At 27.5% G+C, this 57671-nt stretch carries 62 protein-coding genes, 3 pseudogenes and 1 riboswitch (1 of these 66 cut by a window edge); of the genes and pseudogenes, 23 read left to right on the top strand and 42 right to left on the bottom strand.

Going from position 1 to position 57671, the window contains the following annotated elements:
* From MSROBK_RS01520 to MSROBK_RS01465, 12 genes are all read right to left on the bottom strand, one after another.
* A protein-coding gene (locus MSROBK_RS01520) for an NCS2 family permease (protein ID WP_227991346.1) crosses the window boundary here: on the bottom strand, positions 1-860 show its 5' portion. It extends 556 nt beyond the left edge of the window; only the first 860 of its 1416 coding nucleotides appear in the window; its start codon is at positions 858-860; the stop codon falls past the left edge of the window.
* Positions 861-951: 91 nt separating this feature from the next.
* Positions 952-1052: riboswitch (purine riboswitch) on the bottom strand.
* A 158-nt stretch (positions 1053-1210) separates the two neighbouring features.
* A protein-coding gene (locus tag MSROBK_RS01515; protein WP_105628873.1) for an IS5 family transposase occupies positions 1211-2046 on the bottom strand; the annotation gives its coding sequence in 2 pieces (ribosomal slippage) (positions 1211-1650 and positions 1650-2046; 837 coding nt in all).
* Between the two features lie 119 nt (positions 2047-2165).
* On the bottom strand, positions 2166-2846 hold the full coding sequence (locus tag MSROBK_RS01510) for a hypothetical protein (RefSeq protein ID WP_040092821.1): 681 nt from the start codon (positions 2844-2846) through the stop codon (positions 2166-2168).
* Between the two features lie 35 nt (positions 2847-2881).
* The gene (locus tag MSROBK_RS01505; protein WP_040092722.1) at positions 2882-3064 is read right to left on the bottom strand and encodes a hypothetical protein; all 183 of its coding nucleotides are present in this window, start codon (positions 3062-3064) and stop codon (positions 2882-2884) included.
* Between the two features lie 161 nt (positions 3065-3225).
* On the bottom strand, positions 3226-3612 hold the full coding sequence (locus tag MSROBK_RS01500; RefSeq protein WP_040092721.1) for a RidA family protein: 387 nt from the start codon (positions 3610-3612) through the stop codon (positions 3226-3228).
* Between the two features lie 175 nt (positions 3613-3787).
* Positions 3788-4810, bottom strand: coding sequence for a MalY/PatB family protein (locus MSROBK_RS01495; protein ID WP_227991345.1), 1023 nt, complete (start codon positions 4808-4810; stop codon positions 3788-3790).
* An 11-nt stretch (positions 4811-4821) separates the two neighbouring features.
* Positions 4822-6984, bottom strand: a complete 2163-nt coding sequence (locus MSROBK_RS01490) for a fructose-specific PTS transporter subunit EIIC (protein WP_040092720.1) — start codon at positions 6982-6984, stop codon at positions 4822-4824.
* A gap of 121 nt (positions 6985-7105) precedes the next feature.
* Complete coding sequence (locus MSROBK_RS01485; RefSeq protein ID WP_040092719.1) at positions 7106-7900, bottom strand: MurR/RpiR family transcriptional regulator; 795 nt, start codon at positions 7898-7900, stop codon at positions 7106-7108.
* Between the two features lie 54 nt (positions 7901-7954).
* The gene (locus tag MSROBK_RS01480) at positions 7955-11368 is read right to left on the bottom strand and encodes an ABC transporter permease (RefSeq protein WP_227991343.1); all 3414 of its coding nucleotides are present in this window, start codon (positions 11366-11368) and stop codon (positions 7955-7957) included.
* 161 nt (positions 11369-11529) lie between these two features.
* A complete protein-coding gene (gene rnc, locus MSROBK_RS01475; protein ID WP_040092714.1) occupies positions 11530-12276 on the bottom strand; it encodes a ribonuclease III in 747 nt (248 codons plus the stop codon).
* 7 nt (positions 12277-12283) lie between these two features.
* A complete protein-coding gene (gene plsX / locus MSROBK_RS01470; protein WP_040092713.1) occupies positions 12284-13288 on the bottom strand; it encodes a phosphate acyltransferase PlsX in 1005 nt (334 codons plus the stop codon).
* A gap of 80 nt (positions 13289-13368) precedes the next feature.
* The gene (locus MSROBK_RS01465; protein ID WP_040092712.1) at positions 13369-15477 is read right to left on the bottom strand and encodes a polyribonucleotide nucleotidyltransferase; all 2109 of its coding nucleotides are present in this window, start codon (positions 15475-15477) and stop codon (positions 13369-13371) included.
* Positions 15478-15586: 109 nt separating this feature from the next.
* On the opposite strand from MSROBK_RS01465, the gene MSROBK_RS01460 reads away from it, so the two are divergent.
* Positions 15587-15913 carry a rhodanese-like domain-containing protein gene (locus MSROBK_RS01460; protein WP_040092710.1) on the top strand — a complete coding sequence of 109 codons (327 nt, stop codon included), beginning with the start codon at positions 15587-15589 and terminating at the stop codon, positions 15911-15913.
* Positions 15914-15950: 37 nt separating this feature from the next.
* Here MSROBK_RS01460 and dnaJ read toward each other — a convergent pair whose 3' ends face one another.
* The 5 genes and pseudogenes from dnaJ to MSROBK_RS12030 form a co-directional block, all read right to left on the bottom strand.
* Positions 15951-17090 (bottom strand): molecular chaperone DnaJ, encoded by a 1140-nt coding sequence (gene dnaJ, locus MSROBK_RS01455; RefSeq protein ID WP_040092709.1) that lies wholly within the window; start codon positions 17088-17090, stop codon positions 15951-15953.
* Between the two features lie 66 nt (positions 17091-17156).
* A complete protein-coding gene (gene dnaK / locus MSROBK_RS01450; protein WP_040092708.1) occupies positions 17157-18938 on the bottom strand; it encodes a molecular chaperone DnaK in 1782 nt (593 codons plus the stop codon).
* Between the two features lie 29 nt (positions 18939-18967).
* A complete protein-coding gene (locus MSROBK_RS01445; protein WP_040092707.1) occupies positions 18968-19588 on the bottom strand; it encodes a nucleotide exchange factor GrpE in 621 nt (206 codons plus the stop codon).
* Complete coding sequence (gene hrcA / locus MSROBK_RS01440) at positions 19581-20630, bottom strand: heat-inducible transcriptional repressor HrcA (RefSeq protein ID WP_227991338.1); 1050 nt, start codon at positions 20628-20630, stop codon at positions 19581-19583. Before hrcA ends, MSROBK_RS01445 begins: the two co-directional genes overlap by 8 nt.
* 97 nt (positions 20631-20727) lie before the next feature.
* Positions 20728-22346 (bottom strand): annotated as a pseudogene (locus MSROBK_RS12030) (AAA family ATPase); the annotation flags it as partial.
* Positions 22347-22405: 59 nt separating this feature from the next.
* On the opposite strand from MSROBK_RS12030, the gene MSROBK_RS12775 reads away from it, so the two are divergent.
* Both MSROBK_RS12775 and MSROBK_RS12770 read left to right on the top strand, forming a co-directional pair.
* A complete protein-coding gene (locus MSROBK_RS12775; RefSeq protein ID WP_040092705.1) occupies positions 22406-22858 on the top strand; it encodes an IS5 family transposase in 453 nt (150 codons plus the stop codon).
* Complete coding sequence (locus MSROBK_RS12770; protein WP_242441474.1) at positions 22843-23241, top strand: transposase family protein; 399 nt, start codon at positions 22843-22845, stop codon at positions 23239-23241. The genes MSROBK_RS12775 and MSROBK_RS12770 overlap by 16 nt, the downstream gene beginning before the upstream one ends.
* A 130-nt stretch (positions 23242-23371) precedes the next feature.
* On the opposite strand, the pseudogene MSROBK_RS01425 reads toward MSROBK_RS12770, so the two are convergent.
* A pseudogene (locus MSROBK_RS01425) lies at positions 23372-23938 on the bottom strand (AAA family ATPase); the annotation flags it as partial.
* 187 nt (positions 23939-24125) lie between these two features.
* On the opposite strand from MSROBK_RS01425, the gene MSROBK_RS01420 reads away from it, so the two are divergent.
* Positions 24126-24989, top strand: coding sequence for a Cof-type HAD-IIB family hydrolase (locus tag MSROBK_RS01420; RefSeq protein WP_040092703.1), 864 nt, complete (start codon positions 24126-24128; stop codon positions 24987-24989).
* 20 nt (positions 24990-25009) lie between these two features.
* Here MSROBK_RS01420 and MSROBK_RS01415 read toward each other — a convergent pair whose 3' ends face one another.
* The 5 genes from MSROBK_RS01415 to MSROBK_RS01400 form a co-directional block, all read right to left on the bottom strand.
* Positions 25010-25714 (bottom strand): hypothetical protein, encoded by a 705-nt coding sequence (locus tag MSROBK_RS01415; RefSeq protein WP_052443422.1) that lies wholly within the window; start codon positions 25712-25714, stop codon positions 25010-25012.
* 150 nt (positions 25715-25864) lie between these two features.
* Positions 25865-26263, bottom strand: a complete 399-nt coding sequence (locus tag MSROBK_RS12765) for a transposase family protein (protein WP_242441474.1) — start codon at positions 26261-26263, stop codon at positions 25865-25867.
* Positions 26248-26700 (bottom strand): IS5 family transposase, encoded by a 453-nt coding sequence (locus tag MSROBK_RS12760; RefSeq protein ID WP_040092446.1) that lies wholly within the window; start codon positions 26698-26700, stop codon positions 26248-26250. The genes MSROBK_RS12765 and MSROBK_RS12760 overlap by 16 nt, the downstream gene beginning before the upstream one ends.
* A gap of 122 nt (positions 26701-26822) precedes the next feature.
* Positions 26823-27212: a hypothetical protein gene (locus MSROBK_RS01405; protein WP_052443421.1), complete on the bottom strand. Its 390-nt coding sequence runs from the start codon at positions 27210-27212 to the stop codon at positions 26823-26825.
* Between the two features lie 286 nt (positions 27213-27498).
* The gene (locus MSROBK_RS01400; protein ID WP_040092701.1) at positions 27499-27774 is read right to left on the bottom strand and encodes a hypothetical protein; all 276 of its coding nucleotides are present in this window, start codon (positions 27772-27774) and stop codon (positions 27499-27501) included.
* 287 nt (positions 27775-28061) lie between these two features.
* Between MSROBK_RS01400 and MSROBK_RS12755 the strand changes: the two genes are divergently transcribed.
* The 4 genes and pseudogenes from MSROBK_RS12755 to MSROBK_RS01385 all read left to right on the top strand — a co-directional run bounded on the left by MSROBK_RS12755 (position 28062) and on the right by MSROBK_RS01385 (position 29533).
* On the top strand, positions 28062-28514 hold the full coding sequence (locus MSROBK_RS12755; protein WP_040092698.1) for an IS5 family transposase: 453 nt from the start codon (positions 28062-28064) through the stop codon (positions 28512-28514).
* Between the two features lie 16 nt (positions 28515-28530).
* A pseudogene (locus MSROBK_RS12750) lies at positions 28531-28896 on the top strand (transposase family protein); the annotation flags it as partial.
* Between the two features lie 236 nt (positions 28897-29132).
* A complete protein-coding gene (locus MSROBK_RS01390; RefSeq protein WP_004027793.1) occupies positions 29133-29282 on the top strand; it encodes a hypothetical protein in 150 nt (49 codons plus the stop codon).
* Entirely contained in the window at positions 29282-29533 is a 252-nt protein-coding gene (locus MSROBK_RS01385; RefSeq protein ID WP_040092696.1) for a hypothetical protein, read from the top strand. Before MSROBK_RS01390 ends, MSROBK_RS01385 begins: the two co-directional genes overlap by 1 nt.
* Before the next feature lie 874 nt (positions 29534-30407).
* Here the strand turns inward: MSROBK_RS01385 and MSROBK_RS12745 are convergent.
* Genes MSROBK_RS12745 through MSROBK_RS01375 form a run of 3 tightly spaced genes read right to left on the bottom strand, consistent with a single transcriptional unit; the run spans position 30408 to position 31487 of the window.
* Positions 30408-30806 (bottom strand): transposase family protein, encoded by a 399-nt coding sequence (locus tag MSROBK_RS12745; RefSeq protein WP_242441474.1) that lies wholly within the window; start codon positions 30804-30806, stop codon positions 30408-30410.
* Complete coding sequence (locus tag MSROBK_RS12740; RefSeq protein WP_040092692.1) at positions 30803-31243, bottom strand: IS5 family transposase; 441 nt, start codon at positions 31241-31243, stop codon at positions 30803-30805. The genes MSROBK_RS12745 and MSROBK_RS12740 overlap by 4 nt, the downstream gene beginning before the upstream one ends.
* 19 nt (positions 31244-31262) lie before the next feature.
* On the bottom strand, positions 31263-31487 hold the full coding sequence (locus tag MSROBK_RS01375; RefSeq protein WP_040092691.1) for a hypothetical protein: 225 nt from the start codon (positions 31485-31487) through the stop codon (positions 31263-31265).
* A 446-nt stretch (positions 31488-31933) separates the two neighbouring features.
* Between MSROBK_RS01375 and MSROBK_RS01370 the strand changes: the two genes are divergently transcribed.
* Complete coding sequence (locus MSROBK_RS01370; protein ID WP_040092690.1) at positions 31934-32473, top strand: cob(I)yrinic acid a,c-diamide adenosyltransferase; 540 nt, start codon at positions 31934-31936, stop codon at positions 32471-32473.
* A 95-nt stretch (positions 32474-32568) separates the two neighbouring features.
* Here the strand turns inward: MSROBK_RS01370 and pepF are convergent, their stop codons facing one another.
* Positions 32569-34374 (bottom strand): oligoendopeptidase F, encoded by a 1806-nt coding sequence (gene pepF, locus MSROBK_RS01365; protein WP_040092689.1) that lies wholly within the window; start codon positions 34372-34374, stop codon positions 32569-32571.
* A gap of 132 nt (positions 34375-34506) precedes the next feature.
* On the opposite strand from pepF, the gene MSROBK_RS01360 reads away from it, so the two are divergent.
* Positions 34507-35859 (top strand): M17 family metallopeptidase, encoded by a 1353-nt coding sequence (locus MSROBK_RS01360; protein WP_040092687.1) that lies wholly within the window; start codon positions 34507-34509, stop codon positions 35857-35859.
* A 66-nt stretch (positions 35860-35925) separates the two neighbouring features.
* On the opposite strand, the gene MSROBK_RS01355 is transcribed toward MSROBK_RS01360, so the two are convergent.
* Positions 35926-36132, bottom strand: coding sequence for a hypothetical protein (locus tag MSROBK_RS01355; protein ID WP_040092685.1), 207 nt, complete (start codon positions 36130-36132; stop codon positions 35926-35928).
* A 73-nt stretch (positions 36133-36205) separates the two neighbouring features.
* On the opposite strand from MSROBK_RS01355, the gene MSROBK_RS12735 reads away from it, so the two are divergent.
* Both MSROBK_RS12735 and MSROBK_RS12730 read left to right on the top strand, forming a co-directional pair.
* On the top strand, positions 36206-36658 hold the full coding sequence (locus tag MSROBK_RS12735; protein ID WP_040092682.1) for an IS5 family transposase: 453 nt from the start codon (positions 36206-36208) through the stop codon (positions 36656-36658).
* Positions 36643-37041 carry a transposase family protein gene (locus tag MSROBK_RS12730; protein ID WP_416375029.1) on the top strand — a complete coding sequence of 133 codons (399 nt, stop codon included), beginning with the start codon at positions 36643-36645 and terminating at the stop codon, positions 37039-37041. The genes MSROBK_RS12735 and MSROBK_RS12730 overlap by 16 nt, the downstream gene beginning before the upstream one ends.
* 161 nt (positions 37042-37202) lie before the next feature.
* On the opposite strand, the gene mgtA (MSROBK_RS01345) is transcribed toward MSROBK_RS12730, so the two are convergent.
* Together mgtA (MSROBK_RS01345) and MSROBK_RS01335 are read right to left on the bottom strand one after the other, a co-directional pair.
* A complete protein-coding gene (gene mgtA / locus MSROBK_RS01345; protein ID WP_040092817.1) occupies positions 37203-39728 on the bottom strand; it encodes a magnesium-translocating P-type ATPase in 2526 nt (841 codons plus the stop codon).
* Between the two features lie 862 nt (positions 39729-40590).
* Positions 40591-42153, bottom strand: coding sequence for a hypothetical protein (locus MSROBK_RS01335; RefSeq protein WP_040092677.1), 1563 nt, complete (start codon positions 42151-42153; stop codon positions 40591-40593).
* 111 nt (positions 42154-42264) lie between these two features.
* Between MSROBK_RS01335 and MSROBK_RS12725 the strand changes: the two genes are divergently transcribed.
* On the top strand, positions 42265-42717 hold the full coding sequence (locus MSROBK_RS12725; protein ID WP_040092647.1) for an IS5 family transposase: 453 nt from the start codon (positions 42265-42267) through the stop codon (positions 42715-42717).
* Positions 42702-43100 (top strand): transposase family protein, encoded by a 399-nt coding sequence (locus tag MSROBK_RS12720; RefSeq protein WP_242441474.1) that lies wholly within the window; start codon positions 42702-42704, stop codon positions 43098-43100. Before MSROBK_RS12725 ends, MSROBK_RS12720 begins: the two co-directional genes overlap by 16 nt.
* Positions 43101-43513: 413 nt before the next feature.
* On the opposite strand, the gene MSROBK_RS01325 is transcribed toward MSROBK_RS12720, so the two are convergent.
* The 10 genes from MSROBK_RS01325 to MSROBK_RS01300 form a co-directional block, all read right to left on the bottom strand.
* Positions 43514-45067, bottom strand: coding sequence for an APC family permease (locus MSROBK_RS01325; RefSeq protein WP_040092674.1), 1554 nt, complete (start codon positions 45065-45067; stop codon positions 43514-43516).
* Between the two features lie 207 nt (positions 45068-45274).
* Positions 45275-47989, bottom strand: a complete 2715-nt coding sequence (gene mgtA / locus MSROBK_RS01320; RefSeq protein ID WP_040092673.1) for a magnesium-translocating P-type ATPase — start codon at positions 47987-47989, stop codon at positions 45275-45277.
* A gap of 400 nt (positions 47990-48389) precedes the next feature.
* Positions 48390-48683: a PTS sugar transporter subunit IIB gene (locus MSROBK_RS01315; RefSeq protein WP_040092672.1), complete on the bottom strand. Its 294-nt coding sequence runs from the start codon at positions 48681-48683 to the stop codon at positions 48390-48392.
* 184 nt (positions 48684-48867) lie between these two features.
* Entirely contained in the window at positions 48868-49266 is a 399-nt protein-coding gene (locus MSROBK_RS12715) for a transposase family protein (protein WP_416375028.1), read from the bottom strand.
* The gene (locus MSROBK_RS12710; RefSeq protein WP_040092671.1) at positions 49251-49703 is read right to left on the bottom strand and encodes an IS5 family transposase; all 453 of its coding nucleotides are present in this window, start codon (positions 49701-49703) and stop codon (positions 49251-49253) included. Before MSROBK_RS12710 ends, MSROBK_RS12715 begins: the two co-directional genes overlap by 16 nt.
* A gap of 220 nt (positions 49704-49923) precedes the next feature.
* The gene (locus MSROBK_RS11350) at positions 49924-50217 is read right to left on the bottom strand and encodes a hypothetical protein (protein WP_227991336.1); all 294 of its coding nucleotides are present in this window, start codon (positions 50215-50217) and stop codon (positions 49924-49926) included.
* Positions 50218-50259: 42 nt separating this feature from the next.
* Positions 50260-50463: a hypothetical protein gene (locus MSROBK_RS11345; RefSeq protein WP_227991334.1), complete on the bottom strand. Its 204-nt coding sequence runs from the start codon at positions 50461-50463 to the stop codon at positions 50260-50262.
* A gap of 231 nt (positions 50464-50694) precedes the next feature.
* A complete protein-coding gene (locus tag MSROBK_RS11340; RefSeq protein ID WP_227991332.1) occupies positions 50695-51000 on the bottom strand; it encodes a hypothetical protein in 306 nt (101 codons plus the stop codon).
* 85 nt (positions 51001-51085) lie between these two features.
* Complete coding sequence (locus MSROBK_RS11335; RefSeq protein WP_227991331.1) at positions 51086-51553, bottom strand: lipoprotein; 468 nt, start codon at positions 51551-51553, stop codon at positions 51086-51088.
* 74 nt (positions 51554-51627) lie between these two features.
* On the bottom strand, positions 51628-51918 hold the full coding sequence (locus tag MSROBK_RS01300) for a hypothetical protein (protein ID WP_052443420.1): 291 nt from the start codon (positions 51916-51918) through the stop codon (positions 51628-51630).
* A gap of 69 nt (positions 51919-51987) precedes the next feature.
* Between MSROBK_RS01300 and MSROBK_RS01295 the strand changes: the two genes are divergently transcribed.
* Entirely contained in the window at positions 51988-52209 is a 222-nt protein-coding gene (locus tag MSROBK_RS01295; RefSeq protein ID WP_040092669.1) for a hypothetical protein, read from the top strand.
* A gap of 120 nt (positions 52210-52329) precedes the next feature.
* Here the strand turns inward: MSROBK_RS01295 and MSROBK_RS12705 are convergent, their stop codons facing one another.
* Entirely contained in the window at positions 52330-52728 is a 399-nt protein-coding gene (locus tag MSROBK_RS12705) for a transposase family protein (RefSeq protein ID WP_242441474.1), read from the bottom strand.
* Positions 52713-53165 (bottom strand): IS5 family transposase, encoded by a 453-nt coding sequence (locus MSROBK_RS12700; RefSeq protein WP_040092647.1) that lies wholly within the window; start codon positions 53163-53165, stop codon positions 52713-52715. Before MSROBK_RS12700 ends, MSROBK_RS12705 begins: the two co-directional genes overlap by 16 nt.
* Before the next feature lie 18 nt (positions 53166-53183).
* Between MSROBK_RS12700 and MSROBK_RS01285 the strand changes: the two genes are divergently transcribed.
* The 8 genes from MSROBK_RS01285 (at position 53184) to MSROBK_RS12695 (ending at position 57454) form a co-directional block, all read left to right on the top strand.
* Positions 53184-53546, top strand: coding sequence for a transposase family protein (locus tag MSROBK_RS01285; protein ID WP_084217931.1), 363 nt, complete (start codon positions 53184-53186; stop codon positions 53544-53546).
* Positions 53547-53789: 243 nt separating this feature from the next.
* The gene (locus MSROBK_RS01280; protein WP_133165043.1) at positions 53790-54110 is read left to right on the top strand and encodes a hypothetical protein; all 321 of its coding nucleotides are present in this window, start codon (positions 53790-53792) and stop codon (positions 54108-54110) included.
* Between the two features lie 11 nt (positions 54111-54121).
* Positions 54122-54649: a type IV secretion system DNA-binding domain-containing protein gene (locus MSROBK_RS01275; RefSeq protein WP_159373211.1), complete on the top strand. Its 528-nt coding sequence runs from the start codon at positions 54122-54124 to the stop codon at positions 54647-54649.
* The gene (locus tag MSROBK_RS01270; protein ID WP_159373210.1) at positions 54606-54956 is read left to right on the top strand and encodes a hypothetical protein; all 351 of its coding nucleotides are present in this window, start codon (positions 54606-54608) and stop codon (positions 54954-54956) included. The genes MSROBK_RS01275 and MSROBK_RS01270 overlap by 44 nt, the downstream gene beginning before the upstream one ends.
* A 133-nt stretch (positions 54957-55089) precedes the next feature.
* Positions 55090-55623 (top strand): TraM recognition domain-containing protein, encoded by a 534-nt coding sequence (locus MSROBK_RS01265; RefSeq protein WP_040092664.1) that lies wholly within the window; start codon positions 55090-55092, stop codon positions 55621-55623.
* A 263-nt stretch (positions 55624-55886) separates the two neighbouring features.
* The gene (locus MSROBK_RS01260) at positions 55887-56123 is read left to right on the top strand and encodes a hypothetical protein (RefSeq protein WP_159373208.1); all 237 of its coding nucleotides are present in this window, start codon (positions 55887-55889) and stop codon (positions 56121-56123) included.
* 230 nt (positions 56124-56353) lie between these two features.
* Positions 56354-56758, top strand: coding sequence for a hypothetical protein (locus MSROBK_RS01255; protein ID WP_040092662.1), 405 nt, complete (start codon positions 56354-56356; stop codon positions 56756-56758).
* 327 nt (positions 56759-57085) lie between these two features.
* A complete protein-coding gene (locus MSROBK_RS12695; protein WP_438944475.1) occupies positions 57086-57454 on the top strand; it encodes a transposase in 369 nt (122 codons plus the stop codon).
* Positions 57455-57671 lie beyond the last annotated feature (217 nt).

The following is a 57671-nucleotide window of genomic DNA, read 5'->3' as shown; positions in this document are numbered from 1 at the left end:
AGAAAAACAAAAATTGAAATATACATAATTGGTGATGTTCAAATTTTTGGATTCGTAAATGCTGTGAAAGTTGATTTTAAATTAGTACCAAAGCCATTAAAATCACTATAACTTCAACCCTTTCAATGTGCAAAATTTAATCGGATAAAATCACTGTCAATAACATTCCCAATAATCAAAGAAACACCCAGCCCTCCTAAAATTGCAATTGCAATTGCTCCAGGCACTTTATTAAAGTGTAAAACAAAAATTAGAATTAATACCCCAAAACCCATTAAAATCATTGGCAAATTAGTTTTTAAATTTCCTAATGTTGCAACTGGAATTCCACCATTAACAACAATTCCTCCTGGCGTAACAGCATTATCACCAACAAAACCAATATTATGTAAACCAATATAAGCAATAAAAAAGCCGATTCCAGCCCCAATTGCCAGTTTTAATGAATTTGGAATTGCATTAATAACAATTGTTCGTAATTTTGTTACTGAAATAAGACAAAAAATAACCGCTGACAATATGACAGCAATTAAAGCCCCTTGGTAACCCAAACCATTATTAGCAACATTAAAAGTAAAAACAGCATTCAGTCCCATTCCTGGTGCCAAACCAACTGGCATATTTGCTGATAACCCCATAATTAATGTAGCAATGAAAGATGCCAGTGCTGTAGCAATGAAAATTCCGCCAAAAGCCATATTCTGACTTGGATAGGCCAGATGATTAATATCTGGTGCAGTAGATAACATATTCGGTTGGACGGACAAAATATATAACATTGCTAAAAAAGTTGTTAAACCACCAATAATTTCTTTTTTAAAAGTAGTTTTTAAATCACCAAAACGAAAAAAAAGTTTCAATCTTTTTTTTAAACATTTAATCTAACTCTCCATTCAAATCTATGCAAAAATAAAAAACATTAACCTTGTTGATAAACATAAGTTAACGCAAAAAGAAAGAGCATTAACCTATAGAGTCTTTGTTACATTTACAAGACGTAGAAACGCTAGACCATATTACTAGCATATACAGGTGGTGTTGTTTAATAGACTTCTTGCATTACTTGTTAAAAAATTGCAAATATTTGTAAAAAAGATACTAATAGAAAAATATAATTTTAATTAATTATGTTTTTTATTTAAAAATTTAATATTTTTCCACAACGAAAAATTAATTTATTATTTAAATTATTTAATTTTAAATAAATATTTTATGTTAAATATAATAATTGTAAATTATAAATTGGGGCAATTAAATTAAATCTTAAACCAAATCTTTTTCTTCGATTACGATATTTTTCTGTAATAATTTTAAATTTTTTAAGAATAGCAAAAATATTTTCAATAATAATTCTCATTTTTGAAACTAGTCTATTATATTGCTTTTGTTCTTTGTTTAAAGGGTTTTTCTTTGTTTTCTTTGTAGGTATTAGAAAATTATTGTGATTTTTTTGTATTCCTTGATAACCACTATCAACTATTAATTTGGTATTTTTTAAAATTAGGATTTTTGATTCTTTAAATAAAGCATAATCATGTTTTTTTCCGAGCGAAAAACTTGTTGCAATAATTTTTTTGGTTTCTTGTTCGATAATTACTTGTGTTTTGATCGTGTGTTTTTTCTTTTTACCAGAATAAGATTGTTTTTGTCTTTTTTTGGGCGTTGGATTGGAGTTTCGGTAGCATCAATAATAATAGTTTTATCATTAAAATAATCATTTATTAGTGCTTTTTTACCGGCAAGTTGTTGAAAATCAGAGTTTTTAATTAAAATATCTTCAATTCACTTAATATTACGATAACAATTAGCCTCACTAATATCAAAACTTTTACCAAGATGAAAATAAGTCTGATATTCTCGTCAATATAATAAAGTCATCAATAATCTATTTTCTAATGATAATTTATTAGTTTTACCACCTTTTTTAAATTTTTCTATTTCAGCAACTTTTAAAATATCTAACATTTTATTAAAAGTGGATTTTTTTATTCCTGTTAATCTTAACCATTCTCTATCATTAAGAGTATTAAATTTATTATTGTTCATATTTTTATGTCCTCATAAATTATATTTTATAATAATATTTTAATAAAAAATGGTATCGCAAGAAGTCTAATATATTTACTCTTTAAATATACCGAATTAAATTTTAAAATTCAATCCCTTTAACATAAACAAATGACATTTTCAGAAAACGGGAAAAAAGCTTTAAAACTAGTATAAATTTTAAAAGTTTTTAAATCTTTATCTGATAAATATTCTGTTGCTAATGTTATTAGATCTTGGCGATAATGTTCTACTAAATTTATTCAACAAAACCAACCAAGAATTAAAAAAATAATCCCCATAATTGATAAAACCTGAATTGCAATTCCCATCCCATTAATAACATCACTGTCTTTTAAGAATTGTGTTAAAACAACTAAAATTGTTGTTCCAATAAATAAAAATAAATCAAACACTAAAAATCATGATAAAAATTTTAATCAAAAAAAAGATTTTGACTCTTTTGTTTTTTTATTATAAACATAATAAAAATGAAAAATAATATCATAAATTTTAGCAATACTTTGGTCTTTATAATCATTTTGTCGAATAACTACGGCATTACTTATTTTAGAAAAATTACGCGCTTTAATAATACGTTTTCGTTCCCCGATATTAACATCTTGAAAATCATTATCATCTAACATTTTTCGTAATAATTTTCGTGGTTCTAAAGCTGTTTTACGTCTTTTATATCCAAGTAGAACAAAACCAAAAGTTAATCATCCTAAAATAAACAAACCTGTAATTACAATGAAGACAAAATAAACTAATCCTGTTATTTGTGCTAATCCAAACATTTTTAATCACATTCTCCTTACATATAAATCTTACCTTATTTTTTAGATTTTTCGTCTGGTTCTTGGGTAATTAGTTTGCCATTTTCATCAAATGACTTCGCACAAAATCCAACACCATCGAAAACTTCAGGGACACATTTAAAATTATTTTCAATTTCTTGTAATTTCTGTTGAATTTCTGCTTCTGTTAATTGATTATCTCTTTGATCTTTTTTCATAATTTTAATTACTCACTGCCAATAATTATAACACTTTATTCTATAAGCAATCAGAGAGTAACTTTAATTTAATTATCTTAAATTTTTAATACTATTTTTTCGATAAAAATAAATAATAAAAAACAAAGAAATTTTCTTCTTTGTTTTAAGATAAAGCTTAATTAATTATCTAAATAAGCAATTGCTTCAATTTCAACTAAAGCATCTTTTGGTAAACCTGCAACAGCCACTGCTGAACGAGCGGGAAAGTCTTCGGTAAAATATGTTTGATAAACTTCATTCATTGCCGAAAAATCATTAATATCTTTTAAGAAAATATTAACTTTTACAACATTTGCTAAGCTATAACCAGCTGACTGAATAACTGATTTTAAATTTTCTAATGCTCATTTTGTTTGATCAGTAATTGTTGTTCCACCAAAAGTCATTGTTGATGGATCTAATGGTAATTGTCCTGAAACATATAGAAAGTTACCAGCTTTAATTGCTTGTGAATACGGACCAATTGCCTGCGGAGCTAAGGTAGTTGCGATAATTCTTTTACTCATCTTAAATTTTCCTTTCTTATTTAGTAAAAATTGTTATTAAAATGTTGACTATTTTGCCGACCATCGCAAACGATGTTCCAATATTAATTCTAAAACATGATGGTGGCGTTTCAACAAAATCATTATCTTTACTAACAATTAATTTATGTTTTCATAGTAGTTCATTAACTTCTTGTTAAGTTAGGTTAGTTTCTGCATAATTAATTCAAACCAAATATGACGCTTCTAATTTCATAATTTTTAAACCTGGAATTACTGTTAGTTTTTCTTTAACATACTGATAATTTTTTACAACATAGGTTAACATTGCTGTCTTTCACATAATTACTTCCGAATTATTATAAGCAGCAAGATAAGCTGGAATTGTAAACACATTGGGTGACGTGATTGAAGCACGTTGATATTGTTCATCAATTTTGGCTCTTAACATCTCGTTATGTGTAATTAAGTACGATGATTTTAAACCGCCAAGATTAAAAGCTTTATTTGGGGAATTACAAACAATTAGATAATTATCTAAAATTGTAAATGATAGTAACGAATTAAATTTAACGTTTGGTAATGCTAAATCACCGTGTACTTCATCTGATATTATTAAAACATGATATTGCTGACAAATTGCAATTATTTTTTGTAATTCGTTCCTTGTTCAAACACGCCCCCCAGGATTATGAGGATTACACAAAATAAATAATTTTGGTTGATATTTTTTAATTGTTGTTTCAAACATTGCAAAATCAATTTGATAAGTATCATCGACTCATTGTAATTGATTTGCAAGCAGGCGCCGTTTATTATTAATAATTGCTTGCCCAAATGGCCCATAAACTGGGGTTTGAACTAAGACATAATCATTAACATCTGTTAAACATTGAATTAATTGATGCAACGCATTAACAGTTCCATGAACCAACTTAATTTTATCAACCGGAACGTTAACTTGATGTTGATGATAATATCAATTACTAATTGCTTGATAAAGATCATCACTAACATAACTATAACTATAAACTCCTTTTTTTGCGCGTTCCAAAATAGCATCTATAATTGGTAGTGGTGTCGTAAAATCTAAATCGGCAATTGATGAATTAATGATATTATCACCAGTTAGATGATAATTTTTTGCAATGTAAGTGTGATCTCATTTTCGTTCTAAATTTTGACTACGGTCAATGATAATATCAAAGTTATATTTCATTATGATCAGTTTTACCTTTCGATCTTAGAATTATTTTTTCTCTGTTTATGATTTAAATATTGTTCTTGTTCCCTTGATGATAATTGTTTAAATTTTTTTAAATGCTGTTTTTTAACAACTGGAACAATTCCTAATGATAAAATATTAACTGTTCAAGTTTGAACTTTTTTCTCAATAATTGGTTTTGTCTTAATATATTTTAACCCTAATAATAAACTTGTTGATATTGCGCAACCAATAATGGCAAAGATTAATCATAATAAGATTGCTACCCCAATTGAGACGGTACCCGTTGTTGATTGGATCCCCGCCATTGTAATAAAACCACCACCAGTAATTGTTGAACCTAAATTAAAGGCTGCACATAATCTCCCCGAAACAGCACCACCTAGCATAAACGAAGGAATCACACGGAATGGGTCAGATAAAGCAAACGGAATTGCACCTTCAGTAATTCCTAACGATGATAGAATTCATGCCATTTTACCAGCTTCTTTTTCATATTGATTGGAAAAACGACGACCAATAAATGTTACTAATGCTGTAGTTCAACCAGTTCCAATTCCTGCTGCTCAAAAACAAGCATATGGTACCAATAATGTTGGGTTAGTTAATTGTCCCCCAGTAAAGGCTTGTGAAAATGATGCAAATGAGAAAGCTCATACTACTTTATTAAATGGCCCGCCCAAATCAAAGACACACATCATTCCAATAATAATTCCTAGCAAGGCTGCTAAATTTGATGTTTGTAAAGTTGTTAACCCACTAAAAATAACATTAATTAATAAAGCAATTGGTTGCCCAATAACAAATAAAATTACACACATACTAATTAATGACCCTAACATAGGATATACAAACCACGTTAAAACTCCTTGCATTTTTTGACTAACTAAATATTTTTTAAATAATTTCATCATATATCCAACTAGCATCCCAGTAATTAAACCACCTAAAAACCCAAGGCCATCAACAATTACTGTGCCATCAGCAGCGGTTTTTGTAACATAGACACATGCTAAACCACCAAGAAACCCTGGTGTTAACCCTGGTTTATCAGCCATGGCATAAGCAATATAAGCTGCTAGTACTGGTGCTGATAAAATACTTAAACTTTTTCCAGCAACATTACTTAAAGTATTTAATCAATTAGCATGTTGCACAATATAATCCGCTCCAGCAATTTGAATAATAATTGTAATTAAAGCTTGAATTGCTGTTCCAGCCACAATAACTGGTACTGCATAAGAAATTCCCGTTAAAACAGCATTTTTTAAACTAACAGCTCCCGTTTTAAAATGTAATTTAAATCAACCTTTCTCCTTTTTAGTTTTAATTTGTTTTGTTGTTGGAATCTGTTGATTTGGAAGTTGACGCATAATTTGAAATGCTTTTTTAAAAACACCATCAACATCATACAATGGTTCACTAACCGCTACTTTTAAAATTGGAATATCAACAAACCGTTCTTGTTCACCAATAGCAATATCAGCCGCAATAATTAGCACATTAGCGTTTTGAATATCTTCTGGTGTTAATTTATCTTCAAAACCATTTGCTCCTTGTTTTTCAACTTTAACTGCATAACCCAAACGCTTTGCTTCATCTTCAATTTTTTTCGCCGCCATATAAGTATGCGCTACCCCAGCTGGACAAGCAGTAATTCCTAAAACATAGCCCTTATAATTTTCTTTTGTTACAGTTGTTGGTTCATCTTCTGCTTGTAATAATGCCAAAATTTTTGTTTTATCGTTTTCTTTTTTTAAGGTTTGCCGCAGATCAGGATTTAATAATTTTTTAGCAACATTACTTAAGACTTCTAAATGAATATCATTTTTTTTATTCGTTGGAATAATTAAAGCAATTGCAACTTGAACAGCACTATTATCAAATGTTGGTCATGATAATCCAGTTTGATAACGGACAAAAATAACCGCTGGTTTTTTAATATATTTAATTCGTGCATGGGGAATTGCAAAACCATCTTCTAACCCCGTTGATGTTTCATGTTCCCGGGCTCATAGCGCTTTTGTTAATTTATCAATATTATCAATACATCCTGCCTTATAAGCGATTGTTGCTAATTCTTGAAATGCCTCATCTTTTGTTGTAGCTGATGAATCTAAAACAATTTGTTCAATTGAAAAAAGATCATCTTTATTTTTAATACTCATTTTATCCTCCTTATTTTAATAAAATTTTGTTGTCCTTGCCTTAATTAAAGCAAAAAGGAAAATTAAAACAATAAAAAAACTATATTTTGGAATATAGTTCTAACAAATGAAATAGATTTTATTAAAAATACTTGCGAATAATTTTTGCATATAAATAATCTAAAAATTGCATTACCGTTTGTGAACGAATTGAAAAAACATCTCAAATTTCATTTTCCCGCGAATTAACAACAAAATAATTTGTTATGTGTTCTGTTAAAGCAGTTTTTTTCCCAATAATTCCAAAGGAATATACATCAGGATTAACTTGTTTAGCAATTGCAGCAATAAAATTCGATTGTCCACTCAAAGTGATATAAAGCACCATGTCATCAGTCATTATCATTGGTAAATAAGATTCAATTGAGTTTAAATCATTTTGGTGAATAACATTCTTATTAATTCATCGTAACCGTTGAGCAAAATTTCGTGAAACATTATATGCTAAATTAAACGCAAAAATAAAAACAGTTTTAGCAGTTGTAATTTTTTTAATTAATGTTGATAAATCATTTTGAAAAAAAGCAGTGTGTAACAATTCCGCTGATTCAATTTTAATTTTTAAGTATTTGTCAAAAAAAGCCATTTCATCATGAACTAATTGCTTATTAGCATTAAATTGTTGAACATCTAACGAAACATGTTCTGTTAAATATTTGACCTTAAATTTTAATTCATTAATTCCTTCCAATCCAAGTTTTTGACAAAATCGAATAATCCCAGCGGCCGAAGTAAAACAATTAGTAGCGATCTCACTTGTTGTTAACTTATTAATTGTTGTAAGATTTGTCAAAATATAACGGGCAATTGTTTGATTTGTTAAGTTTTTTTGATCAACTGCTAATATTTGTAATTGTTTTAATAAATCTGTGTCCATTTTTAAGCCTCCTTGGAATGATTAATTCTAAATTCCACCTCAACAAGCAATTGGTTAAGTTCAGTTCATTGTTTTCAAAATTGGATAACGTCGATTCATAAATCGTTTATTTAAAGCAAAAGCAACAATAAACATTACTAATAATAATCATAAGAAACTAATTAAGTAATCACCAATGTTAACTGTTCCCGAAACATAGGACAACATATTATAAACAATTTGATAACGAATTAAATTAATAACCATTGCTCCAATTGGAATTGAAATTACTCAACTAATTAAAATAATTGGTAAATAAATTAAAAACATTCGGTTAAAAATTCAAAGGTCAGAATAGCCTAATGCTTTAAAGCTATTTAAGACTTTTAAATTATCTTTTAAAATAATATTAGTAATAATGAAGATTTGGAAAATACAAGCAACAATTGATGCAACAAGTATTAGTAAATAAATTAAGAATAAAATAATTTGTAAATTAATCGTTTGCTGTAACAATATTTTTAAGTTTTGCGTTCCATTATATATTGGCGAAGGTTGATATTGAGAAGGATTGGGTAAAACATTATAGTTGTTATTTTTTTCATAAACCCCAATATAATGATATGTTTCATTTTGAAGTAAAGATGAATATAATGTTGCTAATCGTTTTGGTGTTAAACGTTGATTATTATAACGATTAATTAAAAACATATTTTTCATTCCATTATCAAACTGATCAGCAACAACATAAAAAGTAACATTTTTATCATTAAAATTGCTTACTAAAATATCACCAATATTAACACCTTGTAAAAACCGATACGCTTTGTTAATAATAATTGGATATAATTGAACACGATAATTGGTTGGATCTCACTTTGGATTCTTACTATAAAACCAGTTTTTACTTTGAATTAACTTTTTCATTTCATTAACTTGCAAAATAGCATAATTAACTTTTGAACTAAAGCGTTCTGCTTGTGCTGCACGTAATAAACTATCTGTATCACCACTTTGGTCAAAACTTTTTATTTTATTAAAGAATCAACTAATATCTGTTTTTTCTTCAACGTTTGGATAAAATAAATTAGTATTATTTTTATAATCATAAAACTCAATTGCATTTCCTGTTAAAGATTTTAACTTTTTACTACTAATAAAATTACGATAAAAAGTTGGGATTGATAAATTAATTGTTGATTCATCATTTGCCGTTTGATAACTTGTTAAAAAATGTTCTAAATTATTATAATTAATTGCTTCTTGCGCATAAAGACTTTGTGTATAAGCAAAAATTTCTGATTGATATGGTCCATAAATAATTGGTTGATACCCTATTGTAATAATTCCATCTTCATGACTTAATTCATTAATAAAATACTCGTAAACAGACCCTTGGATAAACTTTGTAATTTGATCATAATATTTGGTATCTTTACAATTTTGTAAGTATCATTCATAAGAATTAGCTTTAAACCATAAATGTTTTAACGAAGGAATAACAGTACTATCACCAACAAATGGTCCACAAACTGGTGGTGTTGTTCCAACACTAGTATATTTTTTCAAAACCATTTCTTCCGTAAAAATTTTTTGTTGGGGATTTAATAAAAGATACCCCGAAACATTAGGATCTTTAACTGCAGCTGGACTTTCATATACCAAGTAATCATATGGTGGGGTTTGACCAGTAGGATCATTATAGTTTGTATCATAACGGTAAACATATTTCCAATTTGTATTTTCTTTTAAATTAAGATTGATCTGACTAAAATTAATAATGGTTGTTAAACCAGTAAACAACATTGCTCCCGTTAAAGTTGTTACAACAATTGTTAATAATAATTTCCATTTTGCATCTAAGGTAAACTTAAGACTAATATTATATTTAAAATTTAAATGTAAAAAACCAATTTTTGGAATGTGCGTTTTTACCACTTTTGGTTTTAACAAAACTAAGGTTGGTCGTGACACTTCAATAATGATAAATAAGAACGCATAGGCACAAACAACTAAACTTGACAATAAATACGTTCCAATAATTAATCATCACGGTGGAATTGAAATATAAGTTGTAAATTCTAAAAATCCTTGATATGTAATATTTAGGATAAACGCAAAGATTCAACTCGTTATTAGTGATAACGAAGCAATTACAAACATTAATAGTAGAAAACAAGATAATAGTAAAAAAGCAATTGTTCCTGTGCCATAACCTTGGGCTTTTAAATTTCCAATAATACCACGGTTAACAAATAACAATTTATTGACAATCATACTGATCATAATAAATGATGAAATTACTAATAGTAATGAAATCGCCACTAAAATTGACCAAATAATTTCTTCTTTATTTGAAATCAATTCTTTCATATGATTTAACGGGCTATACGCCCCGTTTGAATATGAAAAATTAGCATTATCATAAACATTTGCCATATCACTTCAACTATTTTTTGCTGCTAAAAAATCATTGTTTCATTGGTCCTTCGCCAATGCCGCATTAATTGTTACCCCATTACTCATAATTCGGGCTGCTGCTGCCATATTTTGCTGCAAACGATCATATTCATCACCACGAATTCATAAATACGGATTATAAATAAATGATGATTCATTCGAAGCACTATTAACATAAGCATTAGTTCCAAATCCAACAACACGATATTTAAATCCATAAATGGTAAAAGAATCACCAATTTTAATTTTATTATGCGAAGCATAAGAATTATTAATAATAATTGGTGGATAATCACTTGTTGCATTATAATCTAAAAAAGTTTTATAATCCCCCTTAACCATAATTGGTGTTGTTCAATAATACGGGCGATCACTTTGTATGTAAAAATTTTCAGCTTTAAAAATGTCATAAACTTGCATTGTTTCATTCATAATTGCTCGATCAGCAACCGAACCAATAATGACAGAATTTAATAAAAGTAATTCTAACTGATAAATGCGTGGTTGGTTTTGAACAAAACTTTGATAAGCATCAGTAAAAACATTTGTATCAGTTGCTAAACGCGGATTATTTGGTGAACTAACAAACGGAATCAAACCATTAGGGTTTTTTAAATATCCCAGTAGTTCAGCATAATCTGCTTGACTTAAAAAATAATCACTACTAGGTAAAATATTGCTTGTAAAATTTAAAACAACATTCCCCGTTGCTTTTAGTTGCTCAACAAAATAAGGATTTGAACTATTTAAAGCAAGTCATTTTCCGTTATATGTTGGATCCTTTGTTGAATCTAAAAAAATTTGATAACTATCATTCGTTCCCTTTCGCAATAAAAAATAAGAACTTTCTACTTTTGTAGCATCAATTGTTTGGTTAGAATTAATATAGTTAATGTTATTTAATCCATATGATAAATTTTTATTATTTGAAGCAATTTTTAATTGCTCACTAAAGCGAAAAGAAATATTGGTATTATATAAGTTTTTTCCAATCACAGCTAATTGACTAGTACTTAAATCATTTGACATAATCATTCCTCCAAAAAGAGTAATGACGACACCCAACATTAAAAACAATCCCAAAACCTGCAAACTATTCTTGGTAAAACTTAATCAAAAATTTTTGAATAAATGTCTTATCATTAGTTTTCATCTCCGTATAATTTAATTTAATCATAATACATTATTGGTTATTTTTCAAAATTATATTTTGGATTTTTTGCTAATTTTTGTAAAGCGTCTCGTGCCGCTAATTGTTCTGCTTCTTTATGCGTATAACCATGACCCTCGCCATAACGAATGCCATCAATTTCTGCCATCACAGTATATAAGACGCGGTTGCCTTCTAATGGTGGTGATTCTTTTACTAACTTATATTCCAGCGTTCGCACATCACCAGCCTGTAAAAATTCTTGTAATTCGGTTTTATAATCACGGATTTGGTCAAAAAAACCCGGACTTGAAACCATTTTAATTAAAGTTTGATCAATAAAAGTAGGAACTGTTTCTTCTCCTAAATCAAGATATAATGCTGCTAACATTGATTCATAAATATCCGCTAAAATGCGATTTTTTTCATACCCTTTTGTTTTAATTTCACCTTTTCCTAACAACAAAAAGGGAGCTCAATTCATTTGCCGAACTAATTCTGCCAATGTCCCTTCACGAACTACTTTACTTCGTAAATTAGTAATTTCTCCCTCATTTTTGTCAGGAAAAGTTAAAAATAAATATAATGAAATTTCTTTTGCTAAAATAGCATCACCTAAGAATTCCATTCGTTGATAAGTATAATTCAAATTATTTTCATTAGCATAAGAATTATGGGTTAAAGCCTCTAAATAATATTTTTTTGTTTTAATCCGAATATTATATTTTCTAAAGAACCCTTTTAATTCTGCAAATAATTGGTCGGGTTGTTTATTTATAAACTTCATCGTAAAATTAATCCTCCTTTAATAATTTTATCGTTATTTTTTGAACAAAATCATTAACAATTGCAGTGCGAGCCATTTCTAATGTACTAATCCATGATTTCTCATCACTGCTGCCATGCGTTTTAATAGCAATTGCCTTTAACCCTAGTACTAAAGCTGAAGCATTATTCCTATAATCAAATGTTTCACGAACACCCCGGAACGCTTTGCGAAGGGATAATGCTTTTAATTTACGATAAAGATTTTTAGTTAATTCATATTTAATAACTGCCATTAAGTTTTTTGCCATTCCCTCTAACGTTTTTAAAGCAATATTCCCGGTAAAACCATCTGTTACGATGATATCAACAAGATTACTTGTAATATCCCGTGGTTCAATGTTTCCTTTAAAATTAACTTTATTATTGCCAGCCAACAATTTATAAGCTTCCTTATGATAGTCTTTTCCTTTTGATGCTTCTTTACCAATATTCAAAATAGCAACTGTTGGAGTTGGATTATGCATAATTGCTTGTGCATAAACACTAGCCATAATTGCAAAATTAACAAGATCTTGGGGTTCATTTTCTAAGTTAGCCCCAACATCTAACATTAAAACTGATTTTCCTTTTTTAATCGTTGGAATAAAAGACATAAAAGCTGGGCGAGAAATTCCAGGAATTTCACCAACAATAAAATGACATGCTGCTAAAAAAGCTGCCGTTGAGCCACCCGAAAGAAAGGCATCAGCTTTTTGGTCACGTAATAATTCAGCAGCACGAACCATTGAACTATTTGGTTTACGACGAACTTCCATTAAGCCTTCTGTCATTAAAATAACTTCTGTTGTTGCAAAAATTTCATACCTTGTTGCATCTAATTTTACTTTAGTTACCGCGGTTTGAATTTCGCTTTCATTACCGACTAAAATAAATGTAACATCTTGATATTTTTTCATAAAAACTTTCAAAGCCCCAATAATTGGATTAATTCCTAAATCGGTTCCCATCATGTCAATCGCAATTTTACTCATAATTAAATCTCCTAACTTATTTTTAATTATAACAAATAATTAACTAGTTTTTTTCACGAAAAGATTATGGAAATTAATAATTATTTTTTTGGTAAAACTTCAAGTAACTGTAACTTAATCTTTCCTTTACTATCAACTTCTAAGACCTTAACTTTAACAAGATCATTTAATTGCACAATATCTTCGGTTTTTTCAACTCGTTTTTCCGCTAATTTTGAAATATGAATTAAACCATCAACATTTTCTTTTAAATTAACAAAAGCCCCAAACTTTTCAATTTTAACAATTGGTCCTGTCATTTCAGCACCAATTTCAACGGGCATTGCAATTGCTTTAATTAATTCATAAGCTTTTTCAATTGCCGGATAATCCTTATGATAAATTGTTACTTGACCATCATCTTCAATATCAATTTTAACATCATCAGCTTTCTCAATAATGGCTGTAATCATCTTACCACCAGGACCAATCACTTCGCGAATTTTATCAACTGGAATCATAAATGTTTTCATTTTCGGCGCTGTTGGCGCTAATTGTGTTCGTGGTGCTACAATCGTTGCTAAAACATTATCAAGAATTTGCAAACGAGCTTTTTTAGCCGCTAACAATGCTTCTTGTAAAATTGTTTCATTAATACCAGCAATTTTAATGTCCATTTGCAACGCACAAATCCCTTGTGCTGTCCCTGCCACTTTAAAATCCATATCGCCAAGATGGTCTTCCATTCCTTGAATATCAGTTAAAATGGTATAGTTATCATCTTCTTTTACTAATCCCATTGCAATTCCGACCACGGGTGCTGTAATTGGAACACCAGCGGCCATTAAAGCTAAAGTTGCAGCACAAATTGAAGCTTGTGAGGTACTACCATTTGATTCTAATACTTCTGAAACAATGCGAATTGTATATGGAAACACCTTTTCACTCGGAATAATCTGTAACAATGCTTTTTCCCCTAAAGCCCCGTGGCCAATTTCACGACGGGATGGTGGTCCCATCCGTCCTGTTTCACCAACAGAAAAAGGCGGAAAATTATAATGGTGCATAAAGCGTTTCCCATCTTCATCAGTAATACCATCAATAATTTGATTTTCCCCTAAAGCTCCTAATGTCACAACAGACAAGACTTGTGTTTCACCTCGTGTGAACAAAGCACTCCCGTGAACAACTGGTAAAATATCAATTTCACTAGTTAAAGGACGAATTTCATCAAGGCGACGATTATCTAATCGTGTTTTATCAATTAAAATTTGACGACGAACTTCTTGCCGAACAACATCATATAATGCTGTTTTTAGTTCCAAAATAATTCGTTGACGGTCTTTTTCAGTTATATCGTTTGCAATCGGATAATGTTCTAACGCTTGTTCAGTTAAACCTTGAATTGCTTCATAACGTAAAACCTTTTCTTTAATTTGTGCTGCCGCAATTAACTTTGTCGCATAATGTTCATTAACATACGCAATAATTTCGGAACGAACAGTAAATAATGTAACATCCATTTTTGGTTGACCAACTTTAGCAATAATTTCATTTTGAAAAGCAACCAATTCGACAATTACTTTATGACCCCTTAAAATTGCTTCTAACATTGTTGCTTCCGAAACTTCTTTCGCACCAGCTTCAACCATATTAATTGCATCAGTTGTTCCGGTCACAATTAATTCCATTTGACCCGTATTTAACTGCTCTAAAGTTGGATTAACAATAATGTTTTGTTTTTGATCAACGGTTAATAATGCTCCCGCCACAGGACCAGCAAACGGGATTTTTGAAATACCAAGGGCTAATGATGCGCCAAATAAACTAACAATCCGAACATCACTATCATTATCAACAGCTAAAACATTAATGATAATTTGAACTTCATTACGAAAATTTTCTGAAAATAATGGTCGTAACGCACGATCAATCACCCGTGCTGATAAGGTTCCATATTCTAATGGTTTTCCTTCCCGTTTTAAAAAACCACCCGGAATTTTTCCAACCGAATATAACTTTTCTTGAAAAATAACTGTTAATGGAAAAAAATCAGTTTCACTAACCTTATTACTAACTGTTGCTGTTACTAAGACCACTGTTTCACCATAACGGATTAAAACAGCCCCACTGGCCTGTTTTGCTAATTGTCCATGTTCAACGATCAATTGTCGATTATTAATTATCTTTTTAAATACTTGTTTTGCCATCAAAACCCTTAATTCCTCTCTGTTATTTTAAACCTTTTTAATTTTATCACACATTATTTTGATATTTAAGATATGATATAAATATAGCGAAAAAGTTGAGGAACCTAATATGAAACAGCAATCAGTTTATATTGATAATCAAACCTTTGAAACAATAAAAGATAACGCCTACTTGTTGGATGTTCGAACTAATGTTGAATTTAAAACGTTATCTCAAATGCCAAATTCAACAAATGTTTATATCTTTGACTTGTTACAAAACCCAAATCATTATTTGCCAGATAAAGAACAACTAATTTTTACTCTGTGTAACGGTGGTAACCGCAGTAGTGAAGCCGCATTAGAATTACGCCAACTTGGCTACTCTAATGTTTATGTTTTAACAACTGGCATTTATGGTTATTATCGCTGAAAAAACAAAAAAAATAATAAATAAAAAGGTTTTAAAATTAATTTTAAATCCTTTTTATTTATTATAAATCTTCATAGAAATTATCGATAATATGAAATGAACTAATATCTTTTAATTCTTGTAACTTTGTTTTTTCCTCAACAGATAATTTAGTCGGAATTGCAACAAGAACATTAACAATTAGATCACCACGTTTAGTAGATGCTGGGCCTTTAAAAAACCCATGGTTTGGAATACTAAAAACACTATTTGTTTTTGTGTTTGCTGGCAGTTTTAAATGAACATCACCATCAAAAGTTGGCACTTTAATTTCAGCACCTAATAAGGCGTCTAAATAAGAAACTGGTAAATCTAAGTGCAAATTATCATTAATCCGTTTAAAATATTTATTTGGTTTAACAGTAATTTCTAAATAAATATCACCACGCGGACCATTATTTAAACCATAATTTCCTTTTTCACGAATTCGTAATTGTTGGTTTTCATAAATTGATTTTGGTAGTTCAATTTCAACAACTTCTTTCCCACGATAATGACCTTGACCTTTACATTTTGGACATTTACTTGCAACAACTTTTCCACGACCCTTACAATCAGGACAAGGTTGTTGCGATTGAATTACGCCAAATAAACTACGTTGTTCAATATTAACATATCCATACCCATCACAAGTTGTACAAGTATGAATATCTTTTTTCAGATCTTTGGCACCCGTTCCATCACACGCTTCACAAGTCTTATCAACATTTAAATCAAGTTTAATTGTTTTTCCAAACATTTGTTCTTTTAAAGTAACCGTTACTCGTGCTGCAACATTTTCTCCTTTAATTGGTTGGTTACTAAAACCACGACGTTTTTTAGCGCCCCCACCAAAAAAGTTTTCAAAAATATCACCAAAACCACCAGAAAAAATATCTTCAAAATCACCACCGCCACTAAAGCCTTGGCTAAAGCCACCAAAACCGCCAAAAGCATTTGGATCATTTCCGGCATGGCCAAATTGATCATAGTTCCGGCGTTTATTTGGATCAGATAATACTTCATAAGCTTGGTTAACTTCTTTAAATTTTGCTTCTGCATCCTTTTCTTTTGAAACATCCGGGTGATATTTTTTGGCTAGTTGGCGAAATGCTCGTTTAATTTTTTCATCTGTTGCATTTCGTTCAACACCCAATACATCATAATAGTCTCGTTTCCCCATTTTACCATCTTCCTACTTTCCTTCTTAAAGAAAAGATAACTAAAATAATTTTAGTCATCATTATTGTTATTTATCTTTCTTTTCATCATCTTCAGTAATTTCTGGTTCAGATTGTTCACCTTGGTGATCATTCATATGTTTTGAAGCTTCGGCCATTGCTTGTTCAAGCCCAGTCATTTTTGCTTCTAATCCGGCATAATCTTCTTTATCTAATAATTCTTTAATTTCTTTAACCATTTCTTCTGATGTTTTTAATTGTTCAGCATCCATTTTATCTTTGTTCGTTTCTAATGCTTGACTAATTACTGCAACATATGATTCAGCCTTATTACGTAATTCGATGTTTTTTAATTTTTGTTCATCTTTATCTTTATTTTTTTCAGCTTCATCAACCATACGTTGAATTTCTTCATCGGTTAATCCGCCACCATTAGTGATTGTAACAGATTGTTCTTTGTTTGTTTTTAAATCTTTTGCTGCAACTGAAACAATTCCGTTGGCGTCAATTGAGAACTTAACTTCAATTTGTGGCATTCCTTTTGGCGCCGGGTCAATTCCTGATAATTGAAAACGCCCCAATGTTTTGTTATCACCAGCCATTTTCCGTTCTCCTTGTAATACATGAATGTCAACCGCTGGTTGGTTATCAGCAGCAGTTGAAAACACTTGTGCTTTTGAAGTTGGAATTGTTGTATTTCGAGGGATTAAAACAGTTGATACCCCTCCCAATGTCTCAATTCCTAATGATAATGGTGTTACATCTAATAATAAAACATCTTTTACATCACCAGCTAAAACTCCCCCTTGAATTGCGGCTCCAATTGCTACAACTTCATCAGGATTAATTGTTCGGTTTGGCTCTTTTCCTAATTCACGTTTAATCACTTCTTGAACAGCTGGAATTCTAGTACTTCCACCAACTAATAACACTTGGTCTAATTCACTAGCTTTTAATTTAGCATCCGCCAATGCTTTACGAACAGGTTCAACGGTACGATCAACAAGACTTTTTGTCATTTCATCAAATTTTGCTCTTGTTAAAGTTAAATTTAAGTGTAATGGATTACCATCACGAGCAGTAATAAACGGTGCCGCAATTTCTGTTTGTAATTGTGAAGACAGATTTTTCTTTGCTTTTTCCGCTTCTTCTTTTAAACGTTGCATTGCCATTTTATCTGTTTTTAAATCAATTCCATTTTCTTTTTTAAATTCTTCAACCATTCATTTAATAATAACATCATCAAAGTCATCTCCTCCTAAATGGTTATCTCCCGCAGTTGATAATACTTCAAAAGTTCCATCAGCTAAATCTAAGATTGAAACATCAAATGTTCCTCCTCCTAAATCATAAACTAACACTTTTTGTTCTTTGTCAACTTTATCAATTCCATAAGCTAATGCCGCTGCGGTTGGTTCATTAATAATTCGTTCAACATCTAATCCGGCAATTTTTCCGGCATCTTTTGTTGCTTGACGTTGGGCATCATTAAAGTATGCTGGAACAGTAATAACTGCTTTTGATACTTTTTGTCCTAATTTTTTTTCAGCATAACTTTTTAAATAACGTAAAATTTCGGCTGAAATTTGTTCAGGACTATAATCTTTGCTATTAACATGCACTTTATCAGATGTTCCCATCTTTCTTTTAATTGAACTAATTGTATTTGGATTAGTTACTGCTTGACGTTTTGCAGAATCTCCAACAATAATTTCCTCATTTTTAAATGAAACAACCGATGGTGTTGTACGTTGTCCTTCTGGGTTTTCTAAAACTTTAAATTCGTTTCCTTCCATAACAGCAACACATGAATTCGTTGTTCCTAAATCAATTCCAATAATTTTTGACATAATATCTTTCCTTCCTCTCTCAAATATTGTTATTTTGCTACTTGCACTGATGCATGTCTTAAAACACGATCATGAATCATATATCCTTTTTGCATAATTTGAACAATGCATCCTGAATCAACATCAGTTGATTCAACAATCTCAATTGCCGCATGAAGATTAGAATTAAAATGTTCACCAACTTTTGTATCAATTACAGTAATTCCTTCTTCTTCGAAAACCGTTTTAAACATACGGTTAATCATTTCAAATCCAGTTAAAAAGTTTTTAACCTCTGGAGTTACATTTGTAACTTGTAATGCCCGCTCAAAGTTATCTAGGGTTGGCAGTAATTTTTCTGCCATTCCGGCGGCACGATAACGTTTAATATCATCTACTTCAGTGTGAATTCTTTTTTTTAAGTTTTCCCCATCTGCTAATGCTAATAACTTTTCTTCTCGTAATCGCATATTATCTTTTAATAATAAATCAATTTCTTGTTCTAAATCTTCAATAATAGCCAAGTTATTTGCTTCAGCTGTCGGTGTTTCAGCTTCTGATGATGCTGTTTCCGAAGGTATTGCTTGCGTATTAGCCAATTCTTTCCGTAGTTTTTCAATTTTTTCTTTTAATTGGTTTGGTGAAGATTTGCCATTTTGTTCATTATTCATTAATCTCAACCTTTCTATCTTCTTTTTGATATGCTTCTCTAATACGGTTTGCTAATCACTCTAACACTTCATAGAGCTTATCATATTCCAAGCGCTTTGGTCCCACCAAAGCAATGCCCCCTTCTTGCATATCATCAACTTTATATGTTGTTGTTAATAATGCCATATCGTCATTATTAAATCCTGTTTCATTTCCAATTTGGATTGAAACCAAGTCTTCATTTGGGTTATCTTGTTGTTTTTTAAAATAATCAAATGGGGAAATTGTTTCAATAAAGCGAATAATTTGTTTAATTCGTTCCGGATTATTATATTCCGGATTTTGTAACATATATTGTAAACCATGTGTTGAATAACTTGGTTTAACAATGCTTGTTAAAGCATTCGCAAATTGTTTTAAAATATATTCATAATGTTTAACTTGTTGTTCTAAAACTGGTCGAATAACATCAAATTTAGCAGTAATATCCGTTATTTTAGTGTTTTCTAACCGGCTGTTAAATAGTTCAACTGAAATTTGTAAATCATTAATTGAACTATTTTCATCAATATTAAACAATTTGTTTTCAACGTGGCCGTTTGTTAAAACAAAGACAACAACCGCTTGCGTTGCAGAAATTGGTAATAACTCAATTTTCTTTAACATTTCTTCTTTAAAATTTGGCCCAACAACAACCGTTGTTAAATTTGTCATTTCACTTAAGATTTGCCCTGTTTGATCAAGAATATCATTAATTGACATATTACGATCAACAAATAATGCTTCAATTCGGTTTTTAATATCATCAATATTTTTCTCATCCATTAAATTATCAACATAATAACGATACCCTTTTGTTGATGGAATGCGCCCCGATGAAGCATGTTCTTTTTCTAAAAAACCTTCTTTTTCTAAAATTGCAGATTCATTCCGAATTGTTGCAGAAGAAGAATCTATTAACGAAGAAGCCATAATAGTTTTACTTCCAACAGGTTGCGCTATCTTCGTGTATTCTTCCACAATTACTTTTAAGATGTTTTCTTGGCGTTGAGTTAACATCATTAACACCTCCTAGTTTCAATTCTGATCTAAATTTGGCAATTAACACTAAATAGTGCTAACAATAATATTATAAATTATCATTCTAAGAATGCAAGTGCTAATTTAATTTTGTACTGTTTTTAATGACCATTTCATTATTAGCAACATCAATCATATATGATTTTCCCTCTTGAACTTCTTCGGAAATAATAGTATGTGCAATTAATGATTCAAGGTTTCGTTGAATGTAACGCTTAATTGGACGAGCTCCAAATTCACGATCATATCCTTCGTTTAAAATTTTTTCTAAAACTGCTTCTGAATAAGTAATCCGAATGTTTTTACTATTTTCAATGCGCTGAGTTAGTTCCGATAATTCTTTTTCAATAATCTCTTTAATCACTTCTTTCGATAAAGCATTAAAGGTTACAACATTATCAATTCGATTTAAAAATTCTGGCTTAAATTTTTTGGCCAATTCTTTTTGAATTAACAGCCCAACTCCTTCGTTGTTTTCATTCAATAGATATTCTGATCCAATGTTTGAAGTCATAATAATAATTGTATTTTTAAAATCAACCGTTTTTCCTAATGAATCAGTTAAACGCCCATCTTCTAAAATTTGTAAAAGAATATTCAGGATATCTGGATGGGCCTTTTCAATTTCATCAAATAAAACAATTGAGTATGGACTACGACGAACAGCTTCTGTTAATTGCCCCCCTGTTCATGACCAACATAACCTGGTGGAGCACCAATTAACTTGCTAACAGAATGTTTCTCCATATATTCTGACATATCTAATCGGACCATCTGTTTTTCTGAGTTAAATAAAACATACGCTAAACTACGAGCAACTTCAATTTTTCCAACTCCGGTTGGTCCTAAAAATAAGAAACTACCAATTGGTTTATTGGGATCTTTAATTCCACTACGACTACGAATAATCGCATCTGAAACCGCTTGAATTGCCTCATTTTGACCGCGAACACGACGACACAAAATCTTATTTAAATTCAGTAATTTTGCTTTTTCGGTTTCAACTAACCGGTCAACAGGAATTCCTTTTCATTTTCCAACAATTGCCGCAATCTCGCGCTCAGTTACATCTTCTTTTAACAAGTGTGATTCAGAAACACTTTTTTCTTGCTCATGTAATTGTTGTTCTAATTTTGGTAATAAGGCGTATTGAATTTCCCCCGCACGATTAAAATCACCGCGTAATTGTGTTTGTTCTAATTCTTTTTTTAATTGTTCAACTTCTGATTTTAAGTTCTTTAATTTAGTAATACTTTCTTTTTCGGAATTTCACTGAATTTCTAATTTTTCTTGTTTTGTTTTTAATGGTTTTAATTCATTTGCAATATCAACTAACCGTTCATTAGAAGCTTTATCCGTTTCTTTTTGTAACGCAGCTTTTTCAATTTCTAATTGAACAACACGACGATTTAAGTTATCTAACTCGGTTGGCACCGATGCAATTTCCGTTTTAATTGTTGCAGAAGCTTCATCAATTAAGTCAATTGCTTTATCTGGTAAAAAACGATCAGTAATATAACGTGATGACAAGTTAACAGCAGCAACTAAAGCATTGTCATGGATTTTAACCCCATGGAAAGTTTCAAAGCGTTCTTTCAATCCACGTAAGATTGAAATACTTTCATCAATTGTTGATTCAACAACCATTACTTTTTGAAAACGACGTTCTAAAACAGCATCTTTTTCAATAGACTTCTTGCGATACCCTTTTTTATTAAAATATTATTATAAAATATAATTTATGAGGACATAAAAATATGAACAATAATAAATTTAATACTCTTAATGATAGAGAATGGTTAAGATTAACAGGAATAAAAAAATCCACTTTTAATAAAATGTTAGATATTTTAAAAGTTGCTGAAATAGAAAAATTTAAAAAAGGTGGTAAAACTAATAAATTATCATTAGAAAATAGATTATTGATGACTTTATTATATTGACGAGAATATCAGACTTATTTTCATCTTGGTAAAAGTTTTTATATTAGTGGGGCTAATTGTTATCGTAATATTAAGTGAATTGAAGATATTTTAATTAAAAACTCTGATTTTCAACAACTTGCTGGTAAAAAAGCACTAATAAATGATTATTTTAATGATAAAACTATTATTATTGATGCTACCGAAACTCCAATCCAACGCCCAAAAAAAGACAAAAACAATCTTATTCTGGTAAAAAGAAAAAACACACGATCAAAACACAAGTAATTATCGAACAAGAAACCAAAAAAATTATTGCAACAAGTTTTTCGCTCGGAAAAAAACATGATTATGCTTTATTTAAAGAATCAAAAATCCCAATTTTAAAAAATACCAAATTAATAGTTGATAGTGGTTATCAAGGAATACAAAAAAATCACAATAATGTTCTAATACCTACAAAGAAAACAAAGAAAAACCCTTTAAACAAAGAACAAAAGCAATATAATAGACTAGTTTCAAAAATGAGAATTATTATTGAAAATATTTTTGCTATTCTTAAAAAATTTAAAATTATTACAGAAAAATATCGTAATCGAAGAAAAAGATTTGGTTTAAGATTTAATTTAATTGCCTCAATTTATAATTTACAATTATTATATTTAACATAAAATATTTATTTAAAATTAAATAATTTAAATAATAAATTAATTTTTCGTTTTGGAAAAATATTAAATTTTTAAATAAAAAACATAATTAATTAAAATTATATTTTTCTATTAGTATCTTTTTTACAAATATTTGCAATTTTTTAACAAGTAATGCAAGAAGTCTAATATATAAACGATGTTCATCTAATGTTGTCGCATCAATACAGTGTAAGTCACCACGAGCCAACATTGGTTTTAGTAAATTACTAGCATCCATACTTCCTTGGGTTTTACCAGCCCCAATAATTAAATGTAATTCATCAATAAATAAAATAAAATCACCATTAGATTCTTTTACTTTATTCATCACCGCTTTTAAACGTTCTTCAAATTCTCCTTGAAATTTAGCTCCTGCAATTAAGGCTCCCATATCTAATTCATAAATTGTTTTATTTTGTAAATTACTAGGAATATCACCTTTAACAATTCGTTGAGCTAATCCTTCGACAATTGCCGTTTTCCCAACCCCTGGTTCTCCAATTAAAACGGGATTGTTTTTTGTTTTACGAGATAAAATTCGGATTACCCGGTTAATTTCATCTTCACGTCCAATAATTGGATCTAATTTTCCAGCAATTGCTTCTTTATTAAGGTTTTTAGTAAATTTTTCAAGAACCTTTGGATCTTTTCCTGGTTCATATTGCTGTGCAAATCCCATAAAGTACCCTCCTTTTTTAGCACTCTCACTCTCTGTTTGCTAATTTGATATTTATATCTTATCATAGTTGTTAGCAAAGTCAACTAAATAGTGCTAAAATTTTAAAAATAATTTAATTACAAAAATATTAGATATAATAAGAAGTAAAGGGAGAAGAAAAAAAGCATATTTTTAGAAAGGAGTACCAATGAAATTACAACACTTAGATAAAAAACGTTTAATCTTAATTGATTTAGATGGGACAACATTAATGAATGATGGTAAAACAATCCATCCAAAAACACAAGAAGTAATTAAAAAAGCTGTTAATGTTGGCCATAAAGTATGTATTATTACTGGGCGCCCCCACCGGGCAAGTATTCGCTTTTATCGTGAATTAGGATTAGATACATTATTAACAAATTTTGATGGTGGTCATATTCATGACCCCTTAAAACGTGAATTTAAACGATTAGTTTTCTCAATTGCATATGATGTAATTATAAGTATTATTAATCATCCCGATGTTAGAGGCAATGTTGAAAATGTTTTAATTGAACATTATGATAAAGCAATTTGTTGAAAAAAAAATGAGGCAATTGAAAACTACTTCCATCTTGATGATGTGGCTGATGATGAATATTTTATTGCCGACCCTTACAATTCTTGAAAAGGTCCCGCTAGTAATATGGCGTTATATTTAAACGGAACTAATAAAACAGATGAAGTATTAAGAATGTTTGAAAACTTTAAGAACTCTGTTCGAATTAATATTGGCCACTATAGCAGCAAACAAAATCAAACAATGATTAATATTACAAATAAACTTGTTTCAAAAGGATTTGCAGCTGATATTTTAGCCCAATACTATAATGTTGATATTCGTGATGTTATCGCCTTTGGTGATGAAATGAATGATTTAGAATTATTGCAAAATGTTGGTTATGGCGTTGCAATGAAAAATGGTAATGATAATTTAAAAACTAATGCGCGTGGAATTACCCACTTAACTAATGATGAAGGTGGGGTTGGTGATTATTTAGAAAAATTACTAAACGGTGAAAACGTATAAAAAAGGGCTAATGCCCTTTTTTAAATTAAATAATAGTTTTTAAAATATGTCCCATAAAAATCATTAAGAATTTGTCAATTTAAACCCTTTTGATCATCTGGCGTTAATAACCATTGGGCAAAACCTTCGGCGAATAATTCTGCGTTACCACCTGTCCGACCATAACCAGATTGAATAAATGCCCAATCCGCTAATTGTTGTTGAAACGGTGCATTATTACTAATGCCAACTTGTTTTCCTAAATAACGAACTAATGAATCATTTGGACTATACATAAACCCACGAATATTAATTAATGACTTATCTTTAGTTGGTGTACAACGCCCAGTTGCTGGTGTAATATTATGATTAAAACGAAGACGATTATTTGGTCAAACTCAAGCATAATTTGAAATCGCATGTCCTATTTCATGAACAATAGTTGAAATATTAGTTGCGGTTGAATGAAATCCAATTTGATATTGAATTTTACTCATTCGCGCTTGCAGCGAATGTTCCGTAAACACTAAACATTGTGCTAAATCATTTCCATTTCCTTTTAGTTTTGTAAAAGCTAAAACTTGGTTATTACTTACTGTACCATATTGACCAATACTATTATTAATTTCTAAATTATAGATTAATTTTTTAAAAACGGCTGCGCCAAAAATACTAACAAACAAATTGGCAAAGTCAATTAAATTATTACGGAACGGTGCTTGTTCTTTATAATAGACTTCTTGCATTACTTGTTAAAAAATTGCAAATATTTGTAAAAAAGATACTAATAGAAAAATATAATTTTAATTAATTATGTTTTTTATTTAAAAATTTAATATTTTTCCACAACGAAAAATTAATTTATTATTTAAATTATTTAATTTTAAATAAATATTTTATGTTAAATATAATAATTGTAAATTATAAATTGAGGCAATTAAATTAAATCTTAAACCAAATCTTTTTCTTCGATTACGATATTTTTCTGTAATAATTTTAAATTTTTTAAGAATAGCAAAAATATTTTCAATAATAATTCTCATTTTTGAAACTAGTCTATTATATTGCTTTTGTTCTTTGTTTAAAGGGTTTTTCTTTGTTTTCTTTGTAGGTATTAGAACATTATTGTGATTTTTTTGTATTCCTTGATAACCACTATCAACTATTAATTTGGTATTTTTTAAAATTGGGATTTTTGATTCTTTAAATAAAGCATAATCATGTTTTTTTCCGAGCGAAAAACTTGTTGCAATAATTTTTTTGGTTTCTTGTTCGATAATTACTTGTGTTTTGATCGTGTGTTTTTTCTTTTTACCAGAATAAGATTGTTTTTGTCTTTTTTTGGGCGTTGGATTGGAGTTTCGGTAGCATCAATAATAATAGTTTTATCATTAAAATAATCATTTATTAGTGCTTTTTTACCAGCAAGTTGTTGAAAATCAGAGTTTTTAATTAAAATATCTTCAATTCACTTAATATTACGATAACAATTAGCCTCACTAATATCAAAACTTTTACCAAGATGAAAATAAGTCTGATATTCTCGTCAATATAATAAAGTCATCAATAATCTATTTTCTAATGATAATTTATTAGTTTTACCACCTTTTTTAAATTTTTCTATTTCAGCAACTTTTAAAATATCTAACATTTTATTAAAAGTGGATTTTTTTATTCCTGTTAATCTTAACCATTCTCTATCATTAAGAGTATTAAATTTATTATTGTTCATATTTTTATGTCCTCATAAATTATATTTTATAATAATATTTTAATAAAAAAGGGTATCGCAAGAAGTCTAATATAACGTTAATACCATTTTTTCTAATTGATATGGATAAATATTATTATTTGTTAAACCATTAACAACATCAGTAATTGTTTTAAAATGCGACAATGCTTTTTTTGATTAAATGCTGCTACAACTTTAGGGTTTGCTTGATAAAGCATATTATTTTCACAACGTTTAATAAAAGCTCAGTCATTGGTACTAAGTTGTCTTATTTTACCATTTGCATGCGCAAAGTTTTTAAAGGTGGCACTTACTAATTGGTTATTATTTTGGCGGGTTAAATCTATTTTTTGGTTACTATGATCAGCATATAATAAACATTTACTATATTCAGCATAATTAATTTCATTATCGCCTTTTAAAACACTTCAAAACATTCAGGCAAACAACACCGCTAGCCCTAAACTCACAATTAAAATTGTAATCATTGTAATATTTTTTGTTTTCTTCATAACCATTCCCCTTTAACAAGATTAGTTTTGTTATAATTAAAAATTGATAAAATATTACGTCCCATTTTTTATAATTATACCAAAAAACGCCTTAAATTAAAAGGTTTACGCCATATGGATAGTACCATAGGGTTCTTAAAAAAGTTTAATATAAAAAAACATCCGAAACAAAACGGATGTTAAAACATTAATATAAACAAGATGATAGTGGCTATTAGAGTTCTCTAATAACCATTTTGATTCTAGCATTTGAATACAAAAAACTATTTTCTAGTAAAGAAAAATACTAATTATTATCGTCATCATCTTCTGATAAATCTTTTATTTTCTTTTTATCAATTTTAACTCAACCAGAAGTTTGCTTTTCTTGATTCATTTGCAATCAAATATGATAATTTGGATCGTTTGGATTATTTGCTGCTTTTCGTAATTTCAACTTTTGTTCTAATGTTAAATTACTAGGATTAAAATATTCACCTTCAGTCGCATATTGATCACCATCAATTGCTGCTTTTGCTTTTTTAGCTGTTGCTAAAATTTCAGCCATTGTTTTTTCTGCCATTATATCCCTCCAGTATGAAACCATTATATTAATATTATAACATTATCTAGGATAACGACATAATTATTAAAAAAAGAGTTCGAATATTATTTTAGGTACCAGTTTTACAACAATTTTAGACTATTTTTAAAAATAGTTAATCATTAAACCGCTTAATTTAAAAGTATCTTATTTACACATTTATTAAAACACATTTCTTTAAAAAGGGAATACTAAAATAGACTTCTTGCGATACCCTTTTTTATTAAAATATTATTATAAAATATAATTTATGAGGACATAAAAATATGAACAATAATAAATTTAATACTATTAATGATAGAGAATGGTTAAGATTAACAGGAATAAAAAAATCCACTTTTAATAAAATGTTAGATATTTTAAAAGTTGCTGAAATAGAAAAATTTAAAAAAGGTGGTAAAACTAATAAATTATCATTAGAAAATAGATTATTGATGACTTTATTATATTGACGAGAATATCAGACTTATTTTCATCTTGGTAAAAGTTTTGATATTAGTGAGGCTAATTGTTATCGTAATATTAAGTGAATTGAAGATATTTTAATTAAAAACTCTGATTTTCAACAACTTGCTGGTAAAAAAGCACTAATAAATGATTATTTTAATGATAAAACTATTATTATTGATGCTACCGAAACTCCAATCCAACGCCCAAAAAAAGACAAAAACAATCTTATTCTGGTAAAAAGAAAAAACACACGATCAAAACACAAGTAATTATCGAACAAGAAACCAAAAAAATTATTGCAACAAGTTTTTCGCTCGGAAAAAACATGATTATGCTTTATTTAAAGAATCAAAAATCCCAATTTTAAAAAATACCAAATTAATAGTTGATAGTGGTTATCAAGGAATACAAAAAAATCACAATAATGTTCTAATACCTACAAAGAAAACAAAGAAAAATCCTTTAAACAAAGAACAAAAGCAATATAATAGACTAGTTTCAAAAATGAGAATTATTATTGAAAATATTTTTGCTATTCTTAAAAAATTTAAAATTATTACAGAAAAATATCGTAATCGAAGAAAAAGATTTGGTTTAAGATTTAATTTAATTGCCTCAATTTATAATTTACAATTATTATATTTAACATAAAATATTTATTTAAAATTAAATAATTTAAATAATAAATTAATTTTTCGTTGTGGAAAAATATTAAATTTTTAAATAAAAAACATAATTAATTAAAATTATATTTTTCTATTAGTATCTTTTTTACAAATATTTGCAATTTTTTAACAAGTAATGCAAGAAGTCTAATATAGTTTATTTTGAGCGTAGCGAACACGCGAAGCGTGCCGCGAAAATTAGATTTTTGGGAGGAATAAGTTATGCCAGTTTGATTAACGACAATTTTTAGTGTTGTTATTATATTAGGTATTTTTGCTTGAATTGGTTTATCAATTTATCAAAAAATTCGCCAAATTCGAGGAAAGAAAAAAGATAAAAAAGAAATTGAAAATAAGGAGGATAAGAAATAATGTTAGGTATGTATTTAACAACAGCAATTAATTTTTTAGCAGTTGGTGATAAACCTACTATTTCAGATGGAATGGGTTCTATTTGAAGTGGTTTAGGGCAAGCAATGATGAAAGTTAAAGAAGCAATTTATGCTGTATTACCACAATTAATGACCTTTTTAGGTGATGCATGAATTATTTTAATTCCATTTGGTATTTTTGTAATTATTAAGATTTTAAACTTTTTCCGTGTTATGGTTAAAGGATTTTAATATTTATTATAATTGATCATATATCTTAGCTGTGGCACACTAGTTTTTATATGTGATTTTATTAAATAATTTTATTGTTTATTTTTACACTATACACTGTTTACAAATTTATTTTTTAATAAATTTTATTATTATTGTTAATGTTGGAATTATAAAAATTCCTATTATACATATAATTTTAACTATATTTTCTATGGTGGATAAATTTATATTGTTTATTATTCATAATATTGAGTCTATTATGAAAAATATTTTTTAGTAGGATTTATTTGTAAACAGTGTATAGTGTAAAAATATCAATTTAATTATATTTAAGGTATTATTATGGTTTTCTCTCTGTATAAAAATATTTATAAATTTGTTAATTTATTAAAAATTCAAATAATAAATTTAAAAGTTATTATTAAAACTATTGTTATTGAAATAATTGTTTTAATTGGTGATACCATTCATGATAATCAAAAAATAGATGGTATCATATTTGTAAAAAATGAATTTATTATTTCTTCGATATTTTATTTTTTCTTTCTATTTAAAATAATTTATACAGAGAGAAAACCATAATAATATCAACTTAATTATAAACTTATGATTTTATATTTTAATAACTATTATTAAAAATTAAATAGTATTTTTCAGTGTGTCAATTTTTATTATTTTATATATTTAACATTGTTAATAACATTGTTTATTAAACATTAAATAAACAATAGACTTCTTGCATTACTTGTTAAAAAATTGCAAATATTTGTAAAAAAGATACTAATAGAAAAATATAATTTTAATTAATTATGTTTTTTATTTAAAAATTTAATATTTTTCCACAACGAAAAATTAATTTATTATTTAAATTATTTAATTTTAAATAAATATTTTATGTTAAATATAATAATTGTAAATTATAAATTGAGGCAATTAAATTAAATCTTAAACCAAATCTTTTTCTTCGATTACGATATTTTTCTGTAATAATTTTAAATTTTTTAAGAATAGCAAAAATATTTTCAATAATAATTCTCATTTTTGAAACTAGTCTATTATATTGCTTTTGTTCTTTGTTTAAAGGGTTTTTCTTTGTTTTCTTTGTAGGTATTAGAACATTATTGTGATTTTTTTGTATTCCTTGATAACCACTATCAACTATTAATTTGGTATTTTTTAAAATTGGGATTTTTGATTCTTTAAATAAAGCATAATCATGTTTTTTTCCGAGCGAAAAACTTGTTGCAATAATTTTTTTGGTTTCTTGTTCGATAATTACTTGTGTTTTTATCGTGTGTTTTTTCTTTTTACCAGAATAAGATTGTTTTTGTCTTTTTTTGGGCGTTGGATTGGAGTTTCGGTAGCATCAATAATAATAATTTTATCATTAAAATAATCATTTATTAGTGCTTTTTTACCAGCAAGTTGTTGAAAATCAGAGTTTTTAATTAAAATATCTTCAATTCACTTAATATTACGATAACAATTAGCCTCACTAATATCAAAACTTTTACCAAGATGAAAATAAGTCTGATATTCTCGTCAATATAATAAAGTCATCAATAATCTATTTTCTAATGATAATTTATTAGTTTTACCACCTTTTTTAAATTTTTCTATTTCAGCAACTTTTAAAATATCTAACATTTTATTAAAAGTGGATTTTTTTATTCCTGTTAATCTTAACCATTCTCTATCATTAAGAGTATTAAATTTATTATTGTTCATATTTTTATGTCCTCATAAATTATATTTTATAATAATATTTTAATAAAAAAGGGTATCGCAAGAAGTCTAATGAATCAATCATCATTGCTTTATCATCAGTTCCTATTAACTCACTTTTTAATTCATATAAGCGTGTGATTACTCCAATATTCTTATAATCACCTTCTGTTAACACTTCATCAATCTTACTAATTAATTCTGTTTTAATAGACGTAGTATTAATATTATGATTTTGTAATTTCATAAATGTATTAATATATGTTTGAAAAAACCTAAATCATCATTTGTTAATGTTATCTGCTCCTTAGCGGTAATTATATTATTTAAATCATTATTTTGTTGAGATTTATAGTTCAAAGGAACTACATTCATTGATGTCACCATAATAATGGCTGTTAACAACATCTTTTTCATAATATTTATCCTTTCATTTACTTGTTAATATCGAATATATCTTCATAGTAATTTTTTTAAAGTTAATATTATTGTAAAATTATTTTTTCATTGTTAATTCTAAGCTACATTTAAATTCTTTAAATGGTAATTTAATTTTATCACAAAATTAATATTAGTACTGTTCTATTTAAAATTAGAAATAAAACTTGCCAGTATATTTTTGCTTATTTCTTTATATTTAAAAGTTAAAACTAGGAACTTTTTAGTACAATGTTTATACATACGGGGGTAATTATGCAAAAAAAAGGTTACTGTCATATTTATTATGGTGATGGAAAAGGAAAAACATCGATTTTAAATGGAATGACAATTCGTGCTTTAGGATATCAATGAAAAGTTAAATATTTGCGATTCTTAAAAAATCGTATTTCTGGAGAAATGTTATTTTTTCAAAAATTAAATGACCCTAATTTCGAGGTAATTAATTACTATTCATCAAACACAAAGTTTTTTTGAGAAATGGATGATCAAGAAAAAGAAGTTCTTCGTAAAGAAATGCGTGTTGGTTTTGAAGAACTTAAGAAACTAAGTCAAGATGGAACAGTTGATTTAATTATCGTTGATGAACTTCTTGGCTGTATTTATAACGAATTAATTACCGAAGCAGAATTAATTGAAGTTATTAAAAATAAAAACCCTAGTATTGAAATCGCTTTTTCCGGCCATCATATTAACGATAATTTAATTAATGCTGTTGATTTAGTAAGTCATGTTCAAGCAACAAAGCACTATTTTTATCAAAAAGTTCCGGCACGAAAAGGCATTGAATTTTAATTTAAATACTTATTAAACTAATGTTTTTATAATTCATAATGTTATAAAATAAAACAATTCGTTAAAAACGAATTGTTTTATTTTATCAAAAAGTCTTATACTTTAGCAAATAGTAGTTGTTCTAAATCATCAATCATTGCTGTTAACTTTGTGATTAAAGCACGATAAACATTTGAGTCAGTATAATCAATCCCAATATCTTTTAGAATTAATAATGGTTCTTTTTGGCCACCTTGTTTTAAGAATTTTAATAATTGTTCTGGTTCACCGTTGATAACATCATTATAAAGTTTAAAGGAAGCAACAATACATGTCGAATATTTATAAACATAATATGGTGAATTAAAGAAATGTAAAATTCGTGGTCACCCATATGATTTTTTTGTTGGATTACGCTTGTCAAAAACAGTATAACCAAACTCATTTGCTTTTTGTTCAAAAAGAACAGCTAATTTATCAGCATCTAATGGCTCATTATTTTCAACCATCTTGTGTGCTGTTCATTCAAAATCAGCAAAATGAATTTGACGGAAAAAAGTAGCCATAATTTCATCAATACGATTTTGTAATAAATAAATTTTTTCTTCTTTACTTGTTGCATTCTTGTATAAGTAATCAAATAATAAATGTTCATTAACCGTTGACGCAACTTCTGCTAAAATAATTGGATAATTATTTAACGGATATTTGTTATTTAGATCTGCTAATAAAGTATGAACCGAATGTCCTGCTTCGTGGGCTAGTGTATTAACTGACCCAATTGTATCATCTCAATTCATTAAAATAATTGGGTCAACTCCCGAACCACCCGATGAGTAAGCACCGCTTCGTTTATTAGTATCTTCAAAATAATCAATTCGGTGATCACTTCATGCTACTTCTAATTGAGTCAAATACTCTGATCCTAACGGTTGTAATGATTCACGAATCATTGTTTTTGCTTCTTCAACAGTATATTTTTTGTCCAATAAAGCAACATTAGTCACTAATTTTAAACTACGATCTGTCGCATAAAATTTTTTAAACTTAAAATGTTTTTTTAACAATTCATTATAACGAACAAATAAGCGACTATTTTCGCGACCATATTTAATTAAACTTGCATAAATTTCTTCTGAAACATTATCACTGCTTAATGCTGCTTGTAAAGTATTTTGATAACCACGTAAACGAACTGCTTCAACACTATGTTGAATAATTCCCTCATAAACACGAGCAAAAGCGTGTTTCTTATCAGTTAAATGCTCGGTAAATAATTGTGTTGCTTTAATCCGAAACTCTTGTTCAGTTAACGGATCAGTTTTTTCCATAATTTCGCTATAAACAGCACTTGTTAATTCCGTATTTTTACTATGATAATCAATAAACACTGGTTTTTTATCAGCATATGCTAATAAATCATATAAATCATAAGCGACACCACGAGAGCGAGTAACCAATGCTAATACTTCTTCATCACGTTCTCCTAAAATGTATTTGGCATTTTTAAAAAACTTACGATAACTATATTCATATACCCTAAGGGTTGAATCATTCTTAATTCACATCATAATGGTTTCCTCACCAATTGCTTTTAACCCCGGAGCAATAAAAGCTAATTGACTTGAAATTTGATTTAAAGTATTTGAATAAATTCCGGCTAATTCTTGATATGATAAATCAGTTGTATCAATATCCCCCATATGCAAGTATTGTCCCATTTTACTAGCAATTAAATCAATTTCTTCGTCCAATAAGACATATTTTTTAAAAATAACTGGATCATTTAACTTTCCTTTAAAAGTAATAATTTCTTCTAATTTTTTTACAATTTTAGCTAAATCAGCTTTTCACGCTTTATTATCTTGATATAAATGGCTAAAATTTCATTTATATTGTGTTGGTGCATCTTTTCGCTTCATTATTTTTTCCTTCTTTCTATCAAAACTATACCTCATAATTATAACGGAAAAACAAAATATTTTTGTCCTTATCCTAGTTAATGTTATAATATTATTTATATAATAATTTAAATAGAAAGAGGGAAATTTACAATGGTATTATTAAACGACAAAAAACAAGATTTAACATTAAAAGCAGTTTTTAAAGGAGCTGACATTAATCCATTAGTTATTCAAGAAAATGGTGTTACAACATTAATTTCAGATCAAAAAATCCTTTATGTTTATTTTGAAAAAGCATTAACTTTTAAAACCGCAGAAGATTTTATTAAAAAATTTATGAGCACAATAAAATATAATTTAAATATTGAGGTTGATACTTTTAAAAAAGGCGCTGAACCAAATAGTCATATTTTCAAAGCATTAGCAGAAGGAACATTATATGATTTAAATGATAGTTATACTTTAAAAACAACCAAAAAAGCACAAAAAACTTATACAATTAACTTAATTCACAATTGTGATAAAGCAGCAACTGTTTTTGAAGAAATTAAAATTAAAATGGAATTTGTTAATTTTGCCCGTATGTTACAAGATACACCACCAAACTTAATGTATCCAGAAATTTTTGCCGAAAAAATTGCAAATGCTGCTAAAGGGATTGCTAATTTAAAAGTTACTATTTTAGATAAAAAAGAAATTGAAAAAGAAAAAATGGGTCTCCTATTGTCTGTCAATGCTGGTAGTTACCTAGAACCGCGAGTTGTTGTCTTAGAATATACTGGTAATAGTAGTAGTAAAGAAAAAGTTGGTTTAGTCGGAAAAGGAATTACTTTTGATAGTGGTGGATATAATCTAAAACCGTCAACTGCTATGGCCGGAATGAAATTTGATATGTCCGGAGCAGCAATTGTTTGTTCAACAGTTTTAGCTTTAGCAAAAGCACAAGTTAAAACAAATATTGCTGCGGTTGCTTGTTTAACTGAAAACCGTATTGGGGGAAAAGCAACCCTAACTGAATCAGTTATCACGTCAATGAACGGGAAAACCGTTCAAATTGACAATACTGATGCGGAGGGAAGATTAGTATTAGCTGATGGAATTACTTATGCAATTCGTAAATTAAATGTTGATAAACTAATTGAAGCGTCAACTTTGACTGGAGCAATTCTAGTTGCCTTAGGAAAATGGTTAACTGGGGTCTTTGCTAATAATGATGGTTGATATGATCGGTTCGCTAATGCTGCAGTAAATGCACATGAAGGAATCTGAAGAATGCCAATCTTAGAAGAACATACTGCTGTAATGCGAAAAACTCCAATTGCTGATTTAACTAATGCTGAGAGTTCACGCTTTGCAGGAAGTTCCACTGCTGCTGCTTTTTTATGTGAATTTGTTGAAGAAAAACCATATATCCATTTAGACATTGCTGGAACAGCTGACACTACTGATGGTCGCGGAACTGGTGTTATGATTAAAACTTTATTTGAAATGTTTAAAGGTTAACACCTAACATCTTGCAACTGCAAGATGTTTTTTATTTTATAAAAAATAGATTTACTAATCGTAAATCTATAATCATCGTTTAAACATTTTAATATAAAATACTTTGACGCCTTGACTCATAAAACAGTAACCACCCACTAATAAGACAAATCAGGCAAAGTATATTGCTGGTAATGGCGCTAAACTTAATTGTGGTCCAACTGATGTGTATGGTAATGCAATTCCCACTGCAATCACGGCAGCCCCCGCCACCAATAATTGTCATGATGACATTGATTAGACTTCTTGCGATACCCTTTTTTATTAAAATATTATTATAAAATATAATTTATGAGGACATAAAAATATGAACAATAATAAATTTAATACTGTTAATGATAGAGAATGGTTAAGATTAACAGGAATAAAAAAATCCACTTTTAATAAAATGTTAGATATTTTAAAAGTTGCTGAAATAGAAAAATTTAAAAAAGGTGGTAAAACTAATAAATTATCATTAGAAAATAGATTATTGATGACTTTATTATATTGACGAGAATATCAGACTTATTTTCATCTTGGTAAAAGTTTTGATATTAGTGAGGCTAATTGTTATCGTAATATTAAGTGAATTGAAGATATTTTAATTAAAAACTCTGATTTTCAACAACTTGCTGGTAAAAAAGCACTAATAAATGATTATTTTAATGATAAAACTATTATTATTGATGCTACCGAAACTCCAATCCAACGCCCAAAAAAAGACAAAAACAATCTTATTCTGGTAAAAAGAAAAAACACACGATCAAAACACAAGTAATTATCGAACAAGAAACCAAAAAAATTATTGCAACAAGTTTTTTGCTCGGAAAAAAACATGATTATGCTTTATTTAAAGAATCAAAAATCCCAATTTTAAAAAATACCAAATTAATAGTTGATAGTGGTTATCAAGGAATACAAAAAAATCACAATAATGTTCTAATACCTACAAAGAAAACAAAGAAAAACCCTTTAAACAAAGAACAAAAGCAATATAATAGACTAGTTTCAAAAATGAGAATTATTATTGAAAATATTTTTGCTATTCTTAAAAAATTTAAAATTATTACAGAAAAATATCGTAATCGAAGAAAAAGATTTGGTTTAAGATTTAATTTAATTGCCTCAATTTATAATTTACAATTATTATATTTAACATAAAATATTTATTTAAAATTAAATAATTTAAATAATAAATTAATTTTTCGTTGTGGAAAAATATTAAATTTTTAAATAAAAAACATAATTAATTAAAATTATATTTTTCTATTAGTATCTTTTTTACAAATATTTGCAATTTTTTAACAAGTAATGCAAGAAGTCTATTGAAAGAATGGAATTTTTCTTGTTCGATATAGTTGAACAATTAAAGTTTGTGTTACTAATCCTTCAACAAATCATCCTGTTTGGAATAAAGTCACTTGTTCGGCAGTAATATGTTGTGGATTGCTTAACACTCCAAAGTAGTAACCCATCACAACGAAAGTTAAAATATCAAAAATTGAGGAGACTGGCCCATTAATAAAGACAAACGGTAAAATATCTTTTGTTGTCCATGTTTGTGGTTTTGATAAGAAATCAGCATCAACCTTATCAAAGGCAACTGCCAATTGTGACATATCATACAATAAATTTTGAAATAAAATTTGAATTGGCATCATTGACTGAAATGGCAATCATGCTGATGCTACTAAAATACTTAGCACATTCCCAAAGTTTGAAGCAATTGTAATTTTAATATATTTCAAAATGTTTCCAAAAATTTGTCGTCCTTGGACAATTCCTTTTTCTAATACTAATAGTGATTTTTCCAATAAAATAATATCTGATGCTTCTTTCGCAATATCGGTTGCATTATCAACCGAAATATCTACATCACTTTGGCGTAATACCGGCGCGTCATTAATGCCATCACCCATAAAACAAACAACATGCTTATTTTGTTTTAAAGCAGTAATAATTTTAGCTTTTTGCAATGGATTTAATTTTACAAAAACATTATTTTGTTCAACAACATCACGAAGTTCAAATTCACTTAGCTTTTCAATATAATCACCCGTGACAACCCCTTTAATTTTTAAGTGAACACGATCACAGATTGCTCGTGTTACTTGTTCATTATCACCAGTTAGAATTTTTAACTGTACACCATTTTTGCGTAACAATTGGATCATCTTTGCTGCTGATGGCTTTGGTTTATCTAAAAACGAAGCAAAACCATAGAAAATTAAATCCTTTTCATCAGCTGGTGAATAATACGTATCAGTGTTATGACCATGACTATATGCCAAACCAACAACCCGCAACCCTTGAGTATTCATTTGTTCAGTTGTTGCATTAATCATTCGTAAATGCTCTGCAGTTAAATCTTCAACTTGCCCATTATATTCAATTTTGGTGCAATTTTTAACAATTTCTTCAATTGCACCTTTGCAAATTAACGTATGATGCTCATCTTTACCACGAACAACTACTGTCAGCTTACGACGATTAAAATCAAACGGAATTTCATCAATTTTTTGATAATCATTTTTAAAATTTGATAAATGATGATCATCAATATAATGGATAATTGCTTTATCTAAGGGGTTTTTAAATCCCGTTTGAAAATAACTGTTTAAATATAAATATGTTAATAACCGATCATCTTTCTTTTTATCTAATAATTGATAATCAACTAACTCAATTTTATCATTTGTTAAAGTTCCTGTCTTATCAGTACATAAAACATCAATTGCCCCTAAATTCTGAATGGCCTCTAGTTTTTTAACAACAACTTTCGCTTTATTCATCCGGCTTGCTCCACGTGCCAAATTAGAAGTCACAATCATTGGTAACATTTCTGGGGTTAAACCAACGGCAACTGAAATTGCAAATAACAATGCGGTTAATCAATCATTTTTTGTCACCCCATTAATAACAAACACAATTGGCACCATCACAAACATAAAAGATAACAATAATCATGTTGTTCTTTTAATTCCACGATTAAAACTATTTTCTGGTGGTTTAACTTGTAATGTTTTTGAAATTGTCGCATAGTATGTATCTTGACCAACCCCAACAACAATTGCAATTGCACTTCCCGAAACAACACTAGTTCCTGTATAACAGATATTTTCTAATTCTAATAAACTTGGTTTATGTGAGTTATAACCAGCATGCTTTTCAACTGGCAGTGATTCACCCGTTAAACTTGACTGGTTAATAAAAAGCTCATTACTTCATAATATTCGAACATCAGCAGGAACCATATCCCCACTTGATAAATAAATTAAATCTCCTTGTACTAATTCATGAATTTCTAATTCCTTTGCCTCACGAATTAAACTAGTATTATTATTAACGGAAACCTCAGCAACCTTTTCATCATGTTCTAATCGAATCACCGTAATGGTGTTACTAACTAAATCAGTTAATTTTTTTGTAACTAAAAAACTACGAATATCTTGAATGTAAGCAATTGTGGTACTAATAATAATCATAATAGCAATAATAATAACACCAATTATTTCAAAACTATCGCCACCCAAAGTAAAATAACTTACCAAATTATAAGTTGCAATTACTGCTAAAACAATATTAAAGGGGTTTAATAATACTTTTAAAAAATTTTTAAACCAATGAAACTTTGTTTTTTGTTGAGAATTATCACCATATTTTTTTCCCATTTCTTTTGCTTCATCATAATCTAACCCAAAATTTTTAAGATCAAAATGCTCTAAAATTTCCGTTTGCGAAAATTGTGAAATTTGTTTAATTTCATCTGTTTTTAAAAACCCAATTTCCTTTTTTCGTCCTTTAAAGTCTTTATTATCACCTTTAAATTTAGTTATTATTTTCGCCATTACAAAACTCCTTTCTCCTATAAAAATTACATTCAAACCATTATAAATTTAGGACTTTTAACACAATTTAAATTAAATCTGTAAAGTAATAAAATTCCTAAATCCATAATAACTTTCTTTTCATAATTTTTATACATCTGAATAGTTCATACCACAGCCTTTCTTTGTTATTACTTATATATTAATTATAACGAAAATAATGCAAAAAAGTCCAGAATATTAATTAACAAAAAAATAAAAAAATGATATTAATTATAAAATTAATATCATTTTTATTTGTTTTTGGAAAATTTTATTAGATTATATATTATTTTTTATCATAACAGATTAATAAATAATGGCCTAGTTTGGCATTCGCTAAAAAACTAACAGATATTCAGCAATTATGCTTTAGCTTTACTGATTCCTAATAATCGTTTAGTAACTAGGCATTATCCTTTTTCTTAAATATTATAGCAGCATATTATTTTGTTTTGATATCTTGTATAAAATGGCCTCTACTGGGGAACATATTTCTTTCTAAACAACAAAATATACTTTGTATTCAAAAAGATACTTCAAAGTAAAATTGGACAAAAAGACATAGCATTGTGAATAATAATCATTAGTAACCACACACCTTTAATGTTGCTATTTTGGTACCAGTGATAAAAAAAGAGTTCTTCTAAAAAACTAAAACTCTCATAAATTACCAATAAAACAGGTTAATTATTGTGAAAGCATAGTTGTTTTTGTATAATCACGATAAGGAGTATACTTTCATTATTTAATATTTTTTTACTTTAATAAAATTTATATTTTTATTATATCATTAAAAAAGGAAAGTAACCTTAATTTTGACATTAGTATCACTTATTTATTGTTACTCTCTTATAATTCCAAAACTTGTTCAATATCCACTATAAACCGAATAGATAAAGGAACTATCTTTGTCAACACCAAAACGATAATCAAATGTTCAATAAACATTTCCGCCCGATGTCACACCAAGTTTATATGAAGCATTTGGATAAAGCATATTATCATTTCCATCAATATAATATAACATTGCATTAGTTGTTAAAGCTTTATATGACTCACCTAAATAAAATAAATTAAGATCTTCTAAGCCATTAGCATAAGATAATTTTTTAAAACTTGCTTCCAAAATACTTCACATTTTTTTCAAATCACCACTTGATTTTAAATATGTTTTTATTTTATCAAAATCATTTGTTGGAACATGAAAAATTGATCGTTTTCCAGGTAAATATGTTTCAATACGATAATACTTATTAAATGCCGCAATAATATTACCAAAATTTGTTAACTTTTTATTTAATCCTTGATCAGACACTTCAACACTAACATTTAAGTTTTGATTGTTATTATCTGCAACAACTCCTGATAATGGAAACCCAGCAACTTGAACTTTTAATAAGTTAACATTAAATGACCCTAACTGTAGAATTCCTTTATTTGTTTGAAAAATTGGCATAACTGACCGATAAAAATTTAAAAAGTTTTGTCCCGTTAATTGATTAGGATTAAATCCTTCACCACTTCATTTTGCTGTTGTTCGATTTGCAACCAGGTCAAAAACAGCATTAGAACCGGCCGCATTACCGGCCGCCGCTTCCGTAATTGACGCTGATACTAAATTTAACATTCTTTCTGAAAAAACAAAAGTAATTTTATCTTTAAATGGTGCTAAATCATCATCGATTTTAATAAGTTCATTAAGTTTATGCATTACAATTGTATCTAATTCTTCATAGTTATTAGTATAAATAATATCAAAATTATCATATAATTTTTTAAAATCTTGATTACTATCAATTTTAATACTTTTAATTTGGTTAAAATAATTAACAATTGGTTTTGCAACTTTTGCTACAACCCCTGATAATAAATCATTAACAATTTTAGCATTTCCAGTTAAAACATATGAAATTGTAACTGGCACTGTTGTTTCCAAACTTTTAAAGCGAACAACAAAATTAAACCTAAAATCCAATCGAACAGCATTGACATTTGTAACATCAACTCCTGTTATTTTTGCTAATTGTGTTAAGTCAATATAATTTAATTGATAATTAATTGAATTCTCCACAACCGCTAATGGTTCATCTGTTGGATAATAATTTGGATAATCGTTAATAATTTCACGATTAATATTTTCAAATTCAGCATTAAAACCTGTTCTAATTAATTGTAAAATTTTTGCTACATCAGGATTATCAATAACAAGCACAACTGATGGATTAGTTAATGTTACCATTTTATATAATTTTTCAAAACTAATATCATAGTTTGTTTCATCAATCATTGATTTTTTTGAAGCATATTTTTGCAAGCTATTTGAAGCTCGCTTTGAAATTTCATTTAAAATTTTTGCATCCTTCGCAGCAGCTGGTTCATCAGTTGGCTCATTATCATCAGTCATCTTATTACTACAACTAATAAGGAAAGTTGTCCCTGTATTTATTAGACTTCTTGCGATACCCTTTTTTATTAAAATATTATTATAAAATATAATTTATGAGGACATAAAAATATGAACAATAATAAATTTAATACTCTTAATGATAGAGAATGGTTAAGATTAACAGGAATAAAAAAATTCACTTTTAATAAAATGTTAGATATTTTAAAAGTTGCTGAAATAGAAAAATTTAAAAAAGGTGGTAAAACTAATAAATTATCATTAGAAAATAGATTATTGATGACTTTATTATATTGACGAGAATATCAGACTTATTTTCATCTTGGTAAAAGTTTTGATATTAGTGAGGCTAATTGTTATCGTAATATTAAGTGAATTGAAGATATTTTAATTAAAAACTCTGATTTTCAACAACTTGCTGGTAAAAAAGCACTAATAAATGATTATTTTAATGATAAAACCATTATTATTGATGCTACCGAAACTCCAATCCAACGCCCAAAAAAAGACAAAAACAATCTTATTCTGGTAAAAAGAAAAAACACACGATCAAAACACAAGTAATTATCGAACAAGAAACCAAAAAAATTATTGCAACAAGTTTTTCGCTCGGAAAAAAACATGATTATGCTTTATTTAAAGAATCAAAAATCCCAATTTTAAAAAATACCAAATTAATAGTTGATAGTGGTTATCAAGGAATACAAAAAAATCACAATAATGTTCTAATACCTACAAAGAAAACAAAGAAAAACCCTTTAAACAAAGAACAAAAGCAATATAATAGACTAGTTTCAAAAATGAGAATTATTATTGAAAATATTTTTGCTATTCTTAAAAAATTTAAAATTATTACAGAAAAATATCGTAATCGAAGAAAAAGATTTGGTTTAAGATTTAATTTAATTGCCTCAATTTATAATTTACAATTATTATATTTAACATAAAATATTTATTTAAAATTAAATAATTTAAATAATAAATTAATTTTTCGTTGTGGAAAAATATTAAATTTTTAAATAAAAAACATAATTAATTAAAATTATATTTTTCTATTAGTATCTTTTTTACAAATATTTGCAATTTTTTAACAAGTAATGCAAGAAGTCTATTAATGTTATAGTCCCCAAAATGCTTAATAGTTTTTTCATAATAAAATATTCTCCTTTGTATTTTTCTATATAATTCTTGATTATGGCAAAAAAGCAAGTGGATTTTACATAAAAAATAAACTTTTACCTATTTTAGGGGATAAACTAAGAAAAACTCCCCTATTCAACAGATTTATTCCCCTACCAAAAAAGGGGAATTTATTAACAATAAAAAAACATATCTTTTAGATATGTTTTTTTATTGTTAACTACGTTTCATTATCTTTACTTTCTTCAAGATTATCTGTTCTGTTAACACTATTATTTTGAACATTTATGTCGTTCTTAAAAGTAATATTTTTCACTTTTGTTTCATTATCTTTCATTCATAAACCAAGTCATGGTAAAACTAAAATTAAAAGTAATCAAACAATTGCTAAAATTGGTCCTGTTTTTTCTAACATTACAATTGCATTTAAGAAATATGAATAAACATTATAAATAATAACTGTTACAATACAAAGCACACTAATCACAGCAGCTGGAATAAAATATCAATTTTTAGCTGTTTTAATCCGTTGGTGATAACGATTTCAAATTCCTAACCCAATAATTGCGCCATACATTAGAAAAGCCACAACAACACCAGCATTACTAATAAAATCATAAAAATTATACGTTTCTTTTGCAAAAATGGTTGGAATTCCCATAATTAACCCTCATACTAATGTTATGATTACTGCTGCAACAAAGTTTGCTAAATTAAGACTACGCTTCGCAACAATTTTATTACACAATTTTGTCCCAATAATAAAATTATCTTCAATTGATGAACGAGTTAATTTTACCATTGAGAAACTATAACCATTTAAAGTTCCAAAAGCACTAATTAAAATAAAGAAGAAAATAACTCGTTCAAAAACTTTATTTGCAACAGGATTATTAAAAATCTTTTCCGCGGCAGCAGCAACGCTTCCACTAGCATCTAAATTTAAAGTTCCAATTGAAACAATTAGATAAAGAATAGTAACTGATGTTAATCCTAATACTAATGCTAATGGAATATTACGTTCTGGTTTTTTAACATCTTTTTGAATATATGTTGTTGATAAAAACCCATCAAATGAAAATAAAATTCCCGGCAAAGCCATTAAAATCATTTCAAATCCGCTTTTGTTTGATACCAATTTATATTTATCAGGATCTCCTAAACCAGATTCACTAAAAGCATTTGGATCATTTTTAAAAAAGAACATTCCAATTAAACCAACTAAAACTAACGGAATTAACTTTAAAACAACGGTTGTCATTTGAATATACTTCCCAGTTTTTTCTAAATAAGTACAAATATACATTAATAAAATAGTATAAAAAACCGCAAAAAAGGTTAATATTAACTGATAATTTCCATAACCACCAACCCTTTCACTAAACGCAACTTCGGCCGCTAAGTCACCACCAAAAGCTCAAATTGATGCTTTTGTTGTATAATAAGCCACCGTAAAAGTAGTTAACGGAATGTAAATATGATTCATTGCATTTCGAACAACACGGCCAAAACGTTGACCACCAAATAATTTTGCATATAAAGCAATTCCTGAATTAGAATCTTGTTTTGCCGACGAAATTTCCATAAACGATAATCCAAATGAAAGTGCCATAACACCTCCTATAATTCAAGCAATTAACCCTAAAATTCCATTACCATTCGTTAGACCATAAACCCCCTCGTTTTTAAAGAAGATTCCTGTTCCAACAACTGTTCCAACAACCATACAAAAGCACATAAAAAATCCATATTTTTGAGCAGCCTTTTTCTGCATAATTTAACATCGCCCTTTCCATTAATTTATTTTTTTCAGTTCTCAAAATTATAAAACGCTAAATAATAATCTTCCTATATTATTTAATGTCAAAATTTTAACACAAGTATATTTAAAATTTTAACATTAAAATAGTAATTCCATTAAAAAATAAAAAGAATAAGCCTTTTTATTGGTCATTCCTTTAAAATATTTCATTATTTTGTTTTATAATCAATTTTTAACCACTTTAATATAACCAACTTTTGATAATTGTGCGGTAATACAATATGCCGCAATGACACCCAACACAATTGGAATATATATCAATGGTGGCGCGGTCATTGGAAAGACATTGTTAAAGACATATGGAATTAAAAATCCTAACACCACAACAAGTGTTGTTGATACATTAACTGGTCAAGTTGGTCTTGATTGAATAAATGGAATTTGTTTTGTTCTAAACATTAACATTACTACTGATTGTGTAATTAATCCTTCAATAAATCACCCTGATTGGAAAATAGCGATATGGTAAGCAGCATTAGCTGAATTTGGATCAGCAGCATATGCATTAAAGACACCAAAGCCATATCCTAAAATAACAAAGGTAATTATGTCAAAGACACTACTAATCGGACCATTAACAAAGGTAAACGATAACATTCCCTTTGTTCGTCAACGTTGTGGCTGTAGTAAGAAATCTTCATCAACACGATCAAACACAATTGCGAATTGTGAAAAGTCATAAATTAAATTTTGGAATAACATTTGTACTGGCAGCATTGGCGTGAATGGTATTCACCAGGCCACAACAATTAATGTAAAAACATTTCCAAATTGTGACGCCATTGTTATTTTAATATATTTTAAAATATTTCCAAATGTTAAACGCCCTTGTTCAATTCCATGTTCAATTACATCTAATGATTTTTCTAATAAAATAATATCTGATGCTTCTTTAGCAACATCAGTTGCATTGTTAACTGAAATTGCAATATCACTTTGTCGTAAAACAGGAACATCATTAATTCCGTCACCCATAAAACCAACAACATAATTATTTGCTTTTAATAAAGCAATAATTCTTGATTTTTCAATTGGATTTAGTTTAACAAATACATTATTAATTTCAACGGCACGTTTTAATTCATAATCAGTTAATTTGTCTAACTCTTCACCAGAAATAATCCCTTTAATTTGCATCCCAACCCGTTCACAAATTGAACGAGTTACAGCAGCATTATCCCCTGTTAAAATTTTTAAATCAACTCCACGAGCTGCTAATACTTTTACCATTTTTGCTGCTGATGGTTTTGGAACATCTAAAAATGTTACATATCCATAAAAAATTAAATCTTCTTCATCACTAACACTATATGCTTTTTTATTATCGCTGACAACTTTATAACCAATTCCTAAAACACGATATCCTTGATTATTTAAACGTGTTACAGTACTAGTAATTTGTTTTTTCATTTCATCATCTAAATCAACAATTTTATTTTGATAATAAATTTTATTTGATACATTAATGATTTCTTCAATTGCACCTTTTGAAATTAATTTTGTTTCTTCTTCGTTTTTAACAATTATTGTTAAACGACGACGTTCAAAATCAAAAGGAATTTCATCAATTTTTTGATATTTATCAGGAGTAAAATGATGTAAACTATCTTTAACATAATCTATAATTGCGCTATCTAGTTGATTTTTAATTCCCGTTTGAAAATAGCTATTTAAGTATAAAAGTTTCAATAAATCTGTTTCTTTTTTATTATCTAAACTTGCATAATTAATTAACTCAATTTTATCATTTGTTAACGTTCCTGTTTTATCAGTACACAAAACATCAATTGCTCCTAAATTTTGAATTGCCCCTAAATTTTTAAAAACAAGTTTGCTATGGCTCATTTTACGAGCCCCACGTGCTAAATTACTTGTTACAATCATTGGCAACATTTCTGGAACAATCCCAACTGCTGCCGCTGCTGTTCATGTAAGCCCTCCTAGTCAATCATTTTTAGTTCCTGAATAAATTAGGTAAATAATTGGTGCCATAATTAGCACAAACATAATTAACAAAAATGTTACACGTTGTACTCCTGTTTGAAAATTTGTTAATGGACGTTTTTCTTGTAATGCACTTGAAATTGATGAAAAGTATGTTTTGGTTCCAGTTTGAACAACCATTGCAATTGCACTTCCTGAAACAACACTTGTCCCCATTAAACAAATATTTTCTAATTCTAATAAATTAGTATTATCTGTTATTGCATGCTTTTCAATTGGCATTGATTCTCCTGTCAATGAAGCATGGTTAATAAATAAATCACGACTAACTAAAATTCGAACATCGGCAGGAACCATATCCCCGCTTGATAAGTAAACCAAATCACCAGGCACTAGATCACGAACATCAATATCTTCTCCTTTTTTAATTAATTCAAACACATTATTATGATTAATGTTGCCATATCCTTCAATATCACGAATTACCATTGCCTTATTACTAACAATACTAATTAATTTTTTTGTGACAAAGTGGGCTTTAATTGTTTGAATATAAACAACAGTCCCACTTGCAAAAATCATTATTGCAACAATAATTGCTGGTAAAACATCCGTAATTCCCCGTTCTGCAACGGGAGTAGAGAAAAATTCATAAAAGTTTCAAACACTAATTGCCATTAAAACTAAGTTAAATGGTCCAAAAAATGATTTAAAGAAATTTAAAACTCAATTAAATTTTGTAGCATCTACTTTATTATATCCATATTCTTTTTGTCAATTTTCTACATCAGTAGTTTTTACACCAAACTGATTATCTTTAAATTCAGTTAATAATTCAGTTTGGTTAAGTTTTGAACATGATTTTAATTTTTTATCATTAAAATTTAGCTTTTTTAATAAAGCTTCTTTTGTTTTATCTCTCCCAAACATGTTCTGCTTCCTTTCCTGCTTTGTTTCTTGACACAACAAAATAAGAAGATAAATTAACGCAAGCAAAAATATTAATAATTATGCATAATTACGGTGATTATCTCTTTGATGGTCAGAAACAATATTAAATAATATATTACTCTTATTAAAATTAATACCCTTTGTTAACCGGTCCCTACTGGTTCCGGACTGTTCCTGTTGTCCAAGCATAGAAATATCACCACTCTTTCTTTAGTTAAAAATAATACACATATATTCTAACATAAAAAAATAAAGTATATACTTTTTATATAAAAAATATTTTTATTTTGTAAGAAAAATAAATAAAAAGTTTGATAAAAAATACTGTCTAAAAATAAAAAATAATGCAAAAGTAGTCTTTTACATTATGTTACTTAATCTAATCAGATAGTGTATTAACAAAATTAATGATTCCTTCTGAATCATTGTTAATATATAATTCAGATGGTAAAACAACAACTTTACTATTTTTTAGCATAGCTGTTATTTTTGTTGTTAAATATTCAACTTGCGGGGCTAATAAAATAATATTATAATCATCATGTTCTAATTCTTCTGGTGTTATTGCAAAAAATTGCATATCATAGTTATTTTTTGCAATAACATCATTAATCTTATCTAAAATTCGATTAGTACTAATCCCCGCTGAACAAATTAAACTAATCTTTTTCATATAAAGCCTCCATTTTTTATTAGACTTCTTGCATTACTTGTTAAAAAATTGCAAATATTTGTAAAAAAGATACTAATAGAAAAATATAATTTTAATTAATTATGTTTTTTATTTAAAAATTTAATATTTTTCCACAACGAAAAATTAATTTATTATTTAAATTATTTAATTTTAAATAAATATTTTATTTTAAATATAATAATTGTAAATTATAAATTGAGGCAATTAAATTAAATCTTAAACCAAATCTTTTTCTTCGATTACGATATTTTTCTGTAATAATTTTAAATTTTTTAAGAATAGCAAAAATATTTTCAATAATAATTCTCATTTTTGAAACTAGTCTATTATATTGCTTTTGTTCTTTGTTTAAAGGGTTTTTCTTTGTTTTCTTTGTAGGTATTAGAACATTATTGTGATTTTTTTGTATTCCTTGATAACCACTATCAACTATTAATTTGGTATTTTTTAAAATTGGGATTTTTGATTCTTTAAATAAAGCATAATCATGTTTTTTTCCGAGCGAAAAACTTGTTGCAATAATTTTTTTGGTTTCTTGTTCGATAATTACTTGTGTTTTGATCGTGTGTTTTTTCTTTTTACCAGAATAAGATTGTTTTTGTCTTTTTTTGGGCGTTGGATTGGAGTTTCGGTAGCATCAATAATAATAGTTTTATCATTAAAATAATCATTTATTAGTGCTTTTTTACCAGCAAGTTTTTGAAAATCAGAGTTTTTAATTAAAATATCTTCAATTCACTTAATATTACGATAACAATTAGCCTCACTAATATCAAAACTTTTACCAAGATGAAAATAAGTCTGATATTCTCGTCAATATAATAAAGTCATCAATAATCTATTTTCTAATGATAATTTATTAGTTTTACCACCTTTTTTAAATTTTTCTATTTCAGCAACTTTTAAAATATCTAACATTTTATTAAAAGTGAATTTTTTTATTCCTGTTAATCTTAACCATTCTCTATCATTAAGAGTATTAAATTTATTATTGTTCATATTTTTATGTCCTCATAAATTATATTTTATAATAATATTTTAATAAAAAAGGGTATCGCAAGAAGTCTATTATTTATAATTATATTAAATTATACTGGTTATAAATTAAAAATGCAATAATTCAAAAAATGACTTTAGTATTATTACTAAAGTCATTGATATTTATTGTTTATCCCTTGTTTCACTTAAAAGAAATCTATAGCAACTTTGGAAAAAATTATTAACCTAAAATGTTTGAGTTAATATCTGGAATAAAAATCATATGTAAATCTTCATTAGTTGTTTCAAATAAAATTGTTTTATCATTAATTGCTTTTACGGTAAAAGCAATCCCTCCAATATTAATTCGCATATCAAGCGCTGATACTAGATCATCAACACCCTTCGCTAATTTTCATTCCGCATTTGGTTTATCTTGATATTCAATCTGCAATTTACCACTAGTTAATTTAACTTCACTATCAGCAATTGCTGCATCACTATGACCATTGATTTTCAACATTGTTGGAATCAATTGTTGAATTTGTGTGTTAAGTGAAATTGGAAAATCAAAATCTTACTTAACAATATGCGCTGTTAATTTTAAATCAGAATTTAAATCATAATCAAATAATTGATTAACAAAAGATTTAAATTGTTGAACTGGAAGAATATCAATAATCCCTTCTGTTCCTGATGTTACTTGGTATCAAAATGGTGGAGCTTGTTCATATTTAATATTAATAGTTGTTGTAACAAAAAGTACTTTAACAGCAACCACAATTGAAATTGGGGTTCTAACCGCTGATCATTCATTACTTTTGTTTTTTCAACCATCAAATAAATTATGTAAAATATGCTCTAAATTAGTATTAAATTTAATTTTGCCACCCTTATTACTATTAATATCTTTATTAACATCTAAAAAACCATCATCGTTAATATTTCGTGGTGCATCAAATAAATACTGAATTAATAGTAATAATAAGTTTTGTGATTTTTGTTGTTGGCGTTATTCAATTATAAAATTACGAAAATAAATAATATCTGGTGCCAAACTATTTAAAATATCAAGATATTTTGCTTTAATTGTGATTGTTGCTGTCGTTCCAATAATAACATCCTGGTTAATTGTTTTATCAATTGCCCCATCTTTAAGAAAATAACCAACAAATGGTAAATTAGTTAATGAATTAATAAAATTTTGTCATTTTTTTCAATTTGAATCACTATCATCAAATTTTGTTGAAATAACGGTTGGTAAATTATTAAATAACCCAACCTGCGCAACTATATCTAAAATATTTTCAATTGGCAAATTGTTCCTGCAATTGGCAAATTCATTTTTGAAAAAATAATTGTTAAACTTTGATTTAATTTTTGAATTGTTTCATTTGTTAATTTTAAATCATTAGTAGTAACCCAACAGCAAAATTATTATCTTTTGTTTTTGGATTAACTAATTCTTCTCCTTTAAAACTAGCATTTACTTCTAATTGCCCACAATGCATTACTGATTTATCAACAATCTCAATTTTACTAAAACTAGTTTGTGATAATGTTAAATCATCACCAAACTCAGTAAAATTATTTTTTAAAACATCAAAAGCATTATCCGCATTAACGGTCTGAAAATCATTACTATCAACAATCATTGGTGTTAATTCAGAAAAACGATTTAATTTATTAATAATTTTATTTTTTGCCGCTTGAATAGGATCTGTCGCTGGCGTTGGAACATCTTGCCCATGCTCATGGTCTGGATCATCTGGTGGCTTTACCGTAGAAGGTTGGTTTTGACAGGCTGTAACACTAAAAGCTGATGAACTAGTTAAAACAAGCGTCCCTAAAATAGTTAAAAGTTTTTTCATTTTTTATCTCCTTTACACTCTCTACATTAATAAAAACTTTTATTTAATCAAAAATAACTACCTAAGGGAGCATTCTAATTTAATAACTCCCGTTGATAACCATTAACAACAATTTTTAACTCCTTATCACTACGTTTATTAACTAACATATGCATTTGTAATCATTTAATAATATCATCTAAGTCAATTAACAAAACAAAATTAAGGTTTTGTTTAATATTATGTTTTTTAAAAATTAATAAAATCTTACGAATCATAATTGAACTATCAACTGAAAAAGCAATTAAAAATAGAACAAAAACACTTTGCGAAAACAACACAACAGATAAATTATTTTCAAATAAAACACTATGATTTGCTTTCATTAGACTTCTTGCGATACCCTTTTTTATTAAAATATTATTATAAAATATAATTTATGAGGACATAAAAATATGAACAATAATAAATTTAATACTCTTAATGATAGAGAATGGTTAAGATTAACAGGAATAAAAAAATCCACTTTTAATAAAATGTTAGATATTTTAAAAGTTGCTGAAATAGAAAAATTTAAAAAAGGTGGTAAAACTAATAAATTATCATTAGAAAATAGATTATTGATGACTTTATTAGACTTCTTGCATTACTTGTTAAAAAATTGCAAATATTTGTAAAAAAGATACTAATAGAAAAATATAATTTTAATTAATTATGTTTTTTATTTAAAAATTTAATATTTTTCCACAACGAAAAATTAATTTATTATTTAAATTATTTAATTTTAAATAAATATTTTATGTTAAATATAATAATTGTAAATTATAAATTGAGGCAATTAAATTAAATCTTAAACCAAATCTTTTTCTTCGATTACGATATTTTTCTGTAATAATTTTAAATTTTTTAAGAATAGCAAAAATATTTTCAATAATAATTCTCATTTTTGAAACTAGTCTATTATATTGCTTTTGTTCTTTGTTTAAAGGGTTTTTCTTTGTTTTCTTTGTAGGTATTAGAACATTATTGTGATTTTTTTGTATTCCTTGATAACCACTATCAACTATTAATTTGGTATTTTTTAAAATTGGGATTTTTGATTCTTTAAATAAAGCATAATCATGTTTTTTTCCGAGCGAAAAACTTGTTGCAATAATTTTTTTGGTTTCTTGTTCGATAATTACTTGTGTTTTGATCGTGTGTTTTTTCTTTTTACCAGAATAAGATTGTTTTTGTCTTTTTTTGGGCGTTGGATTGGAGTTTCGGTAGCATCAATAATAATAGTTTTATCATTAAAATAATCATTTATTAGTGCTTTTTTACCAGCAAGTTGTTGAAAATCAGAGTTTTTAATTAAAATATCTTCAATTCACTTAATATTACGATAACAATTAGCCTCACTAATATCAAAACTTTTACCAAGATGAAAATAAGTCTGATATTCTCGTCAATATAATAAAGTCATCAATAATCTATTTTCTAATGATAATTTATTAGTTTTACCACCTTTTTTAAATTTTTCTATTTCAGCAACTTTTAAAATATCTAACATTTTATTAAAAGTGAATTTTTTTATTCCTGTTAATCTTAACCATTCTCTATCATTAAGAGTATTAAATTTATTATTGTTCATATTTTTATGTCCTCATAAATTATATTTTATAATAATATTTTAATAAAAAAGGGTATCGCAAGAAGTCTATTTAAAGAATCAAAAATCCCAATTTTAAAAAATACCAAATTAATAGTTGATAGTGGTTATCAAGGAATACAAAAAAATCACAATAATGTTCTAATACCTACAAAGAAAACAAAGAAAAACCCTTTAAACAAAGAACAAAAGCAATATAATAGACTAGTTTCAAAAATGAGAATTATTATTGAAAATATTTTTGCTATTCTTAAAAAATTTAAAATTATTACAGAAAAATATCGTAATCGAAGAAAAAGATTTGGTTTAAGATTTAATTTAATTGCCTCAATTTATAATTTACAATTATTATATTTAAAATAAAATATTTATTTAAAATTAAATAATTTAAATAATAAATTAATTTTTCGTTGTGGAAAAATATTAAATTTTTAAATAAAAAACATAATTAATTAAAATTATATTTTTCTATTAGTATCTTTTTTACAAATATTTGCAATTTTTTAACAAGTAATGCAAGAAGTCTAATGAATTTGTATTGCCATCGATGAAGCTCACTTATTGATTAATGAAAACAATACCTTAGCGTTGAATTTCTTATTTGAAATGACAAAACGCATTCGAAAATATAATGGTATTTTATATATTATGACGCAAAATATCAACGACTTTATGGGCAATGCGAATATTAAAACGCAAACCCAAGGAATAATCAACAACTGTTTATATCAGTTTGTTCATCATTTAGCGGCAAGCGATTTACAATATTATGATAATTTAATTGCCACTAGTGGGCGATTAAATCAATATCAAAAAGATACGATTGCAACCGCACCAACGGGAACATGTCTGTTTTCGATTGGTGCTAATAACCGAATGCTGTTAAATGTTGAAGCAAGTGAAATAGAACAAGAAGCATTTAGTTAGGAGTAAAATTTATGCGGAAAATAAAACAATGATATAAAAAACTTAATAAATTTGAAAAAGTAATCTTTTGAATTATTTTTGCTATATTAACTTTTTTCTTGCTAGTTGCTTTAATTAATATTACTATTTCGCTTGGCTATGCAGGAATAAAATTAAAAGCAGTTACTTGACAAACCTTTTCAACTGCTTATAGCAAAGATATTTGCTTTAAAATTTCAGCAATTATCAGCACTATCGTTGTGCTTGTCGTTGCTGGTTTTATTGGTTATCAAAAATGACAACACTTTGATATGTTTGATTATGAACAAAAGAAAAAAGCAAAACAAAAAGAACAAGAATTTAAACAAATTCAACAAAGTAATTTGCTTAAATTAAATAAAAACTTTGGTTTAATAAAATCAAATTTAACTCAACATACTCTCCTAGTTGGTACAACTGGGAGCGGTAAAACAACGACATTAATGCAAATTATAAAAGAGTTAAGGTTTAAATTCCGTGAAACCACAATTATTATGATGGAAAAGGGGATGTTGATTTAATTGAAAAATTAAACAACAATACCCTAACGCTTTTATTTGAGAAATTGGTGGCACAACGGAATATAAACCATTTGCAAATAAAAATAAAGTTATTTTAGCGGATAAAATAATGTCGTTGTTTGACTTTTCCGAACAGTATTATCAAAATTTAGCACATAATTATTTATTACTATTGCTTGATACACTTTTAAAAAATGATATAGCTATTACTTTTGATAATTTAGTTAAATATTTTCCTATTAAACAATTAGAAAAATTAATTGCTTTTAATGACAATAGCATTTCGTTATTATCAAATTTTGATTAAAAAGACATTAACAGTCTTTTTAATCAATTAAATGTTTACAACACACAACTAAACAATAGTTTGGGCAATAAAAATACTTTGTTAGAATTGATTACTAAACATAAAACGATTTTGTTTAGTAATCAATTCGTTGATGTATCCCAAACTAGCGGGTTCAGTTGGTAAAATCATTATCCAAGACTTAAAAGAATTAACCACGCTAAAACCAGTTAATCAAAAAATTAACATTGTTTTAGATGAGTTTAATGTCTTTGCGAGTGAAACGATTATCAACTTGATAAATAAGTCGCGTAGTTTTAATTATCAGTGTTTCTTATCTTCCCAAACAATCAATGACCTAAAAACAAACAATATGAATTTAACAGATACCATTTTTGGAAATGTTAGCACTATTGTTTGTCACTCATTGAAAGACCCAAACACGGCCGAATATATAGCAAGTGTATTTGGCACCCAAGAAACCGAAAAACTAACTCGACAACTTGATTTTAAAAACAACACGGCTGATATGGGGTCGGTGCGTTCGGTGGATGAATTTATTGTTCATCCGAATGACCTTAAAAACCTTAAAATCGGGGAATGCTATTTAAAAACCACTCTACCGAGTGGCAAGTTATTTATTAAAAAAATTCAAGTTGACCCAACTTATTTAGATAATTTATTTTAACAATTAAATAAATAATACACTCTACCTGTGCTATAATAAACACAACTAAATAAACAAAAAGAAAAATGACACGCAAGTCATTCTTCTATACACCTATTAAGCGGGGACAACCACTTAACTAGGGCTTATTAATTTAACCCCACCTTTTGGTAGGTCAGTTAAATTATAACATTTTTTAATTTTTGTGTATAGGTAGAATGATAAAAAAGTCATCTACCTATTTTTTTATTTATGAAAATATTTATTAGAAAGGACATGATGTTATGCGCAGAGCAAGTTATATTGATACAAAAATTGATTATGATCAAAATGATGTTCAAAAAGAACAACGTCGGGTAAAGCAATACCAAATCGAACACCACCCTGGTCGCCTTGCTTTAAAACAGTGAGAGAAACAGTGAAAAAGTGGTTGATTTGAAAACTTAACTAAAGAAAAACAAAAAGAATACAAACTAATAACCAACAAATTGGCGTTAGAAAAGAAAAGTTTGAATTGGTAAGAGTTCGTCAGGAATGAAAACGTAGCTGATACAGCAATTTAGACAAAGAAAAACAACGCGAATATAAAAAACGCGTTGAACAAATCAAAAAAGAACACAATTTATAAATCATAAATTTTTACCTTTAAATTAGCGTTTAAACTAACCAAAAGAAGGGATTACATTTTGGAAAATATCAACGCTAATAAGGGGGTTAAATTCGCTCAAAACCAAATAAAGGAACAGAAATTATGGAAAATTTAGTACAGCAAGCAGAACAAGTCAATTACCACTTTGTGGAGATAAATGGATTGAACTATAAAGTTATTAATCAACTTGACAAGAATAAACATGTCTCTAATTTTTACATTCCGAAAAAATATGTTCGCCAACACCCTACCCGCGAAACTAGCTACAAAGTCAAAATTTATGACAAATTTATTTGTGTACCAAAAATAATGTGTTTTATTGATAAAACTGGTAAATACTTTTTGGTTGGCATTGATATGTTATTTACCTACTGAATTTATAACACAAGAGATAATAACAAATATCGTTTAGCAGGTTATCAAGCGATTTGCAACACTGCAATTAAAGAATTGCATTATTTAACTAGACTTCTTGCGATACCCTTTTTTATTAAAATATTATTATAAAATATAATTTATGAGGACATAAAAATATGAACAATAATAAATTTAATACTCTTAATGATAGAGAATGGTTAAGATTAACAGGAATAAAAAAATTCACTTTAATAAAATGTTAGATATTTTAAAAGTTGCTGAAATAGAAAAATTTAAAAAGGTGGTAAAACTAATAAATTATCATTAGAAAATAGATTATTGATGACTTTATTATATTAACGAGAATATCAGACTTATTTTCATCTTGGTAAAAGTTTTGATATTAGTGAGGCTAATTGTTATCGTAATATTAAGTGAATTGAAGATATTTTAATTAAAAACTCTGATTTCAACAACTTGCTGGGTAAAAAAGCACTAATAAATGATTATTTTAATGATAAAACTATTATTATTTATGCTACCGAAACTCCCAATCCAACGCCCAAAAAAAGACAAAAACAATCTTATTCTGGTAAAAAGAAAAAACACACGATCAAAACACAAGTAATTATCGAACAAGAAACCAAAAAAATTATTGCAACAAGTTTTTCGCTCGGAAAAAAACATGATTATGCTTTATTTAAAGAATCAAAAATCCCAATTTTAAAAAATACCAAATTAATAGTTGATAGTGGTTATCAAGGAATACAAAAAAATCACAATAATGTTCTAATACCTACAAAGAAAACAAGAAAACCCTTTAAACAAAGAACAAAAGCAATATAATAGACTAGTTTCAAAAATGAGAATATTATTGAAAATATTTTTGCTATTCTTAAAAAATTTAAAATTATTACAGAAAAATATCGTAATCGAAGAAAAAGATTTGGTTTAAGATTTAATTTAATTGCCTCAATTTATAATTTACAATTATTATATTTAACATAAAATATTTATTTAAAATTAAATAATTTAAAAAAATAAATTAATTTTTTCGTTGTGG

Source organism: Spiroplasma poulsonii, from assembly GCF_009866525.1.
GTDB classification, from domain to species: domain Bacteria; phylum Bacillota_I; class Bacilli_A; order Mycoplasmatales; family Mycoplasmataceae; genus Spiroplasma; species Spiroplasma poulsonii.
This window is presented reverse-complemented; position numbering and strand designations above follow the sequence as displayed.